At 66.2% G+C, this 57,671-nt stretch carries 48 protein-coding genes (2 of these 48 only partly in view); 17 read left to right on the forward strand and 31 right to left on the reverse strand.

What is annotated here, in order from left to right:
- A protein-coding gene (locus ATCM_RS07470) for a cytochrome ubiquinol oxidase subunit I (RefSeq protein ID WP_132863842.1) crosses the window boundary here: on the reverse strand, positions 1 to 964 show its 5' portion. Its footprint begins 425 nt before the window's first position; the window shows 964 of its 1,389 coding nt (coding positions 1-964); it begins with the start codon at positions 962 to 964; its stop codon lies beyond the left edge, outside the window.
- Positions 965 to 1,362: 398 nt separating this feature from the next.
- Between ATCM_RS07470 and ATCM_RS07475 the strand changes: the two genes are divergently transcribed.
- The 5 genes from ATCM_RS07475 (at position 1,363) to hemF (ending at position 7,360) form a co-directional block, all read left to right on the forward strand.
- Positions 1,363 to 3,729 carry a S9 family peptidase gene (locus tag ATCM_RS07475; RefSeq protein ID WP_165931145.1) on the forward strand — a complete coding sequence of 789 codons (2,367 nt, stop codon included), beginning with the start codon at positions 1,363 to 1,365 and terminating at the stop codon, positions 3,727 to 3,729.
- A 72-nt stretch (positions 3,730 to 3,801) separates the two neighbouring features.
- Complete coding sequence (locus ATCM_RS07480; protein ID WP_132863844.1) at positions 3,802 to 4,224, forward strand: NUDIX domain-containing protein; 423 nt, start codon at positions 3,802 to 3,804, stop codon at positions 4,222 to 4,224.
- A 37-nt stretch (positions 4,225 to 4,261) separates the two neighbouring features.
- The gene (locus tag ATCM_RS07485; protein WP_132863846.1) at positions 4,262 to 4,840 is read left to right on the forward strand and encodes a hypothetical protein; all 579 of its coding nucleotides are present in this window, start codon (positions 4,262 to 4,264) and stop codon (positions 4,838 to 4,840) included.
- Between the two features lie 16 nt (positions 4,841 to 4,856).
- Positions 4,857 to 6,413, forward strand: a complete 1,557-nt coding sequence (locus tag ATCM_RS07490) for a hypothetical protein (RefSeq protein WP_132863848.1) — start codon at positions 4,857 to 4,859, stop codon at positions 6,411 to 6,413.
- A gap of 44 nt (positions 6,414 to 6,457) precedes the next feature.
- Positions 6,458 to 7,360: an oxygen-dependent coproporphyrinogen oxidase gene (gene hemF, locus ATCM_RS07495; protein WP_132863850.1), complete on the forward strand. Its 903-nt coding sequence runs from the start codon at positions 6,458 to 6,460 to the stop codon at positions 7,358 to 7,360.
- Positions 7,361 to 7,584: 224 nt separating this feature from the next.
- Here hemF and ATCM_RS07500 read toward each other — a convergent pair whose 3' ends face one another.
- Together ATCM_RS07500 and polA are read right to left on the reverse strand one after the other, a co-directional pair.
- A complete protein-coding gene (locus ATCM_RS07500; protein WP_132863852.1) occupies positions 7,585 to 8,058 on the reverse strand; it encodes a YetF domain-containing protein in 474 nt (157 codons plus the stop codon).
- 394 nt (positions 8,059 to 8,452) lie between these two features.
- The gene (polA, locus tag ATCM_RS07505; RefSeq protein WP_132863854.1) at positions 8,453 to 11,221 is read right to left on the reverse strand and encodes a DNA polymerase I; all 2,769 of its coding nucleotides are present in this window, start codon (positions 11,219 to 11,221) and stop codon (positions 8,453 to 8,455) included.
- A 78-nt stretch (positions 11,222 to 11,299) separates the two neighbouring features.
- Between polA and ATCM_RS07510 the strand changes: the two genes are divergently transcribed.
- On the forward strand, positions 11,300 to 11,581 hold the full coding sequence (locus tag ATCM_RS07510; RefSeq protein WP_132863855.1) for a DUF2782 domain-containing protein: 282 nt from the start codon (positions 11,300 to 11,302) through the stop codon (positions 11,579 to 11,581).
- Between the two features lie 263 nt (positions 11,582 to 11,844).
- On the opposite strand, the gene ATCM_RS07515 is transcribed toward ATCM_RS07510, so the two are convergent.
- The 3 genes from ATCM_RS07515 to uvrD all read right to left on the reverse strand — a co-directional run bounded on the left by ATCM_RS07515 (position 11,845) and on the right by uvrD (position 15,355).
- Positions 11,845 to 12,294, reverse strand: coding sequence for a universal stress protein (locus tag ATCM_RS07515; RefSeq protein ID WP_132863856.1), 450 nt, complete (start codon positions 12,292 to 12,294; stop codon positions 11,845 to 11,847).
- A 535-nt stretch (positions 12,295 to 12,829) separates the two neighbouring features.
- On the reverse strand, positions 12,830 to 13,156 hold the full coding sequence (locus ATCM_RS07525; protein WP_132863859.1) for a low molecular weight protein tyrosine phosphatase family protein: 327 nt from the start codon (positions 13,154 to 13,156) through the stop codon (positions 12,830 to 12,832).
- Positions 13,157 to 13,162: 6 nt separating this feature from the next.
- On the reverse strand, positions 13,163 to 15,355 hold the full coding sequence (gene uvrD / locus ATCM_RS07530) for a DNA helicase II (RefSeq protein ID WP_132863861.1): 2,193 nt from the start codon (positions 15,353 to 15,355) through the stop codon (positions 13,163 to 13,165).
- 260 nt (positions 15,356 to 15,615) lie between these two features.
- On the opposite strand from uvrD, the gene ATCM_RS07535 reads away from it, so the two are divergent.
- The gene (locus tag ATCM_RS07535) at positions 15,616 to 16,158 is read left to right on the forward strand and encodes a hypothetical protein (protein WP_132863863.1); all 543 of its coding nucleotides are present in this window, start codon (positions 15,616 to 15,618) and stop codon (positions 16,156 to 16,158) included.
- 75 nt (positions 16,159 to 16,233) lie between these two features.
- Here the strand turns inward: ATCM_RS07535 and ATCM_RS07540 are convergent, their stop codons facing one another.
- The 18 genes from ATCM_RS07540 to ATCM_RS07625 form a co-directional block, all read right to left on the reverse strand.
- Positions 16,234 to 17,610: an FAD/NAD(P)-binding protein gene (locus tag ATCM_RS07540; protein WP_132863865.1), complete on the reverse strand. Its 1,377-nt coding sequence runs from the start codon at positions 17,608 to 17,610 to the stop codon at positions 16,234 to 16,236.
- Between the two features lie 153 nt (positions 17,611 to 17,763).
- Complete coding sequence (rpmG, locus tag ATCM_RS07545; protein WP_172675037.1) at positions 17,764 to 17,931, reverse strand: 50S ribosomal protein L33; 168 nt, start codon at positions 17,929 to 17,931, stop codon at positions 17,764 to 17,766.
- A 10-nt stretch (positions 17,932 to 17,941) separates the two neighbouring features.
- Positions 17,942 to 18,178: a 50S ribosomal protein L28 gene (gene rpmB, locus ATCM_RS07550; RefSeq protein WP_132863867.1), complete on the reverse strand. Its 237-nt coding sequence runs from the start codon at positions 18,176 to 18,178 to the stop codon at positions 17,942 to 17,944.
- Between the two features lie 212 nt (positions 18,179 to 18,390).
- Positions 18,391 to 19,077 (reverse strand): hypothetical protein, encoded by a 687-nt coding sequence (locus ATCM_RS19330; RefSeq protein ID WP_243693974.1) that lies wholly within the window; start codon positions 19,075 to 19,077, stop codon positions 18,391 to 18,393.
- Positions 19,078 to 19,135: 58 nt separating this feature from the next.
- Complete coding sequence (locus tag ATCM_RS07560) at positions 19,136 to 19,768, reverse strand: cation transporter (RefSeq protein ID WP_132863869.1); 633 nt, start codon at positions 19,766 to 19,768, stop codon at positions 19,136 to 19,138.
- A 286-nt stretch (positions 19,769 to 20,054) separates the two neighbouring features.
- Positions 20,055 to 23,219 (reverse strand): CusA/CzcA family heavy metal efflux RND transporter, encoded by a 3,165-nt coding sequence (locus tag ATCM_RS07565; RefSeq protein WP_132863871.1) that lies wholly within the window; start codon positions 23,217 to 23,219, stop codon positions 20,055 to 20,057.
- 32 nt (positions 23,220 to 23,251) lie between these two features.
- Entirely contained in the window at positions 23,252 to 24,226 is a 975-nt protein-coding gene (locus ATCM_RS07570; protein WP_132863873.1) for an efflux RND transporter periplasmic adaptor subunit, read from the reverse strand.
- Complete coding sequence (locus ATCM_RS07575; RefSeq protein ID WP_132863875.1) at positions 24,223 to 25,503, reverse strand: TolC family protein; 1,281 nt, start codon at positions 25,501 to 25,503, stop codon at positions 24,223 to 24,225. Before ATCM_RS07575 ends, ATCM_RS07570 begins: the two co-directional genes overlap by 4 nt.
- A gap of 55 nt (positions 25,504 to 25,558) precedes the next feature.
- Positions 25,559 to 25,942 carry a hypothetical protein gene (locus ATCM_RS07580; RefSeq protein WP_132863877.1) on the reverse strand — a complete coding sequence of 128 codons (384 nt, stop codon included), beginning with the start codon at positions 25,940 to 25,942 and terminating at the stop codon, positions 25,559 to 25,561.
- 355 nt (positions 25,943 to 26,297) lie between these two features.
- Positions 26,298 to 28,082, reverse strand: coding sequence for a DUF885 family protein (locus ATCM_RS07585; protein WP_132863879.1), 1,785 nt, complete (start codon positions 28,080 to 28,082; stop codon positions 26,298 to 26,300).
- A 106-nt stretch (positions 28,083 to 28,188) separates the two neighbouring features.
- Complete coding sequence (locus tag ATCM_RS07590) at positions 28,189 to 28,530, reverse strand: lipid-A-disaccharide synthase N-terminal domain-containing protein (RefSeq protein WP_132866104.1); 342 nt, start codon at positions 28,528 to 28,530, stop codon at positions 28,189 to 28,191.
- Positions 28,527 to 29,249 carry a glycosyltransferase family 2 protein gene (locus ATCM_RS07595; RefSeq protein WP_132863881.1) on the reverse strand — a complete coding sequence of 241 codons (723 nt, stop codon included), beginning with the start codon at positions 29,247 to 29,249 and terminating at the stop codon, positions 28,527 to 28,529. Before ATCM_RS07595 ends, ATCM_RS07590 begins: the two co-directional genes overlap by 4 nt.
- A gap of 73 nt (positions 29,250 to 29,322) precedes the next feature.
- A complete protein-coding gene (locus tag ATCM_RS07600) occupies positions 29,323 to 30,288 on the reverse strand; it encodes an NAD-dependent epimerase/dehydratase family protein (protein WP_132863883.1) in 966 nt (321 codons plus the stop codon).
- 133 nt (positions 30,289 to 30,421) lie between these two features.
- Positions 30,422 to 30,730, reverse strand: coding sequence for a helix-hairpin-helix domain-containing protein (locus tag ATCM_RS07605; RefSeq protein WP_132863885.1), 309 nt, complete (start codon positions 30,728 to 30,730; stop codon positions 30,422 to 30,424).
- A 37-nt stretch (positions 30,731 to 30,767) separates the two neighbouring features.
- Positions 30,768 to 31,682, reverse strand: coding sequence for a ParB/RepB/Spo0J family partition protein (locus tag ATCM_RS07610; protein WP_132863887.1), 915 nt, complete (start codon positions 31,680 to 31,682; stop codon positions 30,768 to 30,770).
- Positions 31,682 to 32,479, reverse strand: a complete 798-nt coding sequence (locus ATCM_RS07615) for a ParA family protein (RefSeq protein WP_132863889.1) — start codon at positions 32,477 to 32,479, stop codon at positions 31,682 to 31,684. The genes ATCM_RS07610 and ATCM_RS07615 overlap by 1 nt, the downstream gene beginning before the upstream one ends.
- 195 nt (positions 32,480 to 32,674) lie before the next feature.
- A complete protein-coding gene (gene rsmG, locus ATCM_RS07620) occupies positions 32,675 to 33,313 on the reverse strand; it encodes a 16S rRNA (guanine(527)-N(7))-methyltransferase RsmG (protein ID WP_132863891.1) in 639 nt (212 codons plus the stop codon).
- A 324-nt stretch (positions 33,314 to 33,637) separates the two neighbouring features.
- A complete protein-coding gene (locus ATCM_RS07625; protein WP_243693975.1) occupies positions 33,638 to 34,216 on the reverse strand; it encodes a 4'-phosphopantetheinyl transferase superfamily protein in 579 nt (192 codons plus the stop codon).
- 114 nt (positions 34,217 to 34,330) lie between these two features.
- On the opposite strand from ATCM_RS07625, the gene ATCM_RS07630 reads away from it, so the two are divergent.
- The gene (locus ATCM_RS07630) at positions 34,331 to 34,585 is read left to right on the forward strand and encodes a GlsB/YeaQ/YmgE family stress response membrane protein (RefSeq protein ID WP_132863894.1); all 255 of its coding nucleotides are present in this window, start codon (positions 34,331 to 34,333) and stop codon (positions 34,583 to 34,585) included.
- A 57-nt stretch (positions 34,586 to 34,642) separates the two neighbouring features.
- On the opposite strand, the gene xth is transcribed toward ATCM_RS07630, so the two are convergent.
- Complete coding sequence (gene xth, locus ATCM_RS07635; RefSeq protein WP_132863896.1) at positions 34,643 to 35,416, reverse strand: exodeoxyribonuclease III; 774 nt, start codon at positions 35,414 to 35,416, stop codon at positions 34,643 to 34,645.
- Between the two features lie 200 nt (positions 35,417 to 35,616).
- Between xth and ATCM_RS07640 the strand changes: the two genes are divergently transcribed.
- Together ATCM_RS07640 and ATCM_RS07645 are read left to right on the forward strand one after the other, a co-directional pair.
- Entirely contained in the window at positions 35,617 to 36,705 is a 1,089-nt protein-coding gene (locus tag ATCM_RS07640) for a type IV toxin-antitoxin system AbiEi family antitoxin (protein WP_132863898.1), read from the forward strand.
- Positions 36,690 to 37,562 (forward strand): nucleotidyl transferase AbiEii/AbiGii toxin family protein, encoded by an 873-nt coding sequence (locus tag ATCM_RS07645; protein WP_132863900.1) that lies wholly within the window; start codon positions 36,690 to 36,692, stop codon positions 37,560 to 37,562. The genes ATCM_RS07640 and ATCM_RS07645 overlap by 16 nt, the downstream gene beginning before the upstream one ends.
- Before the next feature lie 146 nt (positions 37,563 to 37,708).
- On the opposite strand, the gene ATCM_RS07650 is transcribed toward ATCM_RS07645, so the two are convergent.
- From ATCM_RS07650 to ATCM_RS07675, 6 genes are all read right to left on the reverse strand, one after another.
- Positions 37,709 to 38,596: a GIY-YIG nuclease family protein gene (locus tag ATCM_RS07650; protein ID WP_207911793.1), complete on the reverse strand. Its 888-nt coding sequence runs from the start codon at positions 38,594 to 38,596 to the stop codon at positions 37,709 to 37,711.
- Positions 38,575 to 41,769, reverse strand: coding sequence for a type I restriction endonuclease subunit R (locus tag ATCM_RS07655; RefSeq protein WP_132863902.1), 3,195 nt, complete (start codon positions 41,767 to 41,769; stop codon positions 38,575 to 38,577). Before ATCM_RS07655 ends, ATCM_RS07650 begins: the two co-directional genes overlap by 22 nt.
- Positions 41,770 to 41,864: 95 nt before the next feature.
- Positions 41,865 to 42,827, reverse strand: a complete 963-nt coding sequence (locus ATCM_RS07660) for an Abi family protein (protein ID WP_207911794.1) — start codon at positions 42,825 to 42,827, stop codon at positions 41,865 to 41,867.
- Complete coding sequence (locus ATCM_RS07665; protein ID WP_132863904.1) at positions 42,824 to 44,131, reverse strand: restriction endonuclease subunit S; 1,308 nt, start codon at positions 44,129 to 44,131, stop codon at positions 42,824 to 42,826. Before ATCM_RS07665 ends, ATCM_RS07660 begins: the two co-directional genes overlap by 4 nt.
- Positions 44,121 to 45,701 carry a class I SAM-dependent DNA methyltransferase gene (locus ATCM_RS07670; protein WP_132863906.1) on the reverse strand — a complete coding sequence of 527 codons (1,581 nt, stop codon included), beginning with the start codon at positions 45,699 to 45,701 and terminating at the stop codon, positions 44,121 to 44,123. Before ATCM_RS07670 ends, ATCM_RS07665 begins: the two co-directional genes overlap by 11 nt.
- A gap of 56 nt (positions 45,702 to 45,757) precedes the next feature.
- On the reverse strand, positions 45,758 to 46,645 hold the full coding sequence (locus ATCM_RS07675) for a restriction endonuclease (RefSeq protein ID WP_132863908.1): 888 nt from the start codon (positions 46,643 to 46,645) through the stop codon (positions 45,758 to 45,760).
- Between the two features lie 727 nt (positions 46,646 to 47,372).
- Here ATCM_RS07675 and ATCM_RS07680 point away from each other — a divergent pair.
- The 7 genes from ATCM_RS07680 to ATCM_RS07705 all read left to right on the forward strand — a co-directional run.
- A complete protein-coding gene (locus ATCM_RS07680) occupies positions 47,373 to 48,224 on the forward strand; it encodes a CoA ester lyase (protein WP_132863910.1) in 852 nt (283 codons plus the stop codon).
- A gap of 60 nt (positions 48,225 to 48,284) precedes the next feature.
- Positions 48,285 to 50,705 (forward strand): sodium:solute symporter, encoded by a 2,421-nt coding sequence (locus ATCM_RS07685; protein WP_132863912.1) that lies wholly within the window; start codon positions 48,285 to 48,287, stop codon positions 50,703 to 50,705.
- A gap of 91 nt (positions 50,706 to 50,796) precedes the next feature.
- Positions 50,797 to 51,669, forward strand: coding sequence for a LysR family transcriptional regulator (locus ATCM_RS07690; protein ID WP_132863914.1), 873 nt, complete (start codon positions 50,797 to 50,799; stop codon positions 51,667 to 51,669).
- Positions 51,670 to 52,074: 405 nt separating this feature from the next.
- Positions 52,075 to 54,264 (forward strand): TonB-dependent receptor, encoded by a 2,190-nt coding sequence (locus ATCM_RS07695; protein WP_132863916.1) that lies wholly within the window; start codon positions 52,075 to 52,077, stop codon positions 54,262 to 54,264.
- 10 nt (positions 54,265 to 54,274) lie between these two features.
- On the forward strand, positions 54,275 to 54,448 hold the full coding sequence (locus ATCM_RS19080; protein WP_165931146.1) for a hypothetical protein: 174 nt from the start codon (positions 54,275 to 54,277) through the stop codon (positions 54,446 to 54,448).
- A 131-nt stretch (positions 54,449 to 54,579) separates the two neighbouring features.
- A complete protein-coding gene (locus tag ATCM_RS07700; RefSeq protein ID WP_132863918.1) occupies positions 54,580 to 56,844 on the forward strand; it encodes a TonB-dependent receptor in 2,265 nt (754 codons plus the stop codon).
- Positions 56,845 to 56,864: 20 nt separating this feature from the next.
- Positions 56,865 to 57,671 carry the 5' portion of a serine hydrolase domain-containing protein gene (locus ATCM_RS07705; protein WP_165931147.1) on the forward strand. The gene runs 450 nt beyond the window's last position, so the window shows 807 of its 1,257 coding nt (coding positions 1-807); it begins with the start codon at positions 56,865 to 56,867; its stop codon lies beyond the right edge, outside the window.

Below are 57,671 nucleotides of genomic sequence, written 5' to 3' on the forward strand. Positions count from 1 at the left end.
AGAACACCGGCACCACCGGCGGCCGCTCGCTGGCCGGCACCGAGGTCAGCGGCGCGAACGTGCCATCCACGCTATGGGTCAGGATCACGCTGCCGAGCTTGGGGATGGCGACTTCGAAGTCGTTGCGCTCTTCCTTCTCGTTGGGCACCGCGAACACCACCAGCGGCACGCCTTCGCCGGGCGGGGTGTCGTGCCAGTGCCCTTCCATCGCGGCGATCTTCATCGGCTGGTGCTCGAGCGTGTTCAGCCCGTGCATGTCACCGGCCAGGATCTGCAGCGGCACCGTCAATGCGGCGAACACCACCGCCGCGGTCAGCATCTTGCGGCCGGCTTCGAGGTGCACGCCGCGGCGCAGGTACCACGCGCCCACGCCACCGATGACGAAGCAGGTGGTGATGAACGAGCCCAGCGCCATGTGCGCCAGCCGGTACGGGAAGGACGGGTTGAACACCACCTGCCACCAGTCCTGCGGATGCACGATGCCATCGACCAGCGTGTAGCCGGCCGGCGTGTGCAGCCAGCTGTTGGAGGACAGGATCCAGAACGTGGAGAACAGCGTGCCCAGCGCCACCATGCAGGTGGAGAAGAAGTGCAGGCGCGGCGACACCCGGCCCCAGCCGAACAGCATCACGCCCAGGAAGCTGGCTTCCAGGAAGAACGCGGTGAGCACTTCATAGGTGAGCAGTGGGCCGATCACGGTGCCGGCCACTTCGCTCAGGCGCGGCCAATTGGTGCCGAACTGGAAGGCCATGACGATGCCGCTGACCACGCCCATCCCGAACGACACGGCGAAGATCTTCTGCCAGAAGAAGAACAGTTCACGCCACACCGTGTTGCGCGTGCGCAGCCAACGCCATTCGACGAATGCCAGCCAACTGGCGGTGCCGATGGTGAAGGCCGGGAACAGCACATGGAAACTCACGACGAACCCGAACTGGATCCGTGACAGCAATAGCGCGTCCACGCCGGCCTCTCGCTTCTGAAAACTGGTCCATTTTGGTCCTGTATTCGTGAAGACCGGATGTGACCGGTTGTCGCAGTGCGTCAATCGGTCGCAGCAAGGCCCGTTTCCACGCTCCCCTTTTTTTGCGAAGCAAATCCCGCCTCTTCCCCCCTTACTTCTGTGAAGCAACCCCGCTTCGGCCCCCTCCCTTTTGCGAAGCAAAGGGGAGGGCTGGGGAGGGGTGCTCTCCCCCGCGGCCTTCCCCTGCCGCACAAGGGAAGGCGCCATTCCGCGCACCCCTGCAGACCTTGCCGATTCCGGCAGCTCCCGCGCCGGAAACCGGCCGCCATGACCTGTGGCCCAGCCCGGCAAAACCGCTGCCTGCTACGCTTGCCCGGTTTTCTTCACCGGTGCCCGCAATGCCCAGAATCCTGCCCCTGTCCCTGCTGTTGTTGACTGCTTTCGGCAGCGCCCACGCCGCGCCCACGCCGATCACCATCGAACAGGCGATGGCCGACCCGGACTGGATCGGGCCGCCGGTGGAATCGGCCTGGTGGTCGTGGAACGGCCAGCAGGTCGAATACACCCTCAAGCGCAAGGGCAGCGCGGTGCGCGATACCTTCCGCCTGCCCAGCGCCGGCGGCGTCGCCCAGCAGGTCGCCGACGACCAGCGCGGCACGCTCGATGCCGCCAGCCGCGTCTACGACAGCAGCCGCCAGCGCATGGCCTTCGTGCGCAACGGCGACGTGTTCGTGCGTGACCTGCGCAGCGGCGCGCTGACCCAGCTCACCCGCAGCAACGAACGCGCCAGCGGCGTCAACTTCGCCACCGACGGCGGCGTGATCTGGAACGTGGGCAACAACTGGTTCCATTGGGACGCCCGCAGCGGCGTCACCCGCCAGGTCGCCCAGCTCAAGGCCGACAAGAACCCGGCCGACCCGCCCAAGGTCGACACCCTGCGCGACCAGCAGATGCGTACCCTGGCCACGCTGCGCAACGACCGCGCCCAGCGCGAGGAACTGCGCGACCAGGGCGAGCGCTGGCGCCAGGCCGACCCGACCCGCGCACCGGCGCCGGTCTTCCTCGGCGGCGACGTCGAGATCGTGGACAGCGTGCTCTCGCCCGATGCCCGCCACCTGGTGGTGGCGACCAAGCCCAAGGGTTACGACGAGGGCCGCGGCGGAAAGATGCCGCTGTACGTCACCGAATCCGGCTACGAGGAAGCCGAGGACACCCGTACCCGCGTCGGCCGCGACGATCCGGCGCCGAACAGCTTCTGGCTGGTCGATGCGGCCACCGGCAAGGTCCAGCCACTCGCGCTCGACGGCCTGCCCGGCATCACCACCGACCCGCTCGCCGAGCTGCGCCGCAAGGCCGGCAAGGACGCGCTCAAGGGCAATCGCCCGGTCGAAGTGATGAGCGAGTTCATGGGCGGCGGCATCCGCTGGAACGCCGACGGCAGCCAGGCCGCGATCATGCTGCGCGCCATCGACAACAAGGACCGCTGGATCGCCACCACCAGCGCCACCAATGCCCGCCTGGAAACCCGCCACCGCCTTACCGATGGCGGCTGGATCAACTGGAGCTTCAACGATTTCGGCTGGCTGCCCGATGGCCGCACGCTGTGGCTGCTGTCCGAGGAATCGGGCTATTCGCACCTGTACACGCAGAGCGGCAGCGCCAGGCCCAGGGCGTTGACCTCGGGCAACTGGGAAACCTCGGCACCGGAGGTCAGCGCGGACGGCCGCAGCTTCTACTTCCTGTGCAACCAGAAGTGGCCCGGCGACTACGAAGTCTGCAACGTCGACGTCAACGGCGGTGCCGTGCGCGAAGTGACCGCGCTCGACGGCGTGGAGGACTTCAGCCTGTCGCCGGACGGCCAGCAGCTGCTGGTGCGCTACTCGGCCCCGTACCTGCCGGCGCAGATCGCCGTGCAGCCGGCCGCCGGCGGTGAAGCCCGCAAGCTCACCGACACCCGCAGCGCCGAGTTCAAGGCACGCCAATGGATCCAGCCGCAGATGGTGCAGGTGCCCTCGCGGCACGGCGCCGCACCGGTGTGGGCCAAGTACTACGGCCCGGAAACGCTGGAGCCGGGCAAGCAGTACCCCATCGCCATGTTCGTGCATGGCGCCGGCTACCTGCAGAACGTGCACGCGCGTTACTCCAACTACTTCCGCGAGCAGATGTTCCACAACCTGCTGGTGCAGAAGGGCTACATCGTGCTGGACATGGACTACCGCGGCAGCGCCGGCTACGGCCGCGACTGGCGCACGGCCATCTACCGCAACATGGGCCACCCGGAACTGGAGGACTACCTGGACGGCCTGGACTGGCTGGTCACCACCAAGCAGGGTGACCGCGCCCATGCCGGCATCTACGGCGGCTCCTACGGCGGCTTCATGACCTACATGGCGCTGTTCCGCTCGCCGGGCACGTTCAAGGCCGGCGCCGCCCTGCGCCCGGTCGGCGACTGGAACCAGTACAACCACGCCTACACCAGCAACATCCTCAACACCCCGGACATCGACCCGGAGGCCTACCGCATCTCCTCGCCGATCGAGTACGCCGAAGGCCTGCAGGACACCCTGCTGATCGCCCACGGCATGATGGACGACAACGTGTTCTTCCAGGACTCGGTCAACATGACCCAGAAGCTGATCGAGCTGCACAAGGACAACTGGTCGATCGCGCCCTACCCGCTGGAACGCCACGGCTACACCCGCGCCGACTCCTGGCTGGACCAGTACAAGCGCATCCTGAAGCTGTTCGAGCAGGAGCTGAAGTAAGCACCACGCCAAGGGCGCCGCAAGGCGCCCTTGGCGTTCTACCCCCGGCCACTCCCCGATCCCCGACCGTCCATGTCCCCCATCCAGATCGTCACCGCCATCCTCCTCGACGCCGAACAGCGCGTGCTGGTGGTCCGCAAGCACGGCTCGGACACCTTCATCCAGCCCGGCGGCAAGCGCGAGCCCGGCGAAACCTCGCTGCAGACCCTGCAACGCGAGTTGTTCGAGGAACTGGGCGTGCAGCTCGACGTCGACAGCGCGCAGCCGTTGGGCGTGTTCGAGGAGGACGCGGTCAACGAGCCCGGCCGCCGCGTGCAGGGTGAGGCGTTCCTGGTCCGCGTCAGCGGCCAACCGCAGGTGAAGGCTGAAATCGCGGAGCTGGCGTGGGTTCCGCTGCAACCGCCGCATGGCGTGACGCTGGCCCCGCTCAGCGCGCGACACCAGCTCCCGGCTGCACATGCGTGGCTGGTCAAGGCTGGGCATACCGGCACATAACGGCGATAGTGGCGCCATTTTCCAAGCGCCGCCGACCGTGAGCCCACCCGACCTGCCCACCGCCCCGCCCCGCCGTTCCAGTGCCGACCGCTTCATCGACCTCACCGCCAAGCTGTCACTGGCGCTCGGGGCGCTGGGCATCGTCTGGTGCCTGTTCCAACTGCTGATGGTCGTCCTGCTCGGGCGCCTGGACATCGTCGCGCTGATGCAGCGCGACGGCCTGGTCGTCCCGGACTGGATCCAGTGGACCGACGCGCATGCCTTCAGCCTGAGCGTGGCGCTGCTGCTGTTCTGCATCGCCTTCGTCGTGGTGTGCTGGGCCATGCTCAAGCGCCATGAATGGGGCCGCATCGGCTTCATCGTGTTCCTGCTGCTGGTCGCGCTGGGCAACTTCGCCTTCATCCCGGTGATGGACAGCATGTTCAACAGCATGCTGACGATCTTCCCTGCCGACTTCCTCAGCTCGCCGCAGGGCGCCGAGATGCGCGCGCAGATGGCCTTCAGCCGCTGGAGCCTGCTGATCACCCTGCTGGTGAGTTCACTGGCGATCGCGGCATTGCATGGTTGGCTGGCGATCAAGCTGCAGCGGCGCGACGTCCGCGACCTGTTCCACTGAGTTCCCCGGAGTTCCCATGCCGCACTCGTTCCGGACGCGCCTGCTGGCCCTGCTTGCCGCGCTGCTGCTTCCCACCCTGCCGGCGATGGCGGCCGCGCCACTGGCCTGCGGCATCTACCAGGCCGTCGATGGCGGTGCCCGCTTCATCGTGGAGAGCAACCACCAGGCCGTGCGCATCTACGACGGCCAGCCACCGACCCGCTACCTGATCCGCCAGCAGGGCCAGACCCTGCATGCGGCCGACCTGTCCAACGGCTTCAGCGCCGACTACACGCTCAGCGCCGACGGCAAGCGCATCGGCGGCCTGCTCGGCGACTACGTGCTGGAAAGCACGGCGCGCTGCAACGCCTCCCCCGCCGCGCCGGCCAACAGCTGCCGCGCCGACATCGACGGCTGCATGGACAGCGCCTACAGCGCCACCCCGGTGCAGTTGAAGCAATGGTGCCAGGAGGACCTGCCGTTCGCCTGCGAACGCCTGCTGTCCAGCTACGTCGAGCAGGCGCGTACCGGCCAGCCGTCGAACCTGCCCGAGCCTGACCTGGCCGAACCAGCGGTCTGCAGGGAAGGCACGCCGGCCTTCGACGAAGCCGCCTGCCGTGTCGCCGCGCGCGAGGTGCTGGGCCTGGCGCTGGCCAAGGCCATGGCCGGCACGCTGGCCGATGGGCCGGCGCCCGCGCTGCCCGCCGTGCAGCTGGACGAGGTGCTGCAGCTGTGCCGACGCCACCCCGACGCCGGTTTCTGCGGCAAGGTGGCCGACGCGCATCTGGATGCCGGCCGGTACCCGGGTGCCCGCGAGGCGCTGCAGCAGGCCTGCGCCGCTGGCGGCGAGGAACGCACCTGCCGGCGCGCCCAGGTACTGGCCGCGGTGGATGTCGCCGACCTGGCCGCGGTAGCGGCAACGGCCCTGCCGTGCGGCGACTATGCCGCCAGCACCGGCCTGATGGATGCCCTGTCCTTCGCTGACCAGGGCCTGGTATCCATGTCCGGCAACAGCGTGCTGCGTGCCCGCCTGGAAGGCGGTGCGGTGCGGATACGCCACGACAAGGGCGGCGACTTCGTGCTGCAGCCCCTGGCCAGCGGCCAGCTGCTGGGCGTGGACGAATGGAACCGCTACGCGCTGTACCAGCGCACCGGCGGCGCCACCCACTGCAGTGCCCCGATCGCGTACGCCGAAACCCCGCTGCGGCAGGATTGCCCGGCCGATACCGATCCACAGGCCTGCTGCGCCGCCGGCAAGCTGCAGGGCTGCAACACGCTGGGCCATCGCAAGGCGCTGGCCGGCGACTGGGCCGGTGCCGCCCCGTACTACCAGACGCTGTGCCGGGCCGGCGTCCGCGCCGGGTGCGAGAACCTGCGCAGCGTCTACGAGCACACCGGCGATGAGGACATCCCCGGCAAGCTGCTGGCCCTCTGCAAACAGGACGGCACCGGCAGGCACGTGGCCTGTGACCTGTACGAAACCACCGATTGGGCCATGCTTGGCATGGGCGCGCGGCTGATGCAGGCCGTCGAGCCCGCCGCGGCGGATGACGCACCGGCACAGGCCGGCAACCGCACGTCCCATCGCAAGTAAACTCCGCCCGCCAGCCCGTCGGCAGCCCGCACCCGAGTACCCACATGAACGATTTCGACCGCGTACGCGACTACCTCACCGGCCTGCAGGACCGCATCTGCGCCGCCATCGAGCAGGCCGACGGCCAGGCCCACTTCATCGAGGACCGCTGGCAGCGCGCCGAGGGCGGCGGCGGGCGCACGCGCGTGCTGCGCGAAGGCGCGGTGTTCGAACAGGCCGGCATCGGCTTTTCCGACGTGGCCGGCACCCGCCTGCCGCCGTCTGCCTCGGCCAACCGCCCGGAGCTGGTTGGCGCCTCGTGGCGCGCCTGCGGGGTGTCGCTGGTGTTCCACCCGCGCAACCCGTACCTGCCCACCACGCATGCCAACGTGCGCTACTTCCAGGCCGAACGCGATGGCGAGAAAGTCGCCGCCTGGTTCGGCGGTGGCTTCGACCTGACCCCGTTCTATCCGTTCGACGAGGACGTGCGGCAATGGCACGGCGTGGCCCGTGATCTGTGCGCGCCCTATGGCGACACCCGTTACGCCGAGCACAAGCGCTGGTGCGACGAGTATTTCTTCATCAAGCACCGCAACGAGACGCGCGGCGTGGGCGGGCTGTTCTTCGACGACCTGCACGCCGATTTCGACACCGACTTCGCCTACCTGCGTGCGGTCGGCGACGGCTTCCTCGATGCTTACCTGCCGATCGTCGAACGCCGCAGGGACACGCCGTACGGCGAACGCGAACGCGAGTTCCAGCTGTATCGCCGTGGCCGCTACGTCGAGTTCAACCTGGTCTACGACCGTGGCACGCTGTTCGGCCTGCAGAGCGGTGGCCGCAGTGAGAGCATCCTGATGAGCCTGCCCCCGCGCGTGCGCTGGGAGTACGGTTTCCAGCCGGAGACCGGCAGCGACGAGGCACGCCTGGCCGAGTACCTGGTCCCGCGCGACTGGCTGGCCGGCTGAGGCTGCAGCCCCGGCGGCGCATCCGGCGCGAGCCTCGACAGCACCCCTCCCCGGCCCTCCCCTGCTACGCAAGGGTGGGGGTGGTTCGATGCGATCGATCGGATCACCGCACAACCTGCTTCTGCCCCCTCCCTTGCGTAGCAGGGGAGGGCCGGGGAGGGGTCGCTTCTGCTTCTGCTTCTGCTTCTGCTTCTGCATCCATCTCCCCCCATCAACGCACCACCTCAGGTCTTGCGCAGGAAGGTGATGTGCCCATTGATCTCCAGCAGCGCCAGGTCCACCTCGTCGATGTTCTCGCAGCCGGCATCACGCATGGCCCGCGCGAAGTCCGCCTTGCTCACCAGCTCGCGCTGCAACACCCTGTGCAGCACCTGCCCATGCCGGGCCAGTACCACCGGCTCGCCATCGATCACGCGCTCCACCGCCGGGCTGCGGGTGGTCACCCAACCCACGAAGTAATTGAGCACGATCAACGTCGCGGCCAGGATCAACCCACCGCCCAGCGACGTGTCCTGCCCCAGCAAGGCATTCTGCACCGCGTTGCCGAGCAGGATCAGCAGCAGCATGTCGAACGGGGTGAACTGCCCCAGCGCGCGCTTGCCGGCCACCCGCACCATCGTCAACACGACCACATACACCACCACCGCGCGCAGGATGAACTCCCACCACGGCATCGACAGCGCGAACAGGTCCGGCATTCCTCGTCTCCCGACTATGCGTCGCCCCCATGCTCGGGCGATGCCCATCAACACGGTGCGACGACCGGCGCCGGAGCAGGCCGGCGGTTCCGGGATCGCCAAAAAAGAAGCCCCGCCGACCAGGGGGGGGTCGACGGGGCCGGGGAGCGGGTATTTGGGGAGGAATCCCCGCTCCGAGATCTGCTCCAGGGGATGGGAGAGATCCGCGACAGGTATTGCGCCTGTCGAGGGCTATATCACCATTACGAACCTTGACGGTTCGTGAAGAATCCAAGCCTTTTCAAAACAAATTAAGGATGGATTCATCGCATTGACGCCAAACGGTTTTTTGAATGCGCAGGGATATAACGAAGTGTTTCAATTGAATCGAGATTCGAGTTAATAATTTGGAAAATTAGTGCGCTTCGTCCCAGTTTTCCCCGATACCGGTATCCACCACCAGCGGCACACGCAAATTCGCCGCCGCTGACATCCGGGCCTCCACTTCGGCCTGAAGTGTCTGGATGAATGCGCTGTCCGCCTCGAACACCAGTTCATCGTGCACCTGCAGGATCATCCTGGCGCGGTCGGCATGGTCGGCCAGCCAGCCATCCACGCTGACCATCGCACGCTTGATGATGTCCGCCGCGGTGCCCTGCATCGGGGCGTTGATCGCCGCACGCTCGGCACCGGCACGCAGGCCCTGGTTGCGGGCGTGGATGTCGTTGAGGTACAGCCGGCGGCCAAACAGCGTCTCCACGTAGCCCTGCTCGCGTGCCTGCACGCGCATGCGCTCCATGAAGTCGCGCACCGCCGGGTAACGGCTGAAGTACAGCGCCACGTAGTCCTGCGCCTGGCCACGGTCGATGCCCAGGTTCTTGGCCAGGCCGAACGCGCTCATGCCGTACATCAGGCCGAAATTGATCGCCTTGGCGGCGCGGCGCTCGTTCGGCGTCACCTCCTCCAGCGCGCGCCCGAACACCTCGGCGGCGGTGGCGCGGTGCACGTCGGCGCCCTGCTCGAAGGCACGGATCAGGCCCGGGTCCTCGGACAGGTGGGCCATGATCCGCAGCTCGATCTGCGAGTAGTCGCAGGCCATCAGCTTGCGCCCCGGCGGGGCGACGAAGGCCTGGCGGATGCGGCGGCCATCCTCGGTGCGGATCGGGATGTTCTGCAGGTTCGGGTCGGACGAGGACAGCCGCCCGGTCGCCGCGCCGGACTGGTGGTAACTGGTGTGCACGCGGCCGGTGTCCGGGTTGACCATCTCCGGCAGCTTGTCGGTATAGGTACTGCGCAGCTTGGCCAGCCCGCGGTACTCCAGGATCACGCGCGGCAGCTCGTGCTGCTCGGCGATCGCCTCCAGCGCCTCCTCGTTGGTGCTGGGCTGGCCCTTGGGCGTCTTCACCAGCGCCGGCAGGCCCAGTTCGTCGAACAACACCGCCTGCAGCTGCTTGGGCGAGTCCAGGTTGAAGGTGTGCCCGGCCAGCTCGGTGGCTTTCTGCTGGGCGGCCAGCATGCGCGCGGACAGGTCGCTGCTCTGCCGCTTCAGCTCGGCCGCGTCGATCGCCACGCCATTGGCCTCGATGCGCGCCAGCACCGGTACCAGCGGCATCTCGATCTCGCGGTACACCTTTTCCAGCGACGGCTCGGCCGCCAGCTGCGCCGACAGCACGCGGTGCAGGCGCAGGGTGATGTCCGCGTCCTCGGCCGCATAGGCGCTGGCCTCGTCGATGCCCACCTGCGAGAACGGGATCTGCTTGGCGCCCTTGCCGGCGACCTCCTCGAACTTGGTGGTGGTGTAACCCAGGTAGCGCTGTGCCAGCGAATCCATGTCGTGGCGGGTGGCGGTGGAATTGAGCACGAAGCTTTCCAGCATGGTGTCGTCGGCATAGCCGCGCACCTGGATGCCATGCCTGCGCAGCACGTGGATGTCGTACTTGCCGTGCTGGCCGAGCTTCTTCCTGCCTGCGTCCTCGAGCAGCGGACGCAGCGCATCGAGCACCTGCTGCATCGGCAGCTGCGCCGGCGCGCCCGGGTAGTCGTGGCCGACCGGGATATAGGCGCCCTTGCCCGGTTCCACGGCCAGGCTGATGCCGACCAGGTTGGCGCGCATCGCATCCAGCGCGTCGGTTTCGGTATCGAAGGCGAACTCCTCGGCACCCTGCAGGCGTTCCACCCAGGCCTGCAGCTGCCCGGCGGTCAGCACGGTCTCGTACTCGCCCTTGGCCGCCAGCGCCGGGTCGGTGCCGGCGGCCGGCGCCGTGTCACCGGCCTTGGCGTAACCGGCGGCGGTGCCACGCAGGCTGACCTTGGCATCGTCGGCGGCGGCCGGGGCGGCCACGCCACCGAGCTCACGCAGCGCCTGGGTGAAGCCATAACGCGCGTACAGCGCGCGCAGGCTGTCCGCGTCCTGCTCGCGCAGCTGCAGGTCGCGCGGGCCCTGTTCCAGTGCCACGTCGGTACGGATGGTGACCAGCGCGCGGTTGAGCGGCAGGCGCGGCAACGCGGCGCGCAGGTTCTCGCCGATCTTGCCCTTCATGGTCGGGGCGGCGGCGATCACGCCGTCCAGGTCGTTGTATTCGGCCAGCCACTTGGCGGCGGTCTTGGGGCCGCACTTCTCCACGCCGGGTACGTTGTCCACGGTGTCGCCCATCAGCGCCAGGTAATCGACGATCTGGTCGGCGCGCACGCCGAACTTGTCGATCACCGCCGCATCGGAATCGGTGCGGCTGCCGGTCATGGTGTTGACCAGCACCACGCCCGGGCGTACCAGCTGGGCGAAGTCCTTGTCGCCGGTGGAAATGGTCACTTCCAGCCCGTCCCTGGCCGCGGCCAGCGCCAGCGTGCCGATCACGTCGTCGGCTTCCACGCCCTCCACGCGCAGGATGTCGATGCCCAGCGCCTGCACGATGTCGCACATCGGCTGTACCTGCGCGCGCAGGTCGTCGGGCATCGGCGGACGATTGGCCTTGTACTCGGCGTACATCTCGTCACGGAAGGTCTTGCCCGGTGCGTCGACCACGAAGGCGACGTACTCGGGCTTTTCCTTCAGCGTGGCACGCAGCATGTTGACCACGCCGAACAGCGCCCCGGTGGGCTCGCCGGCGGCGTTGGACAGCGGCGGGAGCGCGTGGAACGCGCGGTACAGGTAACTGGAACCGTCAATCAGGACTAATCTGCTCATGTGCCGATTCTACGCGGCGGACCGTTTTCCGACGTGCACGGGCATAATCGAATCCACGCCGAAACAAGGAATCCCGTCATGAAGCAGCTGCTGTTGATCCCCCTGCTGGCCCTGGCCGGCTGCGCCACCCTGGGCGCCGGCTCCCCGCCGGTGGACGTCTCAGGCGCCGACGTGACCAGCAAGGCCATGGACAACGGCGACACGGTCGAGGAATACCGGGTCGGCGGCGTGCTGCGCATGGTCAAGGTCACCCCGGCGCGTGGTGCACCGTTCTACATGTACGACCGTGACGGTGACGGCCGCATGGACAGCGACAAGGACGGCACCAAGCCGGTGTACTGGAAGCTGTACAGCTGGTAATGACGGGCACGGGCCGCCGCGTCGCCTGCCTGCGGCAGGAGCGGCGCGGTGGCCATGCGATCACGGTGGCGGGACTGCGGCCCTGGCACCGCTGAGGGGCGAAACAGCGCCTCGCGGGCGCGGGTGCGCTTGCCCGGCTGCAGTTTCGCGGGGACCGGGGCTTGCCCCTCCCCAGCCCTCCCCCGCTACGCAGGGGAGGGGCAGAATGCCCCGCGACGGCGGGGCTGCAGGCCGGGATGCACTCCCGGCCCCCTGCGCATGACTCAGCGGATCACCAGCACCGGCACGGTGCTGCGCGCCAGCACTTCGGCGGTCTGGCTGCCGAGCAGCACGCGGGTGACGCCGCGACGGCCATGCGAGGTCATCACCAGCAGGTCGCTGCCACAGGCCGTGGCGGTATCAATGATGCCGTCGGCGGCGTAGCGGTCCAGCACGTGGTGCGGCTGCACGTTGGCCACGCCGGCCGCACGTGCGGCGGCAACCGCCGGCTCCAGGATCTTCTGGGCGCCGGCTTCACGGTCCTTCTTGTACTCGGGGCTGGCCTCGTAGCCGGCGCTCCAGCCCATGGCGTCGTACATGCCCACCGCCCACGGCTCGGACACGGTGACGATGTCGACCTGGGCGCCCAGCTGGGCGGCCAGTTCCAGGCCCTTCTGCAGGCCCTTGGCGGCAAGCTCGGAACCGTCGGTGGCAATCAGGATGCGCGTGTACATGGCAGTTCTCCTCGGTGAAGGGTGGACAGTTACCATTGCACATCGGATGTTGCGGTTCCGCATTGAGCCAGATCAAACATCCGCTCATTGCTGCACGCTTACCTGCCAGTGCTCGCCGCAGCGCTGCCAATCGAACTCGACCGGCAGGAACTTCTCGATCAGGCGCGCATTGCTCGGGCCCGCACTCGTCCCCTCACACATCGCTCCTTCGCCACCAGCAGCGCGGCACGGCGGCGGGGCGCGAGCTGTTCGCGGTGTCGCGCACTCAGCGCGCGAGCACCAACGATGCGGATCGGCTGCGTAAGTACCTGGCGAAGTTCGGGCTGGATTGGGAGCAGGTGCGCGAACGCACTGTTGGGAAATGAGGGGCGGCGTGAGGCATGAAGCGGAAGGCCTTACCCCTCCCCAACCCTCCCCTGCTGCGCAAGGGAGGGAGCAGTACGTGCAGTTCGATCCGATCGCCACAAAGCCACGCTCTTACCCCCTCCCTTTGGCGTAGCCAAGGGGAGGGCTGGGGAGGGGTAGCTTCTGCCCCTCAACCCAACAACGGCGGCACTTTCTGCTGCAACAGCCGTACCAACGCCGGTGCCATGAAGTCGTAGTCATCCGGAATTCCCAGGACGACCACCCGCTTGTCGCGCAGCCAGCGCTGGAAGCGCTCACCGAGCCGGCGCTTGTGCACCGGTTCCATCACCACGATCAGGTCCGCCCACTCCAGCAACTCGGGCGTCACCGGGTTCTCCGCCTCCGGCTTCAATCCGGCCGAAGCCGTCTCGATGCCGGGCCAATCGGCAAACACCTGCTCGGCCGTGGGGCTGCGCAGCCGGTTCTGGCTGCACACGAACAGGACGTGGCGGACCATGCGGCCTCAGATCACCGTCAGGTTGGCGTAGGCCATCACCAGCCATTTGCTGCCGGCATCCGCAAACTCGACCTGTACACGCGCGTGCGCACCGTTGCCTTCGTAGTCGGTGACCATGCCTTCGCCGAACTTGGGATGGTTGACCAACGCGCCGAGCTTGATCGGCGGTGCCTCGATCGCGGCATGTCCCATCACCCGGCTGGTGCCCAGCGAGGCCGGCCGCGAGACCTGCACCTTCGGGCGCACTTCGTTCAACAGCTCACGCGGGATCTCGCGCAGGAAGCGCGAGGGCAGGCTGTAGTTGTCCTGGCCGTGGATGCGGCGTGATTCGGCATAGCCCAGGATCAGCTTCTGGCGCGCGCGGGTGATGCCGACGTAAGCCAGCCGGCGCTCTTCCTCCAGCCGCCCGCTTTCCTCCAGCGAACGCGCGCTCGGGAACAACCCTTCTTCCATGCCGGCCAGGAACACCAGCGGGAACTCCAGGCCCTTGGCCGAGTGCAGCGTCATCAGCTGCACGCCTTCCTCGCCTGCCTGCGCCTGGCCTTCGCCGGCTTCCAGCGAGGCATAGGACAGGAAAGCCACCAGCTCGCTCATGTCCTCGGCGCCCTCCTCGATGTCGTCATCGCGACGCACGAAACGCGAGGCCACCGAGATCAGTTCATCGAGGTTGTCGGTGCGCGACTCCGAATCCAGCGCGTTGCGGCTTTCCTTGCTCCAGTGCTCGCGCAACGCCGAACGGGTCAGCACATGCTCGATGCGCTCGGCCAGGTTCATCGGCGCCGTTTCGACGGTGGTCTGCTGCACCAGGTTGATGAAGCCGGCCAGCGCATTCTTGGCACGCGAAGTCAGGTCATTGCCCTGCGTGGCCAGCATCGACGCTTCCCACAACGACAGCGATTGCTGCCGCGCGATGCGGCGCACCTCGTCCAGGGTGCGCTCGCCGATGCCACGCGTGGGCGTGTTCACCGCGCGCTCGAAGGCCGCATCGTCGTTACGGTTGGTCATCAAGCGCAGGTAGGCCAGCGCGTCCTTGATTTCGGCACGCTCGAAGAAGCGCATGCCGCCATACACGCGGTACGGCACCTGCTCGCTGAGCATCGCTTCTTCGAAGGCGCGCGACTGCGCGTTGCTGCGGTAGAGCACGGCGATGTCGCCATAGCTGCCGCCATCGCGCACCCACTGCCGCGCACGCTCGACCAGGTAACGCGCCTCGTCCATCTCGTTGTAGGCGGCAAACAGGTCGATCGGGTCGCCGTCGCCGCTGTCGGTCCACAACTGCTTGCCGATGCGATCGGGGTTGTGCGCGATCACCGCGTTGGCCGCGCCCAGGATGTTGGCGCTGGAGCGGTAGTTCTGCTCCAGGCGGATGGTCTCGGCGCCCGGGAAATCCTTCAGGAAGCGCTGCACGTTCTCTACCTTCGCGCCGCGCCAGCCATAGATGGCCTGGTCGTCGTCGCCGACCACGAACACATGCCCGCTGTCGCCGGCCAGCACGCGCACGAAGGCGTACTGGATGGCGTTGGTGTCCTGGAACTCGTCCACCAGGATCTCGCGGAACCGCGCGCGGTAATGCGCCAGCAGCGCCGGGTTGTCGCGCAGCAGCTCATGCGCGCGCAGCAGCAGCTCGGCGAAGTCGACCAGGCCGGCGCGGTCGCAGCGCTCCTGGTAGGCCGCATAGGCCTGGCGCAGGGTTTCGCCCCACTGGTCGTGCGGCTCGGGCTGGATGTGCTGCGGGCGGCGGCCCTCATCCTTCTGCGCGTTGATCCACCACATGATCTGCTTGGGCGGGTACTTGCCGTCATCGAGCTCCAGCTGCTGCACCACGCGCTTGACCAGCCGCAGCTGGTCATCCGAATCCATCACCTGGAAGGCTTCCGGCAGCTTGGCCTCGGCCCAGTGCAGGCGCAGCAGGCGGTGGGCCAGGCCGTGGAAGGTGCCGATCCACATGCCGCGGCTGCCGTTGCGCAGCTGCAGGTCGATGCGGTGCCGCATCTCACCGGCGGCCTTGTTGGTGAACGTCACCGCGAAGATGCCGTGCGTCGGCACGCCGAAGACTTCGTTCAGCCAGGCAATGCGATGGGTGAGCACGCGCGTCTTGCCGGAACCGGCGCCGGCAAGGATCAGGTGGTGACCAAGAGGCGCGGAAACGGCCTCGCGCTGGGCCGCATTCAGCCCGTCGAGAAGGTGGGAGACATCCATCCGGCCATTTTACGCCAGACCGTCTCAATGACTGATCCCTCGATTGATCAAGTACGACAACGGGGTGCCATACATGCGATCGCACGGATGTCGGGGGCTGAAGCGCAGGGTTTGTCCCGGGTTTCGACCGTGCAACAGGAAGCTCTCACGGCCTTGGTGCGTCATTTGACAGCGCAACCGGCACCCCAATAGAGTGTCATCGGCATTACGGTAGTTGCACTGCACGGATCAGCGGTAAGTCAACTTTCAGGAGAAGGATCATGGGAAAGATGATCAATGCACTCGCGGGCACGCTCGCGCTGATGGCTGTTCATGGCGCGGCACTCGCCGAGTCGGCCTCCCCGTCCGTACAGGATGTCGATCACCGCCAGGTGCTTCCTGTCCTGGTCAAGGTGGATGCCAAAGGCCGCGTGTCCGGCGTCAATCCAGCCTTTCGCCTTTCTCCCAGGCTGAACCGCCTGCTGGAGGACAACCTGCAGGAAATCGTCACTGCTCCCGCCAACAACAAGGACGGCCGCGCAATCAGCAGTCAGTTCATTGCCAACATGGCCTTGATCACACTGACCGCCGAAGACGGCAGCCAGGCCGTCCAGTTCACTTACGTCTCCTCGCAGAGCATCCCGCGCGGTGAATGGTCGTGGGCGCATGTCGACAATCGACGCCTTGCGCTGATGAACCGGGACCAGCCGGTTCGCGGAGGCGAACGCTTCGAGCCATCATTCCGCTCGATGAATCCCCCCAAGGCACCCAACACCGGCGGATCCGAACCGCCCCCCGCTGGCGGCGGCCAGGGGAAGTCCTGAAACAACAGAGGGGCGCCGACGGCGCCCCTCTTCAATTCCCCGCTGATCATTCCCTGCCCCCGCAGGCGTGACGGTTCAGCCCAGCGCCACAGCCGCCTGCGCCGCCTGGCCACGCAATTCCGGAATGGCCAGGCTTTCCCACAGCCGGCCGATGCGCAGGCTGCCCAGCACCTGCACGCGCGGCTCGACCACGCCGTCGGCGTCGATCAGGCTGCCGTCCGGCGCACTGTCGATGCCCATGCCGTGCGGCCCCGGGCGCGCCAGCCCGCTGCCCAGCAATTGCTGCAGCAGGGGATTGCGCATGGCCTGGGCGCGCATCTCCACGCCGGTGGCGTTGACCACGCAGTGCACGTCCAGCGGCAACGGATGACGGCGCAGGTCCATGGCGGTCAGCCGCACGCAGGCACCCTCGCTGACCGCGGTCTCCAACCGGCCGCGATGCAGCACCAGCCGCTTTTCCTGCTGCAGCTGCACCAGCTGTGCATGCACGGAGCCGGCGATGCGGTGGCGGTGGATGTCCCAATAGCGCACCACGTGGCGCAGGAAGCGCCGCTGGTCATCGCAGGACAGTGTCTGCCACAGCGCCTGGCCCATCGGCCGGATCCGCTCCATCACGTTCTGCCAGGGGATGCCGCGCGCGGCGGCCGCGCGCGCATGCCCGCGCAGGGCATGCAGGCGCTGGCGCAGGTTCATCGCCAGCAGCGGCTCCGGGTCGTAGTCGGCGGCCGGCCCCTTGGCATGTGGCAACGGCATCAGGGCATGCCGTGACAGCACGTGAATACGCCCGCGGTGGCCGCTGGCCAGCAGCGACACCACGGTGTCGGCCATGCTCAGGCCGGAGCCGATGATCGCCACGTCGGCATGCTCGGCGATCCCACGTACCGCCGCGAAATCCCATGCCTCCACGCGCTTGTCCTCGGGCAGCGAGCCAGCGCCACGGGCCGGCAACGGGCGCAATGCATTGCCCGAGGCCAGCACCACGCGCCGGGCCTGCACCGCCTGCCCGGAGGCCAGGACCAGGCGCAGGCCATCACCGTCACGGTCCAGCTCAAGCACGCGCTCGGCGCGGATCTCCAGCTGTGCGGCGCTGCTGTCCACGGCCTGCTGCAGGCGCGCGCGCAGGTACTCGGCGTACCGCCAGCGCGGCACGAAGCTCGCAGCCAGCGTGTCGCGCGCCACCCCGGGGAAGGCCTGGGCGTGGATCAGGTAATCGAGGAAGTCCTCGACCTGGTCGGGGAAGCCGCCCATCTTGCCGGCCGGCACGTTGAGCAGGTGCTCGTCGTAGGGCGTGGCGTAGGCCACGCCGCGCGCCAGTGGCAACGAGGGCTCCAGGATCAGGATGCGCAACGCCGACCGCGCGCCGCGCAGCAGGCCGATGGCGGTGAGGACGCCGGCGGCACCGCCGCCGATGATGGCCACGTCACACGGCCCGGGGGTATCAAGAACGCTCATCCGCCCGATTGTAGGCGATGCCATCCCCCGGCCTGATGCCCTGCCGGCATGTGTTCATGGGCGATGCGCCGCAGGGCTTTCACACGCCTGAAACACAGAACCCGCCTTGCGGCGGGTCCTGGGTGGAACGGTAAACCAGGCAATCCGGGCGGATTACTTGATCTTGCCTTCCTTGTACATCACATGCTTGCGCACCACCGGATCGTACTTCAGGAATTCCATCTTCCCCGGGGTGTTCTTCTTGTTCTTGTCGGTCGTGTAGAAGTGGCCAGTGCCGGCCGAGGAAATCATACGGACCTTATCGCGCTTACCTGCCATGATCGTTTACTCCTCAGACCTTTTCGCCGCGGGCACGCAGCTCAGCCAGAACGGAATCGATGCCGTTCTTGTCGATGGTGCGCAGTGCATGCGCGGAAACACGAAGCTTGACCCAGCGGTTCTCGCTGGCGACCCAGAAACGACGCTCGTGCAGGTTCGGCTGGAAACGACGACGGGTCTTGTTGTTGGCGTGCGAGACGTTGTTACCCGTCTGCACTCGCTTGCCGGAAACTTGGCATACGCGGGACATTGCGCACCTCGGTAATGTTGGTGACTTCCTTAGCCAGGAAGACGGCGGCCCCGGCGGTTGCCCGCCACGTGTCATGGGAATCAAAGGGTTACGCTGACAAGGGTGGGCGAATGACACGTTCCCGACCACCAATCCGGAGGTTTCCGGACACAGCGAGCCGGTAATTATGCCGCGCCAAGGCCCCGAGTGCAAATCACCGGCCGCAGCGGGGCCTATTGGGGGGCGAAGTCCAGCGTCCGGCGCCAGCGCAGCGGCGTGCCGGCCCGGCCCGGGTCCGGCGGGAACAGGCTCAGGTAGCCGGCGGCGATGGCGCGGTCACGCAGGCGTTCACCCACGCCCTCGGCCACTTCCACCTCCACATGGGTGACCTTGCCTTGCGGGTCGACGTCCATCGCCCAGACCAGCCGGCCCGACCATTGTTCCGGCGGGATCGAGGCATCGTAGTTCGGGCGGCCGGCGACGTAGGGAATGCCACGCTCCTGGAACAACGGCGAGTCCTCCAGGCTTGGATCGACGCGGATCGTCGCGGTGTTGGTGCCGCCGTCACCGAGGAGGACATGCGCCGTCCAGTCTCCCGGCCTGCCACCGATGCCCAGGTCGGCCCGGTAGCACCGTTTGGCGCCGCGGTAGTCGTCATAGCGGTGCAGGGATACCTGCTTGCCGTCGGCATCGCGCAGCTCCAGCTGCAGGCCACCGACATCGTCGGTCGTGGCATTGGCGGCCACGCAGACCTGGTGCTCGTGATCGCCCGTCATGACGAACTGCCGCGTCTGCTGGCGGGCAATCGCGTCAGCCGGTGTCCTGGACCACAGGAACTCGATGTAGATGGGGCTGTCCTGCGCGGCGGCCGGGCCACACAGCGACAACAGAACCGGCACGGCAAGATGGTGCATACGCATGGGCCCGCTCCCTGGATGTACCGCCCGACTCTAGCCAGCCCGGCGCACGCACATCAAGTCAGGCCGCACGTGCCTGCGCGCCACGCAGTTCACGCCAGGCCGCGCGCGCCACCTTCCAGGCCGAGCGCAGGAACAGCAGCAGCAAGGCCACGGCGATCAGCAGGTCCGGCCAACCGGCACCGAACGCCCACACCGCCAGCGCGGCCAGGATCACGGCACTGCCTTCGTACACATCGTTCAGCGAACACGCCCAGGCCGAGGCCAGGTTGATGTCGCCCTGTCGGTACGGCCACAGCAGGCGCAGGCACAGCAGGTTGGCGACCAGATTCAGCAGCGCGGCGATGCCCATGCTTTCGAACAGCGGCAGGTGCGGATGGGCCAGCTTCCAGCCGATGCCCACGGCCACCGCGATGGCCGCGCACAGGATGAACACCGCCTTGAGCAGGGCCACGCGCGCCTTGGCGGCGAGGCTGGCACCGACCACCGCCAGGCTCAGCGCATAGGTCAGCGCGTCGCCGAGATTGTCCAGGCTGCCGGACAGCAATGAGGCCGAGCCGCTGTGCCAGGCCGCGCCCATCATCATCACGAACGTCAGCAGGTTGATGACCAGCACCTGCACCAGCACCCGCCGTTGGCGGGCCTGCATGCGTTCGACTTCCAGGGTTTTGCCGCAGCCGCAACACTCGCTCATGGGGGGCTCAAGGTTTTCGTCGCGGCTATTGTCGCGCTGGAGCGGATCGTTTGCAGGAGGTTGTAGGTCCTTTGGGCTCCGTGACGCTTGGTAAGCGCTGCGCATCCGGAATGTTCCGTGCTCCCAGTGCATTGCGAGCCAGGAGCGCCCCTCACCCCAACCCCCGCTCCACGCCCCGGCCCCTGCGCTGGTGCAAGGACGTTCGACGGGCCGCGAACCGGTGGTTCGCAAGCGGCCCCTCTTACCCCGCTAGCGGGAGAGGGGCTCAAAGCATGCCCGCGAGCACTCAGTCCTTGCGATGCAGCCAGCGGTACAGCACCGGCAGCAACAGCAGGGTCAGCAGCGTCGAGGAGACGATGCCACCGATCACCACCGTGGCCAGCGGGCGCTGCACTTCCGAGCCGGCGCCGACGTTGAATGCCATCGGCACGAAGCCCAGCGAGGCAACCAGCGCGGTCATCAGCACCGGACGCAGGCGGCCCAGCGCGCCTTCGCGCACCGCCACGTCCAGCGAACGGCCCTGTTCGCGCAGGTGGCGCACGAAGCTGATCATCACCAGCCCGTTGAGCACCGCCACGCCGGACAGGGCGATGAAACCGATGCCGGCCGAGATCGACAGCGGAATGCCGCGCATCGCCAGGGCCAGCACGCCTCCGGTCAGTGCCAACGGTACGCCACTGAACACGATGGCCGCGTCCTTGCCCGAGCCAAATGCCCAGAACAGCAACGCGAAGATCAGCACCAGCGTCACCGGCACCACCACCGCCAGGCGCTGGCTGGCCGAGATCAGCTGTTCGAAGCTGCCCCCGTACTCCACCCAGTAGCCGGCCGGCACCTTCACCTGCGCATCCACCGCCGCCTGCAGGTCGGCGACGAAACTGCCCAGGTCGCGGTCGCGTACGTTGGCGGTGACCACGATGCGGCGCTTGCCGTTGTCGCGGTTGATCTGGTTCGGCCCCTCGCTGCTCTCGATGCGGGCCAGCTCACGCAACGGCACGGTGCGCGCGTCACCACTGCGCCAGCCACCGGCGCGACTGGACTCATCGGCGCTGTCCTGCGCCAACGCCGGTTCCAGCGACACCGGCAGGTCGGCCAGCGCGGCCGGGTCCTGGCGCAAGGCCTCGGGCAGGCGCACAACGATGTCGAAACGGCGGTCACCCTCGAACAACTGCCCCGCCACGCGCCCGCCCACCGCGGTGGACACGGTAGCCTGCAGTTGGCCCGGGTTGAGCCCGTAGCCGGCCAGCGCGCTGCGATCGGGCGTGACCGTCAGCAACGGCAGGCCACTGGTCTCCTCCAATCGCACGTCCGCTGCGCCCGGCACCTTCCCGGCGACCTCGGCGATGCGTTGGCCGACCTGCGCCAGGGTTTCCATGTCGTCACCGAACAGCATCACCGCCACGTCGGCACGCACGCCGGAGATCAGCTCGTTCATGCGCATCTGGATCGGCTGGGTGAACTCGTAGTTGTTGCCCGGCAGTTCCTCCACCGCGGCTTCGAGTTCGGCCAACAGCTGCACGCGCGGCTTGCGTGGGTCCGGCCACTGCTTGCGCGGCTTCATCATGATGAAGGTATCGGCCACCGACGGCGGCATCGGGTCGGAGGCGACTTCCGGCGTACCGATCTTGGAGAACACCTTGTCCACCTCGGCGAACTGCAGCAGGCGCATTTCCACCTGCTTCTGCATGTTCACCGACTGGGTCAGGCTGGTGCCGGGAATGCGCATGGCATGCATCGCCACGTCACCTTCGTCCAGGTTGGGCACGAACTCGCTGCCCAACCGGGTGGCCAGCAGGCCGCACAGCACCACCAGCAACGCCGCACCACCGACGATCCAACGCCCGCGCCGCAGCACCGCGTCCAGCAACGGCTCGTAACGGCGCCGCAGCCAGGCCATCAGGCGGTTTTCCTTCTCCTCCACGCGCCCACCCAGGAACAACGCGATCGCGGCGGGCACGAAGGTCAGGGCCAGCAGCATCGCGCCGGTCAACGCCAGCACCACGGTGATCGCCATCGGGTGGAACATTTTCCCCTCCACGCCGGTGAGCGCGAAGATCGGCAGGTACACCGCGGTGATGATGCCCAGGCCGAACAGGCTGGGGCGGATCACCTCGGCGGTGGCGCTGGCGGTCTCGGCGAAGCGTTCCTCCAGCGTCATCGCCCGGCCCAGGGCATGCGCGCGTTCGCCGAAACGACGCAGGCAGTTCTCGATGATGATCACCGCGCCGTCGACGATCAGGCCGAAGTCCAGCGCCCCCAGGCTCATCAGGTTGGCCGACACGCCGCCGCGCGCCATGCCGGTCAGCGTGAACAGCATCGACAGCGGGATCACCGCCGCGGTGATCAGCGCCGCGCGGAAATTACCAAGCAGCAGGAACAGCACCACGATCACCAGCAGCGCGCCTTCCAGCAGGTTCTTGGCCACGGTCTGGATGGTGCGGTCCACCAGCGCGGTGCGGTCATAGCTGGCGGTGACGGTGACGCCTTCGGGCAGGCTGCGTTGTGCCTGTTCCAGCTTGGCGGCAGCGGCCTGCGCCACCTCGCGGCTGTTGGCCCCGACCAGCATCACCACGGTGCCCATCACCACCTCGTGGCCGTTCTGGGTGGCCGCGCCGCTGCGCAGCTCCGGGCCCTCGGCGACCTCGGCCACGTCGTGCACGTGGATCGGCACGCCTTCGCGACGGGCCAGCACGATGTTGCCGATCTCCTCCACGCCGCTCACCTGCCCGGGCACGCGTACCAGGAACTGCTGGCCGTTGCGCTCGATGTAGCCGGCGCCGACGTTCTGGTTGTTGCCCTCCACCGCTTCGGCGACGTCGTCGAGGGTGAAGCCCAACGCGCGCAGCTTGGCCGGGTCCGGAGTGATGTGGATCTGCCGCTGGTAGCCACCGATGGTGTTGACCTCGGTGACGCCCGGCACATTGCGCAGCTGTGGGCGCACCACCCAGTCCTGCAGCGTGCGCAGGTCGGTGGCGGTGTACGCGGTGCCGCCCGGTTTGCGCGCCTCGGGATCGGCGTCGATGGTGTACATGAAGATCTCACCCAGGCCGGTGGCGATCGGCCCCAGCTGCGGATCCAGCCCTTCAGGCAGCTGTGATTTCACCTGCTGCAGGCGTTCGGCCACCTGCTGGCGGGCGAAGTACAGGTCGGTGCCATCCTTGAACACCACCGTCACCTGCGACAGGCCGTAACGCGACAGTGAACGCACCTGCTCGAGTTTCGGCAGGCCGGCCATTACCGTTTCCACCGGATAGGTGATGCGCTGTTCGGCCTCCAGCGGTGAGTAGCCTTCGGCCGCGGTGTTGATCTGCACCTGGACGTTGGTGATGTCGGGCGTGGCGTCGATCGGCAGGCGGGTGAAGCTCCAGCTGCCGATGGCGATCAGGGCCAGCGTCAGCACCATCATCAACCAGCGATGCGCGATGGCGGCGCGGATGATGCGCTCAAGCATGGCGCGGCCCTCCGTGGATGCGTTGGCGGCAATCAATGTTCATGTGCGGCCCCCGCCTTGCCGATGTCGGCCTTGACCACGTAACTCTGCTCGACCACGACCTGCTCGCCGGCGCGCAGGCCATCCTTGATCTCGACCTTGGCGGCATCCCGCGCGCCCAGCGTCACCTCGCGCGCGGTGTAGGTCTCGCCCTCGCGCACGAACACCACGTCGTGCCCATCCATGCTCTGCAGCGCCGACAGCGGCACCACGACGGCGGCCGGCTGCATCGCCACCACGATGCGCGCCTTCACCGCCGCGCCCGGGCGCCACAAGCCATCCTCGTTGCGCACGACCGCGCGTGCCACCGTGCTCTGGCTGGCGGTGGCGGTGCCCGGCAGCACGCGTTCGAGCGTGGTGGCCTGGCTGACGCCATCGGTCATGCGGGTGACGGTGACCGGCACGCCGGCGGTGATGTGCTGGGTGTCGGCACCGAAGATGTGCAGGTCCACCCACAACTCGGACAGGTCGCCGATCTCGAACAGCGGCGTGCCCTCGCCCGCTACCGCGCCGACCTGCGCCTGCCGCGACAGCACCACGCCGCTGATCGGCGCACTGACGCCGTAGGTGGTCAGGCTCAGGTTGCTGTCGATGCTGGCCAGCGCCTGGCCGGCGCTGACGCGGTCACCCACGTTGGCCCGCAGCGCGCGGATCGGGCCAGGGAAGCGCGCCATCACCTGCGCCACGCGGCCGTCGACCGGCGTGAGCAGGCCCTGCACCTCATGCTCGTCGGCGATGGTGCCGGACTGTGCCGGCGCACTGACGATGCCGGCCTGCTGTGCCATCGCCGCCTTGATGGTGGTGCGTTCGGCTTCTTCCTCGCCTTCCTCATGGGCGTGGCCGGCTTCGTCGTGGCCGGCCTCTTCCTCGGTGGCGGACGCCGCTGCCTCGGGCTTGCCGCCGCAGGCACTCAACGACAGCACCAACAGCACCAGTGCGGCGGTGGAAATCAACGGGGTGCGGCTCATCGTGCGTTCTCCAGGGCAACGGTGGCGTCATCGGCGAGCATCGACTGGCCGGTGAGACGCTGGATTTCAATCAGGGCAGTCTGTGCGGCGATGGCCGAATCGAGCTGGCGCTGGCGCGCCTCGATGCGCATGGCCTGCAACTGCGCCCATTCCATATAGCTGGCCGCGCCGGCACGCCAGGCCTGTTCGGCGGCACGTTCGGCCTTCTGCAGCTGCGGCAGCACGTCGCGCTGCAGGCGTTCCACCTCCAGCCGTGCACCGGCATAGCGGCCATGTGCTTCGGCCAGCGTGGCGTACAGCTGTTGCAGGCGCGCCTTGCGCTCATAGGGCAGCAACGCGAGGTTGGCCTCGGCTTCGCGGATTTCCGGCGCGGCGCGGCGTGCGCTGCCGAGCGGGATGCTGAAACCCCCGACCAGCGACGTGGCGCTGTCGGCGCGGCTGTTGCGCACCCCGACCTGCCAGTTCCAGTCCGGGCGCGCGGCAGTACGTGCCAGCTGCAGCTGGGCATCGCGGACGCGCTCCTCGCCCAGCAACTCGGCCAGCTCCGGTGCACGCTGCAGTTCGTCGGCCAGCACGTCGAAGTCACGTACCGCCGGCAGGCGCAGGGCATTGCCGCTGACCGACGCGAAACCCGCCTGGCGTGCGCCCCACAAGGCGGCCAGGGCCAGGCGCGCCGAGGCGGCTTCCTGGGTGGCGCGGTCGCGGTCCAGCTCGGCCTGCGCCAGCATCGCCTGCGCGGTGAACAGCACCGATTCCGGTGATGCACCGGCCTGCAGCCGCACGCGCGCGGCATTCACCGCACGACGGCGCTGCTCGATGTCGGTCAGGGCGATGTCCAGCGCGGACTGCGCGCGCGCCACGTCGAGGTAGCGACGGGCGGTTTCTGCCAGCAGGTCCAGCCGCGCGGTGGCACGCTGCGGGGCCAGGGCGTCGAGGTTGGACTGCGCCAGCAGACGGCGCGCGTCGAGCTTGCCGCCGCGCTCCAGCACGCCGGACAGGCTGACGGTGGTTTCCAGCCCCTTCAGGCCACGGTTGTCGCCGCTGCCGAGCAGGTTCTCGACATCGACGCCGAACTGCAGCGGCGGGCGCAGCGAAGCGGCGTCACGGCGTGCTTCCCGCACGGGACGTTGTGCATCGACCAATTGCAGGTCGGGGTGGTCAACGGCGACGCGGGCGATGGCCGCGTCCAGGCTCAACGGAACAGCAGACGCCGGTGCCTGCGCGTACACGCGCGGCACCAGCGCAAAGGCGGCTATCGCCGCCAGGCGCATCCACATGGGGAATCTCCAGATAGCAGTTGCAGACGTGGGAGCCGGCCAATGGGCCGGGACGTCAGGCGGCTATCGGGGGACGGAACAGGCTCTCGGCCGGCTGCGAGGCGCACTGCGGCACCTGCGCCAGCGGTGCGGACTGTACCGGCGGGAACGACAGCGACCACGCCGGCGCCAGGGTCGGCAGCACGCCGCCATGGCAGTGGCAGTCCACGCAGTGCACCAGGGCATGCAACAGCGCGTTGGCGGCATCCTCGGCATCGGGCGCCTTGGCCAGCGCCGCGTCGTCGTGTTCATGCACGTCGGCGCCGATATCGGCATGCGACAGCATGTGGATGTCGGTCAATGCCGAGGCCAGCGAGGTACCGAACACGCCAAAACCCACCAGCGCCAGCATCAGCAGGCGCAGCAGGAACAGGCGGCGGTGGCGCAGGGACTGCAGCATCGGCGCAGCCTAGCCGGGGCGGGCGCCGTTACACAATCGCAGGGGGCCGAAAGCGGCCCTCATCCGCCCTGCGGGCCCCTCGCTCCGCGCCCCTGCCCAGCGCAGCGCGCTGGGCGTTCGGTCTTGTACGAGCCAATGGCTCGTAAGCAACAAGTCCTCACCCCGCGGGCGGGAGAAGGGACGGGTTGGCCGCACGCTGGAGCAGTGCCTGCAATTGCGGCTCTGGTTGGTCGCAAACTGCGGCAGTGTTGGTCGCCCGCTGGAGCAATACCTGCAATTGCAGTACCCCAACCCTTCTCCCGCGTGCGGGAGAAGGTGGCGCGCAGCGCCGGATGAGGGCGCCTTTGCTTCGGCCTTACTTGGCGTTCTTGCGTTGCTCAATATAGGCACGCACCTGCTGCTCCAGCACCGGCAGCGGCACCGAACCCAGGCGCAGGATGGTGTCGTGGAAGCCCTTGACGTCGAAGCGGCTGCCCAGCGCCTGCTCGGCCTCGGCACGCAGGCGCACGATGGTGATCTCGCCCAGCTTGTAGCTCAATGCCTGCGCCGGCCAGGAGATGTAGCGGTCGACCTCGGTGGTCACCTCGTGCTCGCTCAGCGCGGTGTGGTCACGCAGGTAGGCGATGGCGTGCTCGCGGGTCCAGCCGTAGTGATGCACGCCGGTGTCGATCACCAGCCGGCAGGCACGCCACATCTCGTAGGTCAGCCGACCGAAGTCCTCGTACGGGGTCTGGTAGATGCCCATCTCCACGCCGAGCTTCTCGGTGTACAGGCCCCAGCCCTCGCCGTAGGCGGAGATGTAGTTGTTGCGACGGAACTCCGGCAGGTCGGTCTGCTCGGCAGCCAATGCACCCTGCAGCGCGTGGCCCGGGTCGGACTCATGCAGGGTCAACGCCGGCAGGTTGTACAGCGGGCGTGCCGGCAGGTTGTAGGTGTTGAGCCAGTAAGTGCCCATGCCGCCGCGGCCGGCGGTCCAGAACGGGGCGATGTCCGGCGGCACCGGCACGATGGTGAAGCGCGCGCGCGGCAGCGTCATGTAGCGACCGATCACGCCGTCCACGCGCTTGGAGATCCACGCCGCGCGCCACAGCAGTTCGTCCGGGGTCTTGGCGTAGAACTGCGGGTCGGTACGCAGGAACTGGAGGAAATCGGCGAAGCGGGTGTCCGGGCTTTTGCCGGTGAAGCCGACCTTGTCGATGATGGCGTTCATCTCGCCCTGGATGCGCTTCACCTCGGCCAGGCCCTGCGCATGGATCTCCTGCGGGCTCATGTCCAGCGTGGTGTACTCGCGGATCTGCTGGCGATAGAACTCCTTGCCGCCGGGCATCTTCTCGGCGGCAAGGGTGGTGCGCGACTGCGGCACGTACTCTTCGCGGAAGAAGGTCAACAGCTTGCCGAACGCCGGTACCACGCTGCCGCTGATGGCCTGCCGGGCATCGGCCTGCAGGCTGGCCTGCTCGGTGGCGGGGATGCTGGACGGCATCTTCTGCAACGGTTCGTACAACGGCGACTGGGTCGGGTCCTTCAGCCCGGCCACGGTCGAGATCGACACGTCTCGGCCTTCAAGCACCGCGCGCGGCACGCTGAAGCCGCGCGCCAGGCCGGCACGCATGTTGACCATCTGCTGGTCGAAGTAGCGCGGCACGTCGTTCAGGCGCGCGATGTAGGCACGGTACTCGGCGGCGGTCTTCATCTCGCGCCGGGCCATGAAGCTCAGGTTCGACCAGAACGAGGAGTCCGAGTTGAACGGCATCTCGTAGGTGCCCTGGCGCACTTCGTCGGCCAGGTTCTCCACCTGGTACCTGTAGATGGCGTAGTTGACCTGGTTCTCGGCCGAGAGCGTGGCCGGGTCGATGCCCTCCAGCTGCTTGAGCACCTCGTCCCACACCTTGAGCCGGGCCTGCTGGGCCTGCGCGCCGACATCGGGCAGGGTGGTCGCGTCGGCCGGGGCGTCACCGTCCTCGCTGGCCTCGCCGCCGCCGGTCTGCCGCCAGGCCCATTCCTTCTCGTAGATCGCCTGGAACCGGGCATCGGCCGCCTGCGTCGCCAGCGTGGACGGCGCGGCAGGCTGGGCGGCAAGGGCAGGCACGGCGCTCAGGCCAAGGGCAAGCAGGAGGGCGGCGGTCAGCGGTGATTTCACGATCAGGATTCCCCGGATGAAGACAGTTCACCCCGGATCATCGCATTGAAGCCGCTGCCCGACCTAGACCGATTCAGGCGGCAAAAGCGCCGGAATCGCGCCGCCGTCAGTGCCCTGCCTTGTCCCGTTTCCAGCCGCGGTGCTTGATGTCCAGGCGCAGGCTGTACAGCGCGGTGAAGGCCGGGAACAGGTTCTGGATGACGCCGACCGCGTCCTGCTTGGCCGAGAACACGAAGTAGCTCAGCGTCATCAGGCTGCCCAGCACGCTCATGTACCAGAACAGGCGCGGGATCACCGGCTTGCCGGCGCGCCGCGAGGCGACGAACTGCACCAGCCAGCGTCCGCCGAACATCAACGCGCCGGTCAGGCCGATGAGCTTCCACGGCGACATGTGCACGCCGGTCCACTCCAGCCAGACCAGCGGCTGGTTCATGAAATCCATGCTCAGAGCTCCTCCACCGCCGTGCGTTTGGAGCGGGTGATCAGCCACGCCACGCCGCGCAGGTCGCGGATGCCGACCATGGCACGGCCGAAGTTGTTGTACTTGGACACGCCCGCGGTGCGATGGCGGTGGTTGACCGGCACGCTCACGGTCTTCCAGCCGGCGCGCTGCATCAGCGCCGGCAGGTAGCGGTGCATGTGGTCGAAGTACGGCAGGTCGAGGAAGGCATCGCGGTCGAACAGCTTGATGCCGCAGCCGGTGTCGGGAGTGTCGTCGCGCAGCATGCGCGCGCGGATGGCATTGGCCCACTTGCTGGCCCAGCGCTTGGAGCCGCTGTCCTGGCGGTTGACCCGCCAGCCGGCGAACAGCTTGACCCCGCCCTCGGCGGTATCGCGCGCGGCCAGCAGCCTGGGGATGTCGGCCGGGTCGTTCTGGCCGTCGCCGTCGAGGGTGGCGATCCACGGCGCGCGCGCCGCCTTGACCCCGGTCCGCACCGCGGTGCTCTGGCCGCTCTGCTGGACGTGGTGCAGCACCCGCAGCTCGGGGTTGGTGGCCTTCAGCGCCTGCAGCACCTGCAGGCTGTCATCCTTGGAGTTGTCGTCCACGTAGACGATCTCGAAGGGCACCTTGCCGCGCAGCGCAGCGGTGATTTCGTTGACCAGCGGGGCGACGTTGTCGCGCTCGTTGAAGACGGGGACGACCACCGAGAGGGCAGGCTGGTTCATGACGCGATCCGTTGGCAATGCGTATTCAGGAAGACCGCGCATTTTCCCGCTTCCGTATTAGCGGGAGATGAAATCAGGCGCGCGGTCCGAAGTAGGTGCGGCACCACTCCACCACCGGTGGCAGGCCCACTTCAATCGGGGTGGCCGGCTCGTAGCCGAAGGCCGCCCTGGCCCGCGCGGTATCGGCCATGGTCTGGACCATGTCGCCGGGCTGCATGGGCCTGTAGACCTTGTTGGCCGGCCGGCCGGCGGCCGAGGCGATCACGTCGATGAAGTGCTCCAGCTCCACCGGTGTGTGGTTGCCGAGGTTGAACACCTGATGCGGCGTGGCCTCGGCACTGGGATGCGACAGCGCCCCGAGGATACCGGTGACGATGTCGGAAACATGTGTGAAGTCGCGGCGCATGTGGCCCTCATTGAACACCTCGATGCTGCGCCCGGCCAGCACCGCGCGCGAGAACAGCAGCGGCGCCATGTCCGGCCGGCCCCACGGGCCATACACGGTGAAGAAGCGCAGCCCGGTGGCGCGCAGGCCATACAGCTGGGCGTAGGTGTAGGCCATCAGCTCGTTGGCGGCCTTGGTGGCGGCGTACAGCGAGCGCGGCTGGTCCACGCGCTGGTCCTCGGAGAACGGCGGCGTGGCCGAATTGCCGTAGACCGAGCTGCTGGAGGCGTACACCAGGTGCTGCACGCCGCGGTGGCGGCACAGCTCCAGCAGGTTGACGAAGCCGACCAGGTTGCTCTGCACGTAGGCGTGCGGGTTTTCCAGCGAATACCGCACGCCGGCCTGCGCGGCCAGGTGGATCACCCGGGTCGGCTGCACTTCATCGAACAATGCGGCCAGGCCGTCGCGGTCGGTGATGTCCAGCGCGCGGATGTCCACCTGCGGGCACAGCGCGGCCACCCGGTCGCGCTTGATCTGCGGGTCGTAGTAGTCGTTGTAGTTGTCCAGCCCCACCACCCGCTCGCCGCGGGCGGACAGCGCCTGGCAGGTGTAGGCACCAATGAAGCCGGCCGCACCGGTCACGAGAAGGGTCATCAGAACTATCCAGACGTAATGACGGCATTTTCGCCGCCAACGATACAGATTTCACCGGTCTGCCCTGTCCGGGGAGCATCACGCCGTACCGCGCTGTCATCGGCCCGGTCCCACGCGGGGGCCGGGGGCCACCTCACCACAGGGTCAGCGGTGCTTCCCTGGCCAGGGTTTCCTTGCGTTCCTTGCTGTAGGCCCACCAGGGCTGCGGGGAATCCCCCGCCATGAAGCGCACGATGGACAGGAACACATCGATCACGCAGGGGTCGTGCACCACGCCGGTCTTCAGGCACAGCTGGGCATACATGTCGTAGGGATCACGCCCGCGCAGGTGCGCCGGGACACGGATTCCAATCAGACGGAGATCTTTCTCACAGGCCGGCCCGACATTCGGCAGGTCGGTCAGACGCAACAGATGATTGCGGTCGACCTTGGTGGGGTTCATTGCCTTGCGTTCACCTCAGGGGGATGAAGGGTGGCCGTCAGCCCTGCTGACGGCGACGCAACCGCTCGAGCACGCCTTCCAGCGTGTCCAGGTCGGTGTAATGGATGACCAGCTTGCCCTTGCCACCACGGCCGTGGGCGATCGCCACCTTGGTGCCCAGCGATTCGGACAGCTCGGTTTCCAGCGAGGCGATGTCGGCCTGCGGCGCGGTCGGCGACGGCTTGGCCTTGCGTGCGCCCGGCACCTTGCCGGCGGCGAACTGCTGGGCGCGGTGCTCGACCTCGCGCACCGACCAGCCCTGCTCGGCGGCTTCCTCGGCCAGCTTGGTGGCCAGTTCCGGCGCCAGCGTGAGCAGCGCACGGGCATGGCCCATTTCCAGGCGACGGGTTTCCAGCAGCACGCGCACGCCGATGGGCAGGTCGATCAGGCGCAGCAGGTTGGACACCGAGGCGCGCGAGCGGCCGACGGCCTGCGCGGCTTCGGCGTGGGTCAGCGAGAACTCGCTGACCAGCCGGGCCAGCGCCTCGGCCTCTTCCAGCGGGTTGAGGTCTTCGCGCTGGATGTTCTCGATCAGCGCCATCGCGATGACGGTGCGGTCTTCCAGCTCGCGCACCACCACCGGCACATCGTCCAGCCCGGCCAGGCGCGAGGCGCGCCAACGGCGTTCACCGGCGATGATTTCGTACTTGCCGCCCTCGATCTGGCGCACCAGGATGGGCTGGATGATGCCCTGCGCCTTGATCGACTCGGACAGCTCGGCCAGCTTGCCTTCGTCCATGTCGCGGCGCGGCTGGTACTTGCCCGGCTGCAGCTGGTCGATGGGCAGCTTGCGCAGCACCTCGCCCGGCTGCGGTTCGGCCACCGCGGCCACGGTCACCGGGGTGACGGCGCCCTTCGGGCCCAGCAGGGCATCCAGTCCACGGCCGAGGCCACGTTTCTTGGCACCGGCCATCAGACGGTCTCCACGGCCGGGGCGGCCTGCTTGCGTTCGTTGTTGCGGCGGATGATCTCACCGGCCAGGCCCAGGTAGGCCACCCCGCCACGCGAGCTGCGGTCGTAGCCGACGATGCTCTGGCCATGGCTGGGCGCCTCGGCCAGGCGCACGTTGCGCGGCACGATGGTGCGGAACACGCGGTCGCCGAAGTACTCGGTGAGCTGCGCGGACACCGCGTTGGCCAGGTTGTTGCGCACGTCGAACATGGTGCGCAGCACGCCCTCGATCTCCAGTGCCGGGTTCAGGTTGACCTTGAGCGCATCGATGGTCTGCACCAGCGCGCTGAGGCCTTCCAGGGCGTAGTACTCGCACTGCATCGGCACGATCACCGAGTCGGCGGCGGCCAAGGCGTTGAGGGTCAGCAGCGACAGCGCCGGCGGGCAGTCGATCAGGATGAAGTCGTATTCATCGCGGATCGGCGCCAGCGCGCGCTTGAGCCGCTGCTCGCGCTCGCCCTGCTCCATCAGCTGGATCTCCGCGGCGGTCAGGTCGATGTTGCCGGGCAGCAGGTCATAGCCCTCGGCGGTCTGCACGCGCACTTCGACGGCGCTGTTCTCGCCGAGCAGGAGGTCGCAGGTGGAAGCTGCGACTTCACGCTTGTCCACGCCACTGCCCATGGTCGCGTTGCCCTGCGAATCCAGGTCGACCAGCAGCACACGCTTGGGTGCGGCGGCAAGGGAAGCAGCCAGATTGACGGCCGTGGTGGTCTTGCCGACGCCGCCTTTCTGGTTGGCGATGGCGATGATGCGAGCCATGCAGGGGAGCCTCGTGGGCGGGGTTGGACTGGTCATTATGGGGGTAGCGGCGCGCAGGCGGAAATCGGCGTGCCTTTCGGGGGCAATGGCTGCCCTCCCCGGCCTCCCCTTGCCGGCGGCAACGGGAGGGGGAGCGTCGTCGGAATGATCCCGTGGGGGCCCGCCGGCGTGGGGCCGGCCGGAGCGGATCCGGGCTTACCTGCGTTCGGCCACGACCAGGTGGCGGTCACCGACCAGGCCGGGGACCTGCAGCGGACGCACTTCCACTACCTGCCAGTCGGCCGGCAGCTGGGCGATCTCCTCGTGCGGGTAGACGCCCTTCATGGCCAGCAGCTGGCCGCCGGGGCGCAACAGGTGACCGCCGACCTCGACGATGCCGGCCAGGGTGTCCATGGCGCGGGCGGTGAGGTTGTCGTAGGCACCGGGCTCATCCAGCGCCTCGGCCCGCGACTCGGCGACGCGGGCGTTCTTCAGGCCCAGCTGGCGCACGGCCTCGCGCAGGAAGCGGGCCTTCTTTCCGTTGCTCTCGACCAGGGTGACCTGCAGCTGCGGGTGGGTGATGGCCAGCGGGATGCCGGGCAGCCCGGGGCCGGTGCCGAGGTCGGCCAGGGTGCCGGCGGTGACGTGGCTGGCCATGGCCAGCGAGTCGAGCAGGTGGCGGGTGACCATTTCGCGCGGATCGCGGATGGCGGTGAGGTTGTAGGTACGGTTCCAGCGCACCAGCAGGGCCAGGTAGGCCAGCAGCGGGGTGGCGAGCGCGGCGTCCAGGCCCATGGCCTGCAGGCCCTGCTGCAGGTCGGTGCTGACGTCGGGCGGGAGGGAGGTGTCGTTCATGGCGGGGATTATCGCAGGAGCGGGGGAAGGCTTTGGCTTTGGCTTTGGCTTTGGCTTTGGCTTTGGCTTTGGCTTCGCTTCTGCCCCCTCCCTTGCGCCAAAGGCGTAGGGGAGGGTTGGGGAGGGGTCGCTCTGGCTCTGGCTTTGCCTGCTGAAAGGACCGGGACGGTATCGGTCGGGGCAAACGCAACAGCAACAGCTACCCCTCCCCAACCCTCCCCTACGCCTTTGCCGCAAGGGAGGGGGCTTGGAGCAGAAGCATAAGAAAGGCCGCTGTCGCGGCCTTTCTCCGTTTCGCTCATCACAGTGGATATCACCCGCCCATCACAGCGGATACCACGCCAGCGCCGCGCGGAAATCGGCCGCGGCCTGCCACTCGTGCAGGTGCCAGCGGCCGGCCTCGCCCAGGCCCGGGTCGCACCACACCAATTGCAGCGCCCCCGCCGCGTCCGGCGCGAACTGCAGCTTCTCCAACCCGAACGAGATGCCGTGCCCGTGCGCCTTCAACAAGGCTTCCTTGGCGCACCACACCCGGAAGAACCACTGCTGGCATGCCGCGTCGTCCAGCCCGTCCAGCCACTGGATCTCCTGTGGGTGGAAGAAACGCCGGATCACCTCGCGCATCTGCCGGCGCGGCCGCTGCTGTTCCAGGTCCACCCCCAGGCGTGCGCCCTGCCCCAGCGCCACCAGCAGATGCGGGCCGCTGTGGCTCCAGCCGGTGCCGTAGTGGGCCAGCTCCCCGATCAACCACGGGCGATTGCGCTCATCCCGCGTCAACGGCAGGTCCTGCGGGGTGCTGCCCAGCACATCGGCCAGCAGCACGCGTGCCTGCGGCTCGCCGCGCGTGCCCGGGACATGCGGCAGCAGCCAGACCCGCACCGGGTCGAAATCCCAACGTTCCACGTAACCCCTCATGCTGAACAGACCACCGCCGCTTCAACAGGATGTTCACCGCGGTGCGCGTTGACTGTCCGCACCGCACCGTCCCCGGGTGCATTCACGCTGGGAGATACACGCATGGGCATCATCGTCTGGTTGATCGTCGGTGGCATCGTCGGCTGGCTTGCCAGCCTCATCATGCGCCGTGATGCGCAGCAGGGCATCATCCTGAACATCGTGGTCGGCATCATCGGCGCCATGATCGCCGGCTTCCTGTTTGGCGGTGGCAGCATCAATGCCGCCATCACCCTGCGCTCGTTCGTGCTGTCGCTGCTGGGCGCGGTGATCCTGCTGGCCATCGTCAACCTGTTCACGCGCAAGAGCATCCGCTGAAACGCAGCATGGCGCCATTCGACCGGGCCCGGCCAGCAATGGCCGGGCCTTGCGGTTTCAGCCCTGCGCCAACTGCACCCAGGCCGGGGCATGGTCGCTGGGGCGGTCCCAGGTGCGGGGCTCGCGGTCGATGCCCGAGGCCTGCGCGCGCGGCTTGAGCGCGTCGGACACCAGCGTCAGGTCGATGCGCAGGCCCAGGTTGCGGCGGAACCCGGCGGCGCGGTAATCCCACCAGCTGAAGATGCCGCCTTCGTCGTTGTGCAGGCGGAAGCCGTCGTGCAGGCCCAACTCCAGGATCTTGCGCAGGCCCGCACGCTCGGCGGTGGAGGTCAGGATGTGGTTCTCGTTCCACACCATCGGGTCGGGCACGTCGCGCTCGTCCGGGGCGATGTTGAAATCGCCCAGCACCACCAGCTGCGGGTGCTTGTGCAGCTCGTCGGCGATCCAGCCACGCACCGCGGCCAGCCAGCGCAGCTTGTACTCATATTTGTCCGTGCCCACGTCCTGGCCGTTGACCACGTACAGGTTGATGATGCGCACGCCGTTGACGGTGCCGGCGATCACCCGCTTCTGCTCGTCCTCGAAGCCGGGGATGCCGATCTGCACGTCCTCGATCGGGTGCCGCGACAGCAGCGCCACGCCGTTATAGGTCTTCTGCCCGGCGAACACGTTGCGGTAGCCCAACTCCAGCAGGCGCGTGTCCGGGAACTTGTGGTCCTCCAGCTTGGTTTCCTGGATGCCGACCACGTCGGGGGCAAAGTCGGCCAGCCACTGTTCCAGGTGCGGCAGGCGGACGTTGAGGGAGTTGACGTTCCAGCTGGCGATTTTCATTGTTTGCGCAACCCACTGAATTTCTTAAATTTTATCATCACTTCTTGCAGTATCCCCATTGAAATCTCTCAGAATCCCGGTTCACTGACCCCTGCGATCGGACTCTTTTTCAGCCCTAACACCTCTTTCAGCATATGCTGAAATGCTCAACTTTACTGAAATAACGTTGACTTTTTCACCAATATTGATAATTTCAGCAAATGCTGAAACAAGCCGAATTAGTGAAATTCGTCGAAACACATGCCGCTGAAGCGCTGCAAAGCGTGCTTGGGCAGGTGCCCGCCATCACGCGGCTGAGGGTCGAACCTCAACTTCACGCCCCCGATGGGGGAGCCGATATCCTGGTGCGCCTCAAAGCAGGCGGCCAGGACCGACTGCTGGTTTGTGAAGTGAAGTCCAGTGGGCAGCCACGGTATGTGCGGGCAGCGCTTTTTCGGCTGAAGCACTACGTGGAACGAAACGCGGAAGGTGCCATTCCGGTCTTCATCGCCCCCTACTTGTCGCCAAATGCGCAAGCCATGTGCCGCGAAGAAGGTGTGGGATTCATCGACCTGGAGGGCAATGCCTACTTGTCCTTCGATGGCATCTATATCGAACGCCAAGTCGCCACCAAGCCAGACAGCGAGCGCCGCGAACTCAAATCGTTATTCACTCCGAAGTCGGCACAGGTATTGCGCGTCCTGCTCCGCGACCCAAGCCGGACATGGCGAGTGATCGAGCTTGCCGACGCCAGTGCCGTCAGCGTGGGTCATGTCAGCAACGTGCGCAGCAACCTGCTGGACCGGGAGTGGGCTGAAGTCGTGGATGAAGGGCTACTTCTCTCCAAGCCCGATGCCCTGCTTGACGAATGGGCGGCGGGTTACCGCTCGCCCGTCGGAAAGCGCCTGAGCTTCTATACAACGATTCACGGTAGCGCATTGGATGAAGCAACCAGAAAGGTGCTGCGCGCGGGTAGCGATGACAACGGGCAAGCCGTGCTTGCCTCCTACTCTGCTGCACAATGGTTGGCGCCCTATGCGCGCACCGGCACCCACTATTTCTACGCGGATGCACAGGGCCTTGAGCGGCTACACGCGGCCCTTGGACTGTCCGCAGTCGGGAAAGGTCAGAACGTTGTAGTGACGATACCCAAGGATGATGGCCTGTTCCTCGATGCAATCGAACCGACACCAGGCGTGGTCTGCACCAGCCCGGTACAGACCTACCTGGACCTGATCGTGTCCGGCGAACGCGGCATGGAAGCCGCTGACCATCTACGCAAGGAAATGCTGACGTGGCAGAGAATCTGATCCCACAGGAACCGCAATCCGCCACCGACTACGACGACCGCACGACAGCCGCGGTCAAGACTGTTTTGGTCGAGATCGGACAGATCCTCGGCAGCTTCAAAGGAAAGTTCGCCGTGATCGGCGGCGCCGTGCCGTGGTTACTGCTGGCAAATGCGGACATGCCCCACGTCGGTACGCTCGACCTGGACCTTGGCCTCGATGCCGAAGCCCTTGGTGACGGCGAGTACGCGACGCTGGTCGAGTCGCTTATGGGACATGGCTACCAGCAACGTGATGGGCTTCGCCGATTCCAACTGGTGCGGCAGGTACCCGCCACAGATGGCGGTGGACCGATTGATGTCATCGTCGATTTCCTGATGCCGCGTGATGCCGACATCGCAAGGAACAAACCACCGCTGATCGACAACTTCGCCGTCCAGCGAGCAGACGGGGCGGACCTGGCGAACCACTTCTACGAGATGGTGGCGGTTACAGGCTCCATGCCAACCGGCGGCACCAACCGCGTGGAGATCGCGGTGTGTTCGATTCCCGCATTGCTGGCGATGAAGGGCTATGCCATCGAAGGCCGTCACAAGCAGAAGGACGCTTATGACATCTACTACTGCATCCGTAACTATCCCGGTGGCATCGACGCCTTGGCGGAAGCCTGCCGGCCGGTGCTGGACCGAGACAGTGGTATTACGGGATACCGCATGATCGCCGGGAAGTTCGACACTCTGGAAAGCTATGGGCCCACCAGTGTCCGCTTGTTTGTCGAAGAAACGGCTGTGCTGGGAGATCGTACCCCGGAACAATGGCAGCAGGATGCATTCGGCCAAGTGGACGCATGGTTGCGAGCGCTGGGCTTGAAAGCCTGACGCGATAACGGCACCTGGAGCGATCCACTGCTCTCGCTTGATGAGCAGAATAGCCTGGCTATTCTGCTCATCAACCCAGCCAAGTCTGGTCGTCGCGCAAGGATATGATGAGGCCACCGATGCATCATCCCGAGCTTCATCGCCGCCTAATTGTCGTTCAACCCATTCGGAGAGCGGGTCTGCAGCCGCTCTTTCCAGGTGCTCTCAATTTGCACAACGTCTTCAACCTGCATATCCGGCGACAAGCGCTGCAGGATGCTGAACACAAACCCCTGTGGATCTCGTCCCCGCAGCAGACGGTTGCCACCGTCGCCGCTGGCAGCATAGTTCTGCCAGCGCCCCAGCAAGTTCTCTGCGCCACTGGCCGACCCCACGTACCCCAATCGCGACGTCCGGTCGAAGATGTAATAGATGCCGCGCCATTGCGCCAACGCCTGCCGCCAGCTGGTCGGCAGCAGATTCAACTGACTCCACTCAAAGGTCAGTGTCTGCCAATCCGGCATCGCCTTCACCAGCAGGCTCTCGTCATGGATGGCGCGGACCGGCAGCCGATTGCGCGCGGCCCAACGCCACCATGAGCGCTCGATGCCCGTCCAATCGATCACTAGCTTCCCTTTCCAATCGGACAGATGCGTTGTCGGCTGCAAATCGAACCAGAAAGAATCGCGCTCATCCTTGGGGCCCCTCGTACCCAGTAGACGTAGTTCCGGGTTGCCCGGCAGCGTCCAGAATTGCTCGGCCGACACCACCTGATAGCCGGCAACCTCGTACAACCCTATGAACACCGCACACCCTGCCTCATGCCCAATGAAGGAGGCCAGATAGCGCGCCTTGGATAACGCCTTCTCCACCACCTCGCCATGGTTGGATTGAAACGCGTTGTAGACTTCGCTCCGCTCGGCCGCTAGCCACGGCAGGACCGCACGCAACTCCTTCTCGGTCGGGCGGTGCCGCATCACCATCACCGTTGCCGGGTCCAACCCAGCTTTGGCCAGCAGGTCGTTGAGCTCGATCATCGCCGTGCGATCGTCCATGTTGAAGACAACGCCTCAGCCTGCTGCAGTACCGTCTGCACCGCCGCATCCTGCAAATCGGGAGGGTAGCCGTACTTCCGCAGAATCCGCTTCACCAGAACCCGCATCCGCGCGCGGGCCGAGTCCCGATGCGCCCAATCGACCGACACGTTCTCGCGCAAGCTCACCAGCAGCTCATGAGCGATGAGCTTCAGCTTGTCGTCCCCCATCAGTTGAATGGCACTCTCGTTCTCCGCCAGCGCGTCATAGAAGGCGATCTCATCCTCTGACAAACCCTGCTCTTCACCCCGCTGACGGGCCGCGCGGATGTCTTTGGCCAGCTGGATCAACTCGGCCAGTACCTCAGCAGTGGTGATGGCGTTGGCGTGGTAGCGCGCCACCGCATCCTCCAGTCGTTCCGAGAACGCCTTGGTCTGCACCACATTGGCCTTGCTGCGCGACCGGATGCCGTCATTAAGCAGCTTGCGCAAGGCTTCCAGTGCGAGGTTCTTCTTGTCCAGCTGCTGGACCTCAGCCAGAAACTCGTCGGAGAGGATGGAGATGTCCGGACTCTTGATGCCCGCCGCGGCCAGGATATCCACGATCTCGGTCGAGACCACCGCCCGGCTGACGATCTGCTGGATGGCCAGCTCACGCTCTTGCTGGGTAACACCGGAGCCAGTGCTGCTCTTGACCAGCGCAGCACGAATTGCCTGGAAGAAGCCGACTTCCTCGCGGATCTCACGAGCCTCATCCGAGGCCGATGCCAAGGCGAACGCCTTGGACAACGCCAGCACGGCATCCTGGTAGTGCCGGTGAGCGGCTTTCTTACCTTCCTTGGTTTTTTCCTTAGCTGCCAACCGCTGCTGCAGGTCGAGAATCCACTCGATGGCCGCGGCCATCATCACCAGCCGCTGCTGCGGCGTTCCGTCCAGTGCGGTCGCATAGTCGAAGCTGTGGTACATGTCACGTACCACCTCGTACTTCTCAACCATCACCGCGATGGCCTGCGCCTCATCGACGCCGGTGTTCTCCTGGTCGTTCTTGGAGTACTGCTGCAAGGCCGATTTCAGGTTCTGTGCAATCCCGATGTAGTCCACGATCAGCCCGGCCGGCTTGTCGCGGAACACCCGGTTCACCCGCGCAATGGCCTGCATCAGCCCGTGGCCCTGCATCGGCTTGTCCACGTACATGGTGTGCATGCACGGAGCATCAAATCCGGTCAACCACATATCGCGCACGATGACCAGTTTGAGCGGGTCTTTCGGATCGCGCGCCCGCTTGGCCAGCAGATCGCGTCGTGCCTTGTTGCCGATATGCTGCTGCCATTCCTGCGGATCGCTGGGTGCGCCCGTCATTACGATCTTGACCGCACCCGCATTGTCATCGGTGCTATGCCAGTCCGGGCGCAGTTTGATGATCTCTCCATAGAGCTTCACGCAGATGCGGCGGCTCATGCACACCACCATTGCCTTGCCGTCGAGGGCTGCCACGCGGTCTTCGAAGTGGGCGACAATGTCCTGAGCCACCAGCGCCAGGCGCTTGTCGCTGCCCACCAGTGCTTCCACCGTTGACCACTTCTTCTTGAAGCGCTCCTGGTCGGCCTCGGAATCCTCCTCGGTCAGCGCATCCACCTCGGCGTCGATGTTGGGCTTCTCCGCATCATCAAGTTCGATGCGTGCCAGCCTCGACTCGTAGTAGATCGGCACAGTCGCACCGTCTTCGACCGCCCTGCTGATGTCGTAGACATCGATGTAGTTACCGAACACCGCAGGAGTGTTGACGTCATCCGCCTCGATCGGCGTGCCGGTAAAGCCGATGAAGGAGGCGTTGGGCAGCGCATCACGCATGTACTTGGCAAAGCCATAGGAGATTTCGCCGGTTTTTGCGTCCACCTTGGCTTTGAAGCCATACTGGCTGCGGTGCGCTTCATCGGCAATGACCACCACATTGCGGCGCGTGGTGAGTGGCTCGGCAATCTCACCGAACTTCTGCAAGGTGGTGAAAATCACCCCGCCCGAGGCCCGGCTCAAAACCTTCTGCAGATCCTCGCGGCTCTCGGCCTGCACCGGCGTCTGCCGGATCAGGTCGCGGCACATCGAGAAGGTAGCAAACAGCTGGTCGTCCAGATCGTTGCGATCGGTCAGTACCACCAGCGTCGGGTTGGCCATAGCCGGATGCTTGACCAACTGCCCGGCGTAGAACGCCATCAGCAGGCTTTTGCCCGAGCCTTGGGTGTGCCAGATCACGCCCGCACGCCGATCTCCGCGCGCCTGTCCCGCCACAGTAGGCAAACCATACTCCGCCGGGTCCTCTGCTATCCCCGGCGCCGTGGCCGATGCCCGGATAGTCGACGCCACCGCATGCCGCACTGCGTGGAACTGGTGATAGCCTGCGATGATCTTGGCCAGCCCCGACCCGGTTTCACCGAATACCGTGAAGTCACGCAACAGCGCCAGCAGGCGACTATGCTCGAACACACCTTCAATCAAGGTCGAAAGTTCCGGCGCGCCCTTCGGCGCCACATCCGCGCCGTCGGTGGTACGCCACGGCATGAAGCGTTCCAGGTCGGCCGATAGTGAGCCCACCCGTGCCGCAATACCGTCCGAGGTGACCAGCAGCGCGTTGGTGTTGAACAGCTGTGGAATCTGCTGCTTGTAGGTCTGCAGTTGGTTGAACGCACCCAGCAGATGTGCCCCGGCGCTACCCGGGGCTTTCAGCTCGATCACGCCCAGCGGCAGACCGTTGACGAACACCACCACGTCGGGCCGCCGGCTGCTCTGGCCGTTGATGACCACGAACTGACTTACCGCAAGCCAGTCGTTTTGCTCTGGTCGCGCGAAGTCGATGATCGCGACCTTGCCGGCGGCGATCAGGCCATCCTCGCCGACATACTCCACATCCACCCCTTCGGTGATCAGCTTGTGGATGCGGCGGTTCTCTTCGAGCAATGAAGGCAGTTCGGACTGGGTGACCCGCCGCAACGCCTCATGTCGGGCCGTGGCCGGAATGTGCGGGTTCAGTTTCGCCACAGCGTCCTCCAGCCGCGGTGTCAGCACCACCTCGGCGTGGCTTGCCCGCTCGGGGGCATGGCCGTCCGGGCCAATCTGCTCATCACTGAGCACCGCATAGCCCAGCCCACCCAGCTGCTGCAGCAAGGCCTGCTCCACTTCTGCTTCCGATAAGAACGCCATCCATCCCCCAGTTCATTTGACGCGTAGGAAATTCTTTCCTAGAATCGACCGCAATACGACCGGCGCCTCTGCACTTCTTGTGTACGCGTCGGTTTTCATTTGTCCTGTTCCAGCTGTTGCCACAGAGGCCATGCCTCCCAGCCGTATACCGCGCCAAATTCCCTGAGCGAGAAAGCGGCAGGAAACTCATTGTTCAGCAAGTGCGCAAAACGCTGCCCCCAACGCGAACGAGGGCAGATAACACGTAACAGGTGCTGCATCAGGCAGAAGTAAAAAAATGGCCTCGCCTGGTTCAATTCTGGCGCCCAATCCGCTGGGACCACTGACAACTCCAGCACGTTGATGTTCCACATGCGGCTATGGTGGGCGGACACGTTGCGGATGAAATTCAGGCTGCGCAGCCATTGTGCGAAGGCGCGCCCGTCCTGCACACCGTAGAGTGCAGCAATGGTCTGTTGATCGGCATGCTGCATACCGGAAAACAGCCTGGACAGCAGGCCGAAATCCCAGATCTCAATTGCCGCCCAGATCGGCAACGCTCCGTACTGCTGCAGGTGATGAGCAACAAACGGCTCCTTGCGTGAGCGGTGCAGCATCGACGCATATTTTTCTAGCCATAGCTGGTGCTCGGTCCTGCCTTGGTCCGGCCCCTTGGCAATGGCTCTCTTGGCAAAATTGCCATGCAGGCAGTCAGGATTTTCGTGCGCACGTGGATCACGCTCACCCAGCAGGTGGGCGATATCCACCCGCACTGCCGTCTCGATGCGTTCCAGTGCATCCAAGGCCAACAGACGCAGCTTCTTGTCGAAGACATATAACCGCACCACATCCTCGAAACGGCTACCGGCAACGAACGTGTCCGCACGCACTGCCCGCCCCTGCGCCTGCGATGTCGCAAGATCAATGGCACGCAACGGATACCAGTAGCCACTCAGGCGATAGTAGCCCAGCCGTTTGAGATACGACTGCGCCGCGGCCTCGTCCTCGACCTGCAGACCGCGCTGCTGCAATTGCTGCAACTGGTCATCAAAAGCCATCCATGGCTTGAGAGGCTTCACGGCAAGGCATCCTGTTTGATGGAGGAAACGCGTAGTTCGCCGGAGATCAGCTTGGGCAGCAGGGTGTCGCGGAGTTGGGCGAGGGAACGGGATTGCTGGCTGTTCTGCAGTATCTGATCCATTGGCGACTTCGCCATCCTGGCAAACGCCTCAATAACCTCCCCTTCCGCAGCGATGACTCGGATTTCCCGGAGCTGCTCTGGCTTTACCCGTTGATGGCTATTCGACGTCCCGGTCACCAACTGCTGCATGGCACTGTTGAACTCAAACGATGAGCTTAGGCAGTACACGAACGCACTGCTAGCGGGTGCTTTGGGGGTCCAAACAATGAATTCCGTTGAGCAAACTGCCCTACTACCGGCATCACCAACAAGCCAGATACGCGGAATATGCGGATTCAGCTTTGACACCAGTACTGCACCATCCGGCACCGGAGTTTTGTTGCTTTTGATTGACTCACCCAGCTCAATAGCGGGTACTTGGCCGGCATCAAACGCGGGAAGGCTGTAGTGCGTGAATGTTTCCTCCGGTTGCAAAGTAGGACTCACAGTCCCCTTACCCTGCAGCGCCACATCACCAAACGCAAGTACACGCCACCCCTCTGGAATTTCTCCCAGTTCCGATTCAACGAATTGATCGGGGAAGAGGTCGTAGAGGTGCGCGGGCAGGCCGGGGAGCGACTGGCCGCGCTGCCAGCGGCCCTCCAGTTTGGCTCGCACCGGCTCGAAGTCCACAAACCACGCTTTAAACAAGGCGCGCGCCATGGCCTCCAGCGTCTCGTTCTGCTTACGGTTGAGTTCGATCTTGTCATCCAGTGTGCCGAGGATGTGGGCGATGGCGCATTGTTCTTTGATAGGCGGCAACGGCACTTTTAGCTCGTTCAGAGCCCTTCCAGTCAGGTGCTTGATGGTCGTTCCAGTGAAAAACGGCTCCAACCACCCTGCGCGTCCCGCCAACATGAACCAATAGAACAAGTAGTAGTTGTTCAGATCATCTTTCGGCCGGATCCGGTGCAAGGCCTTCTGGATTTTCATGTCGGGAGCCTGTTCCCGCCAGACTGCGCAACGGCCCGGCTCGCCCCCCTCACAAACAATCAGATCACCATCACGAATTCCGTAGCGTTCCTCCTCGCCTTCTTCAAACTTCATCAACGCCAAATCGTTGATGTCGAATGAGCCCCAACGGACGTTGCTATTTCCAAGGTATGGGCGTGGGACTCCTTTGTTCTTCTGTGCATCGAGCATCTTCCCAAGGTTTGAATCCACGTAATCGCCCAAGCGAACCGTCGGCCACTCATTCGACATACCCAAGCTCCATCAGGTTGGCTTCAATCGCCGCATCCAGCCTGACCGCTTCCACCCGCTGCTCGCGCCACAGCGCTGCGAGACGCACCATCTTTTCCTCGAACGGTTCGCCGTCGTCTTCCTGTTCCGCCGCGCCCACATAGCGCCCCGGGGTCAGCACATGCCCGTGCTTGCGGATGTCGTCCATCGAAGCGGATTTGCAGAAGCCCGCCACATCGGCATATTCGCCAGCGTCTTTTTCACCGCGCCAAGCGTGGTAGGTGTCGGCGATCCTCTGCACGTCCTCATCGGTGAGTTCGCGGCGGGTGCGGTCCACCAGCACGCCCAGTTTGCGAGCATCGATAAACAGCACTTCTCCGCGCCGGTCACGCAGGCCCTTGCCGGGGTTCTTGTTGCGGGCCAGGAACCACAGGCAAGCGGGAATCTGGGTGGAGTAGAAGAGCTGCCCGGGCAACGCCACCATGCAATCGACCACGTCGGCCTCGAGCATGGCCTTGCGGATCTCGCCTTCGCCGGACTGGTTGGAGCTCATCGAGCCGTTGGCCAGCACCACGCCCGCCGTGCCGTTGGGTGCCAGGTGGTGGTAGATGTGCTGTAGCCACGCGTAGTTGGCATTGCCCACGGGTGGTGGCGGACCGAACTGCCAGCGCACATCCTCACGCAGGCGGTCGCCGCCCCAGTCGGAGATATTGAACGGCGGGTTGGCCAGGATGTAGTCGGCCTTGAGATCGCGCAGTTCATCCTTGTGGAAGCTGCCCTCGTTGTTCCAGCGGATGTCCGAATCAATACCGCGCACGGCCAGGTTCATCTTTGCCAGTCGCCAGGTGGTGTAGTTACTCTCCTGGCCGTAGATGGCGATATCACCAATGCGGCCACCGTGCTCGGTGACAAACTTTTCCGACTGCACGAACATGCCGCCCGAGCCGCAGCACGGGTCATACACACGGCCTGCCACGCCCCGCGCGGGATCAGGCAGAGGTTCGAGCATTTCCACCAGCACGCGCACCACCGAACTCGGCGTGTAGAACTCGCCGCCGCGCTTGCCTTCGGCACCTGCGAACTGGCCCAGAAAATATTCGTACACACGGCCAAGGATGTCCTTCGAGCGGCCGCCTTTCTCGTTAAGCGCAATGCCGGAGACCAGGTCGATCAACTCACCCAGCATCACCTTGTTGAGCGCGGGACGGGCGTAGTCCTTGGGCAGTACGCCCTTGAGCGATTCGTTGTCCTTTTCGATGGCGCGCATCGCATCATCGATCAGGGTGCCGACGCTGGGCTGCTTGGCGTTGGCCTGCAGGTGCGACCAGCGCGCCTCCTTCGGCACCCAGAATACGTTGTCGGCGAGATACTCATCCTTGTCCTCTGCCGCCTGCGCGTCCTCGGCCAGCAGCGCGGTGCGCTTGGCCTCGAAGGCGTCAGAGATGTATTTGAGGAAGATCAGCCCGAGCGCGACATGCTTGTAATCGCTTGGTTCCATGTTGCCGCGCAACTTGTCGGCGGCTTTGAACAACTCGGCCTCAAAACCGAGGCCGTCGTTCTTGTCTTCTGCTGTCTTCTTGGGCTTGGCCATAGTGCTTCTTCTTGTTCCATGTGGCGCAGGCAAAGGCTGCCTGTCGCCGGTGAATTTCAATCTTGTCCCGCCAAAAACCACACCGGCTTGAGCGGCAGGCGACGGCGAGCGCTGTCATCCAGCTGGCCGTAGTGGCGGGTCCATAGTTCGACCAGTTGGGTGGCGTCGATCAGGGTGATGCGGCGGTGGCTTTGGCGGGCTTCCAGGTCGGCGTCCTTGGTGAAGCCGGACAGGGCTACGAACAGGCCCACGTCGCCTTCACCCAGCACGGCCATGAAGCTGCGCAGGCCCATCACGTCGATCTTGGGTGAGTTGGCGTTGCGCTTGACCTGCACCTTGATGCGCGGCGGGCGGGTGCCCAGTGGGTCGTTGTAGGCGATGACATCGATGCCGCCGTCCTTGCCGGGCGGGGCGATCCAAGCCACGTGGTAGCCCATGGCGGTGAGCAGGGCGCCCACCAGCTCCTGGAAGTCGTAGGGCGGCATGTCGGCCAGGTGCGCCTCGATCTCGGCCCAGGCCATTTCCTCGGCCTGCTCCAGGGTGATGCTGGCGGACTTTTCCACCGCTTCGTCGTCGACCTCGTCGACCTCCACCACCGGCTGCGCCTTCTTCCACTTGTGGTACAGGCGCACCGCCTCACGGTAGAACTGCTCGCCGTCCGGGTATTGCCGATAGGCCTGCGCACCTTCGGTGGTGATGTTCCAGATGCCCTTGTCCTTGACCAGCCAACCTGCCTTGACGGTATCAACGGTGGCGAAGCGCACGATCTTCTCGAAGCGGCGCCCGCCGGTGGGGTAGTCGCCGGCCTCGTAAGGGGTCAATTCGACCTGCGCGGCCAGGGCGGCCAGGGCTTCGGCGGCCTTCAGGCCGTCGGGCCGGGCCTGCAGGATGCCAAACAAGGTGCGTATCAGGTGGCCGGTCCGGGCCTTGGTTACTTCTGCCATGCGTCCCCTGCTTTGGTGGCCTGTTCCAGCCCGCCTGCGCGGCGATCGGGGCGGGAAAATCAGGTCTCGTGATGTGAAGGCGAATGATAGCTGGGCGCGCCTTGGTATATCAGGCTGAACGGGTGTTTTGCTGGGGGAAACTGCTTTGTTGGCCCTCTCTTGAATCCTGGTTCGGTAGGAATTGAGGGGGAATGCTGGGCCGCTGACTTTGTGGGTCTCTGCGGTCGATCTGGGACCTTCTTTGTCTTCGGATCGGGACGGGAGGTGTATTGAGGATCTGTTTGAGGGGGCAGCGCGGACGGTTTTGGTTGATTCCGTCTGCGGGTACCGCTGGAACCCTCCCCTTGCCTTGCGGCAAAGGGAGGGGGTCAGGAGCTGTGACTGGGGGTTTGCGGCCGGAAGCGCAGGGCAGGATCGGGAAGCGCCCCCATCCGCCCTTCGGGCACCTTCCCCCACTTGCGGGGGAAGGGAGGGATCCTGGGTTACGGGCGATGTCGGACAGGTTCGCGGCGCCGGCAAAAGCTGAATGCGCGGCGCCACCACAGGTTCGGCAGACCGGGTTCCCGACGAAGCCCCCGCCGCGCGTGGCTCGGCACCGCCCGGGGCCGCAGGTTGTGGGCGGCCTGATCCGGCAAAGCGCAACAAACGCTATTGCATGAATGTTCGGGAATACACTTTTTCCCGGTTCCGATTTGCGCAGACTGCCCTCAAGGTTAGAGGGAACCCCATGCGTAGCAAGCTGTTTGTGCCCGGCGCACGTCCGGAGCTGTTCGACAAGGCCATGGCCGGACCGGCCGATGCCTTGTCTTTCGATCTGGAAGATTCCGTGCCGGAGGCCGGCAAGACGGCTGCACGGGCGGCCGTGGCCGCGTTTCTGGCGCGCCCGGAGGTGGTGGCCGGCGGCAAGCTGCTGATCGTGCGCACCAATGCCACCGACAGCCCGCACTTCGCCGCCGACCTCCAGGCCGTGGCCGTGCCCGGCGTGTGGCTGCTCAACATTCCCAAGATCGAATCGGCCGCGCAGGTGCGCCAGGTCGCCACGGCGCTGGAACAGGCCGAGGCCGCCAACGGCGTGGCCCAGCCGATCGGGCTGCTGATCAACATCGAAACCCCGCGCGGGCTGCGCCATGCCGCCGAACTGGCCGCCGCGCATCCGCGCGTGGCCGGGCTGCAGTTGGGCCTGGGCGACCTGTTCGCGCCCAACGGCATCGCGCGTGACCCGGCCAACGTGCAGGCCACGTTGTTCGCGGTGAAGATGGCCGCCGCCGAAGCCGGGGTGTTCGCCTGCGACGGCGCATGGCCGGACGTGGCCGACGCCGAGGGCTTCACGGTCGAGGCAACCATGGCGCAGAGGCTGGGCTTCATCGGCAAGAGCTGCATCCACCCGCGCCAGGTGGCGCTGGCCAACACCCTCTTCAGCGTGCCCGAGGCACTGGTCGCCGAGGCACGGCGTATCCTCGCCGCCGCCAAGCAGGCCGATGCGCAGGGCCGCGGCGCGTTCCTGTTCGAGGGGCGCATGGTCGACCTGCCGTTCCTGCGCCGTGCCGAAGCCATCGTCGCCGGGGCCGGCCACGCCTGATCCTTCCTCAAGGTGACGGCCTGGGCCGGCACCTCCGCTTTACTTTCCGGGGTCCATCCCATGTCCAAGCACGCGGCCAATGCACCGGCCTTCCTGAAGCGCCCCCTCTCCCTCGGCCTGCGCCTGCTGCTGGCGCTCACCCTGCTGGTGACCGGTGGCATCGCCTCGGCCGGGGAAAGCCTCAATGCCGTGGCCACCGGCCTGTTGCCGACGCTGCCCGATGGCCGTGCGCCGCAGCAGATGCTGGCCCTGCAGGACCAGCTGCTGGCCGTGGAAGGCGAGCGCGCCTGGTACCTGGGCAAGGGCGAGCAGGCCTGGAAGCCGCTGCAGCTGGGCAAGACCCCCGCCCATGCGCTCCACGGCCTGGTCCGTTACGGCGATGCCAGCTGGCTGCTGCTCGGCGAGGGTGCCGGCCAGGCCAACCGCCTGGACCAGGTCACCCGCAAGGGTGATGCGCTGGTGGCCGGACAATCGCTGCCCCTGCCCTCGCCGCTGGCAGAGGCGGTGGCCACCACGCTGGACGGTGACCTGTACGTGGCCGGCGTCGATGGTGCCGGCAAGCGCCAGCTGCTGCGCCGGCCCGCCGGCAACGGCGCCTGGGTGCCGGCCCCGATGTGGCCGGGCGACGCCGCCGCGGCGGCGATGCAGGCCCAGAAGGGCGCGTTGTACGTGGTCGATGCACCGGTTGCCGGCATCGCACAGCAGCTGTGGCGCTGGACCACCGACAAGGGCTGGGTGTCGCTGCCGGGCATGGACGGCACGCTGGTCCCCGGCTCGCTGCGCGCGCTCGGCCAGGCCCACCTGCTGATGCAGGTGCGTGACCGCCAGGGCGCGGTCAACGCGCGTACCTTCCACACCATCACCAGCGCCTGGGCGACCGTGGCCGGCAGCGGCGCCGACGCCCCGACCGCCACCGCCAGCTGGGGCAACGGCCTGGCCTGGGCCAGCACCGACGGCAGCCTGCACACCTTCGAGATGCAGACCGGCAAGCACCTGCTGGGCTGGATGGACTGGACGGTGATCATCGTCTACCTGGCCGCGATGCTGGGCATGGGCGCCTGGTTCTACTTCCGCGAGAAGCGCGGCAATACCGCCGACTTCTTCGTCGGTGGCCGCAGCATCCCGTTCTGGGCGGCCGGCGTGAGCCTGTATGCCACCAACACCAGCTCGATCAGCTTCATCGCCATCCCGGCCAAGGCGTTCGAGACCAACTGGCAGTACCTGACCAACAACCTGATCGCGGTGCTGGGCCTGATGTTCGTGGCGGTGTGGATCGTGCCGCTGCTGCGCCGGCTGGACCTGATGAGCGTGTTCTCCTACCTGGAAACCCGCTTCCACCCGGCCATCCGCATGCTCGCCAGCGCGCTGTGCATCGTCATGCAGATCGGCGCGCGCATGAGCGTGGTGCTGTTCCTGCCGGCGCTGGCGATTGCCACCATCACCGGCATCAGCGTGGTGTGGAGCATCATGATGATGGGCGTGTTCACCATCATCTACACCGCGATGGGTGGCATGAAGGCGGTGATCTGGACCGACTTCGTGCAGGTCATCGTCAAGATGGGCGGCGCGATCTTCGCCATCGGCTTCATCGTGTGGACGCTGAAGGGCGGCTTCGGCGAGTTCGTCGCCACCGCGGCGATGGAAGACAAGACCAAGCTGTTCGATTTCAGCTTCGACCTGACCAAGGCCACCGTGTGGGGCTTCATCTTCCTGGTGGTGTTCGACGTGGTGCTGACCTTCCCGAAGGACCAGGTGCTGATGCAGCGCACCCTGGCCACCAAGTCGGACAAGGAGGCCGGCCGCTCGATCTGGGCGTTCGCCGCGATCATGATCCCGGGCGGCTTCATCTTCTACGGCATCGGCACCGCGTTGTGGGTGTTCTACAAGAACAACCCGCAGCGCCTGGACCCGCTGCTGCCGATCGATGCCACTTTCCCGCTGTTCATCGCCGCCGAACTGCCGCCGGGCGTCACCGGCCTGATCATCGCCGGCGTGTTCGCCGCGGCGATGGCGACGCTGTCGAGCATCATGAACAGCGTGGCCACGCTGATCTCGGTGGACTTCTACGAGCGCCTGGCCAAGAACCCGAACCCGCGCAAGAGCGTGCTGTTCGCCGAGATCTCCACCGTCATGGTGGGCCTGGTGGCGATCGGCCTGGCGCTGATCATGTCGCGCTACGACATCCACTCGCTGTTCGACGTGTCCATCGAACTGGCCGGCCTGCTCGGCGGTGGTTTCGCCGGTGCCTACACGCTGGGCATGTTCACCCGCCGCGCGAACTCGCAGGGCGTGGCGATCGGCGTGGCCGCCTCGATCGTGCTGACCTTCGTGGCCTGGTGGTTCAAGCTGGTGCACCCGTACTTCTATCTGGCCATCTCGATCATGCTGTGCATCGTGGTCGGCTACCTGGCCAGCCTGTGCTTCCCCGCCCCCACCCGCTCGCTCAAGGGCCTGACGATCTACAAGCAGGACGCGGTGTGAAGGCCGGCCACGACGCCAGGACCATGACGTTGGTCGCATCGCCAGCGCCGGCCGGCTGGTGTAGCGTTGCGGCCAGCTGAGAGGTCATACCGTGGAAACCCAGTTCCTCAATACCTTCGTCACCGTCGTGGACCGTGGCTCGATGGCCGCGGCCGCACGCCTGCTGCACATCACCCCGGCGGCGGTGGCCCAACAGATCCGCACCCTGGAGCGTGAGCTCGGGGCGCCGCTGATCGCCCGCGCCGGGCGCACCGTCAGCGTCACCGAGGAAGGCGCGCGCATCCTGCAGCGGGCGCGCGACCTGCTGCGTGACGTGGCCGACCTGCGCAGCGTGGCCAATGAAAGCGGCATGGCCGGCGAGCTGCGCCTGGGCGCCTGCCCGACCGCGCTGGGCGGGCTGGTGCCGGACATGCTGGCGCGGATGGTGGCCAAGTTCCCGGAGATCAACGTCTTCATCAAGCCGGGCTATTCGGCCGACCTGTACGGTGCGGTGGAATCGGGCGACCTGGACGCGGCGATGGTGCTGCAGGCCCCGTTCCCGCTGCCCAAGACCTGCGACTGGCAGCTGCTGCGCGAGGAGCCGCTGGTGGTGCTGGCCCCGGCGCGGCTGGCCGGCTGCGACCCGCACCAGCTGCTGCGCGAGGAGCCGCTGATCCGCTACGACCGGCACGAATGGGGTGGCCGCCAGGCCGACGAATACCTGCGCAAGGTGGGCATCGTGCCGCGTGAGCGGTTCGAGCTGAATGCGCTCAACGCGATCGCCGTGATGGTGGACCGCGGCCTGGGCGTCTCGCTGGTGCCGGACTGGGCCAAGCCCTGGCCCGAAGGCATTTCGGTGGTCAGCCTGCCGCTGCCACAGCCCAGCGAACCGCGCCGGATCGGGCTGGTCTGGTCGCGCGCCTCGGTGCGCCTGCGCCAGGTCAACGCCCTGCTGGAAGAAGCCCGCGCCGCGTTGATCCGGTAGTGCCGGCGATGCCCGGCATGGGCATCCCCCGGAAAGCCCCCGCCGAACATGGCTGCGCCCCACCGCGATGCGGTGCGGGGTTGGCGCAGTGCCGGGCCATGCCCGGCAGCTGGCCTTGCCGGGAACGCCCCGGCCGAGCATGGCGCCGCGCCCCCGTCTCGGGGCGGTTCCAGCGCCGTCCAATCGCAACAAACACTAGGCAATGAACATACCCAGTCGCGCTTCCTTCGCCAGAAAGCCGCCCCTAGTCTCTGCCCATCGTCGAAGGTGCGCCTGACGTTCCCGCGCGGGCACCGGTGCATCAAACGGCAGCATGAAAGGGGCACAAGTCCCCGTCTCGATTACCGGTGCAGGCCGCCCCCCAGCTGTCTGTACACCGTTTCCACATCAGGGGGAGAGGAAGCAATGATCAAGCCACTTACTGCTGCCATCAGCACTGTTCTGCTTGCCAGCGCCATTGCGCCGGCGATGGCGCAGGATGCAAGCAAAGCCCATGACGATGCGGTCAGCCTGGACCAGGTCATCGTCACCGGTACCCGTACCCCGGTCGCGATCGAGAAGGTCCCCGGCGCGGTCACCCTGGTGACCCCGGAGCAGGTGCAGCGCACCTTGAACCTGACCGAAGACGCCACCGCCGTGCTCGCACGCATGGTGCCGGGCTACTCCGAATCCTCGCAGGCGATGAGCAACTCCGGTGAGACCCTGCGCGGCCGCATCGCGCTGCGCCTGTTTGACGGCGTGCCGCAGGGTTCGCCGCTGCGCGAAGGCAACCGCAACGGCACCTTCACCGACATGGGCGTGATCGGCCGCATCGAGGTCATCAACGGCCCGTCCGCCGCCGAAGGCATCGGCGGCGCCGGTGGCGTGATCAACTACCTGTCCAAGAACCCGGAAGTGGATGGCCACCAGACCACCATCTCCACCCGCTACGGCACCCAGTTCAAGGGCGACAGCGACCAGACCAAGATCGGCGTGATGCACACCTACAAGGATGATGCGGCCGACTTCCTGATCAGCGGCGCCTACATCGACCGTGGCATCGCCTATGACGGCGACGGCCGCCGCGTCGGCCTGAACACCTCCGGCTCGCTGTCGGACTCGTACAGCAAGAACCTGTTCGTGAAGGGCGGCTACAACTTCGGCGAAGGCCAGATGCAGCGCATCCAGGCCAGCTACAGCAACTTCCACATCGGCGGCAAGCACAACTACATCCCGGTGGAGGGCTGCCGCTTCGACCCGGTGAGCTGCCCGAACCCGACCACCAACACCGCCGAGAAGGGCTCCATCGCCGGCTCGCTGGCCGAGTTCAACGACTTCGAGCAGTTCGCGGTGAAGTACACCAACGCCGACTTCTTCGGCGGCGACCTGAGCATCGATGCGTACTGGGCCGAGCAGGCCATGCGCTACGTGCCGGAGAACGGTGCCGATCGCCAGCTGACCAAGCCGGCACCGCCGGAAGACCAGCGCATCTGGGACCAGTCGGAGATCAACAGCAAGAAGAAGGGCCTGCGCTTCGGCTATGCCTACGGCGACCTGTTCAAGGTCGAAGGCCTGCGCCTGCGCGCCGGCCTGGACATGGTGGAAGACACCGCCGAACAGCGCCTGGCCCTGACCAACCGCCTGTGGGTGCCGCCGATGAAGTACACCAGCCTGGCGCCGTACGCACAGCTGAGCTGGGACATCGGCCCGGTCACGCTGGATGCCGGCATCCGCCGCGAGGACGGCGAGCTGGAGATCGACAGCTACACCACCGTTGCCTTCCGCGACCACACCCCGGTGCAGGGCGGCAAGATGGACTACAAGGCCAACATGCCGAACTTCGGCGCGATCTGGCGCATCACCGATGCGTGGTCGGTGTTCGGCTCGTACTCCGAAGGCTTCGGCATCGCCAACGTCGGCATCCCGCTGCGCAACATCCAGGCCAACAGCCCGTGCAAGGCCGTGTCCTGCATCGCCGACCTGCAGCCGCTGATCACCAAGAACAAGGAAGTCGGCTTCAACTGGCGCGGCGCCAAGGGCCAGGTGGGCGCGTCTGTGTACCGCTCGACCTCGGACTTCGGCTCGACCCTGACCATCGACCCGGTCACCGAAGACTTCATCCTGACCCGCGCACCGGTCGAGATCGAAGGCTTCGAACTCAACAGCGCCTGGACCTTCAACGAGCACTGGAAGGCCACCTTCCTGTACTCGCGCATCCGTGGCCAGACCCAGTACTACCCGGGTTCGGGCCTGAAGAAGGAAATGGGCATCCTGGACATCTCGCCGGACAAGGTGAATGCCTCGCTGACCTGGACGCCGAACGACAACCTCAACGCCACCCTGGGCGTGAGCAAGACCTTCGACCGCGACCTGCGCGAGACCTTCACCAACCCGACCAATGGTGCGGTCTACGTCAACGAAGAGAACACCTATGGCTACGCGCTGTGGGACCTGAGCGTGAATTACGACACCGGCCGCTTCGGCCAGCTGTCGCTGGGCATCGAGAACCTGTTCGACAAGCAGTACGTGTTGACCTGGTCGCAGCTGCCGGGCTGGCAGAACTACTTCTCCGGCCGCGGCCGGATGGTCTCGCTCTCGCACACCATCAAGTTCTGATAACGGGCTGATGGACAACGGCGCCACGGGCAACCGTGGCGCCGTTTTCTTTGCCCGCCGGATGCGTCACAAGCGGATGTTTCTTGTTGCATCGCAAGAAAAAACATCGCCTTTCTTCAACCAACAAAAGCTCACGTCTGAAGCTAGCCGCCCGTCCTTCTTCCCTGCCCCTGCGCACGCCTAGGCTGCATCCACGGGGGCACGGCGCGTCGGGAGGGACGTGGCCAGCGGTCATTACCTGCAGCAGTCGCCGCACGCATGCGGCAAAGCAGTTCAAGCGCGTCTTCTCATACATCCATCGAGATAAGAACGAACATGAAGAACTTGCCTGTGACGTTGGGGGTTTTCCTGCTGGCCGCTGCGGTCAGCGACAGTGTGCGCGCACAACAGGTGGACGCGGCGCAGGCGCGCGAGGACGAACGCGCCGCCAGCAGCAGCGGCAGGAAACCTGCCCAGGCCACCGACCTGGACCGGGTGATCGTCACCGGCGTGCGCGCGCCCAAGGCCGTGGACAAGATCCCCGGCGCGATCTCGATCATCACCCCGGAAGAAATCCGGCAGTCGCTGGTCATCACCGAGGACAACACCGCGGTGCTGGCGCGCACCATCCCCGGCTACGCCGAATCCTCGCAGGCGATGACCAACTCCGGCGAGTCGCTGCGCGGACGCATCCCGCTGCGCCTGTTCGACAGCATCCCGCAGGGCTCGCCGCTGCGCGAAGGCACCCGCAACGGCACCTTCACCGACATGGGCGTGATCGGCCGCATCGAGGTCATCAACGGCCCGTCGGCGGCCGAGGGCATCGGTGCCACCGGCGGGGTGATCAACTACATCTCCAAGGTGCCCGAGCACGACGGCAGCGAGACCACGATCAGCGCGCGCTACCAGACCCAGTTCCACGACGACAGCGTGGGCTGGAAGCTGGGCCTGAGCCACGCGATCAAGCAGGACAACTACGACTTCCTGGCCAGCGTCTCGCAGCTGGAGCGCGGCATGGCCTACGACGCGAAGGGCCGCAGCATCGGCATGAATTCCAGCGGCTCGCTGGCCGACTCGCAGTCGCGCAACCTGTACATGAAGGGCGGCTTCAACTTCGGCCAGGACGGCGAGCAGCGCCTGCAGGCCACCTACAGCAACTTCAACATCGGCGGCAACGGCGACTACATCCAGGTGGTCGGCTGCAAGGGCCCGCATGACTGGCCGCCGTGCGACACGCCGTACCCGAACACCTCGGTGAAGGGCCACATCGACGGCCAGCGCGATGCGCTCAACAAGTTCATCCAGTACAGCCTGCAGTACACCCACAACGACTTCTTCGGCGGCACGCTGGACCTGGTCGGCTACCAGGCCGACCAGGGCATGCGCTTCCTGCCGGAGAACGGCGCCGACCGCCAGCTGGTCAAGCCGGCGCCGGCCGACGATGCCGACCGCATCTTCGACCAGTCCGAGATCCAATCGGAGAAGAAGGGCCTGCGCACCTCGTGGACGCGCCCGACGCTGTTCGGCGTGGATGGCCTGGAGCTGCACACCGGCGTGGACTTCGTGCAGGACGTGGCGCAGCAGCGGCTGGTGATGACCGACCGCGTGTGGGTGCCGCCGATGGACTACAAGAGCGTGGCCCCCTACGCGCAGCTGAGCTGGGACATCGGCCCGGTGACGGTCAGCGGTGGCCTGCGCCGCGAGAACGGCAAGCTGGACGTGGATAGCTACACCACCGTGGCCTACCGCAACAGCGTGTTCGTCGAAGGCGGCACCCTGGACTACACCGCCAACCTGCCCAACCTCGGCGCGATCTGGCGCGTGACCGACCAGTTCTCGCTGTTCAGCGCCTACAGCAAGGGCTTCACCCTGCCGGACATCGGCATCCCGCTGCGCAACGTGAACTACACCGGGCAGTCGGTGAAGGGCATCCTCGACCTGCAGGCGATCATCGTCGACAACATCGACATCGGCTTCAACTGGCGCGGTTCGCGTGGCGCGCTCAGTGGCAGCTGGTACCACTCCACCTCCGACTTCGGCGCGTCGCTGGAAGTGGACCCGCTGACCAGCGACTTCATCATGACCCGTGCGCCCACCGACATCAAAGGCATCGAGTTCACCGGTGAGTTCCGCTTCACCGACACGTTCAAGATCACCGGCCTGTACACGCACCTGCGTGGCTGGACCTCGTTCTGGGGCCCGGACCCGCAGGGCCGCTACGACGCCGGCCCGTTGAAGAAGCCGCTGGGCATCTTCGACGCCACCCCGGACAAGATCAACGTCGCGCTGGTATGGAAGGCGTTGCCCAACCTGGACGCCACGCTGGGGGCGAGCATGCTGCGCGACCGCCACCTGACCAGCTCGGCGGTGCGCGAGTACGACGGGGAGACCTTCGACTACGACGAGAAGATCAACGGCTACACGCTGTGGGATCTGGGCGTGAACTACGATAGTGGCCGCTTCGGGACGTTCTCGCTGGGCGTGGACAACCTGTTCAACAAGTACTACATCCTCAGCGGCTCGCAGGGCGATGGCTGGCAGAACTACTGGGCCGGTCGTGGCCGGGTAGTCTCGTTGAGCTATTCGTACACGTTCCGCTGATGAGCGCAGGAGTGCACGCCATGCATCAAACCATCGCAACACCGCGCAGCCGTCGCTGGCTGCGCCGTGGCGCCGCACTCCTGTTGTGCCTGCCCGCGCCGCTGCTGCACGCTGGAGACCGCTGGCAGCGGCTGGATGGTTTCCTGCAGGCGAGCACCGCACCGGGCCAGTTCCCGGGCGCGGTGGCGCTGGTCGAGCACGATGGCCGCATCGTGTTCCAGCAGCACTACGGCCACGCCGACAGCGCTGGCCACCGGCCACTGCAGTCCGACAGCATCTTCCGCATCTATTCGATGACCAAGCCGGTGACCTCGGTCGCCGTGCTGATGCTGCTGGAAGAAGGCAAGCTGTCGTTGGACGATCCGCTGGCGCGCTACCTTCCCGAGTTCGCCGACCGCTCCGTGGTGACCGGTGGCGACCTGCAACATCCGCAGACCGAAGATGCACCGCGCGCGATTACCCTGCGCCATCTGCTCACCCATACCAGCGGCTTCGCGGCGGCGTCGGATACGCACCGGGTGGCGACCAAGCTGTTGACCGCGGCCGATGTCGACAGCGCGACCTCGCTGCAGGACGTTGCACGCCGCTTGTCCACGCTGCCGTTGGCCGATGCGCCCGGCACACACTTCCATTACGAAGGCAGCAATACCGAACTGCTGGCGCGCGTGGTCGAGGTGGTCAGCGGGCAACCGTTCGCGCAGTTCCTGCACCAACGCATCTTCAGCCCGCTGGCGATGCACGACACCGGTTTTGAAGTGCCGCTGGCGCAGCGTGGTCGCGTGGTCGAACTGCCCACCAGCAACGACGATGGCAGCCTGCGCGTGGCC

Source organism: Stenotrophomonas sp. ATCM1_4 (assembly GCF_004348115.1).
GTDB classification, from domain to species: domain Bacteria; phylum Pseudomonadota; class Gammaproteobacteria; order Xanthomonadales; family Xanthomonadaceae; genus Stenotrophomonas; species Stenotrophomonas capsici.

Bases quoted from the DNA above. Each gene is read 5' to 3' on its own strand.
- ATCM_RS07475 (WP_165931145.1), top strand. From the start codon at position 1,363: ATGCCCAGAATCCTGCCCCTGTCCCTGCTGTTGTTGACTGCTTTCGGC.
- ATCM_RS07480 (WP_132863844.1), top strand. From the start codon at position 3,802: ATGTCCCCCATCCAGATCGTCACCGCCATCCTCCTCGACGCCGAACAG.
- ATCM_RS07490 (WP_132863848.1), top strand. From the start codon at position 4,857: ATGCCGCACTCGTTCCGGACGCGCCTGCTGGCCCTGCTTGCCGCGCTG.
- hemF (WP_132863850.1), top strand. From the start codon at position 6,458: ATGAACGATTTCGACCGCGTACGCGACTACCTCACCGGCCTGCAGGAC.
- ATCM_RS07500 (WP_132863852.1), bottom strand. From the start codon at position 8,058: ATGCCGGACCTGTTCGCGCTGTCGATGCCGTGGTGGGAGTTCATCCTG.
- polA (WP_132863854.1), bottom strand. From the start codon at position 11,221: ATGAGCAGATTAGTCCTGATTGACGGTTCCAGTTACCTGTACCGCGCG.
- ATCM_RS07510 (WP_132863855.1), top strand. From the start codon at position 11,300: ATGAAGCAGCTGCTGTTGATCCCCCTGCTGGCCCTGGCCGGCTGCGCC.
- ATCM_RS07515 (WP_132863856.1), bottom strand. From the start codon at position 12,294: ATGTACACGCGCATCCTGATTGCCACCGACGGTTCCGAGCTTGCCGCC.
- ATCM_RS07525 (WP_132863859.1), bottom strand. From the start codon at position 13,156: ATGGTCCGCCACGTCCTGTTCGTGTGCAGCCAGAACCGGCTGCGCAGC.
- uvrD (WP_132863861.1), bottom strand. From the start codon at position 15,355: ATGGATGTCTCCCACCTTCTCGACGGGCTGAATGCGGCCCAGCGCGAG.
- ATCM_RS07535 (WP_132863863.1), top strand. From the start codon at position 15,616: ATGGGAAAGATGATCAATGCACTCGCGGGCACGCTCGCGCTGATGGCT.
- ATCM_RS07540 (WP_132863865.1), bottom strand. From the start codon at position 17,610: ATGAGCGTTCTTGATACCCCCGGGCCGTGTGACGTGGCCATCATCGGC.
- rpmB (WP_132863867.1), bottom strand. From the start codon at position 18,178: ATGTCCCGCGTATGCCAAGTTTCCGGCAAGCGAGTGCAGACGGGTAAC.
- ATCM_RS19330 (WP_243693974.1), bottom strand. From the start codon at position 19,077: ATGCGTATGCACCATCTTGCCGTGCCGGTTCTGTTGTCGCTGTGTGGC.
- ATCM_RS07560 (WP_132863869.1), bottom strand. From the start codon at position 19,768: ATGAGCGAGTGTTGCGGCTGCGGCAAAACCCTGGAAGTCGAACGCATG.
- ATCM_RS07565 (WP_132863871.1), bottom strand. From the start codon at position 23,219: ATGCTTGAGCGCATCATCCGCGCCGCCATCGCGCATCGCTGGTTGATG.
- ATCM_RS07570 (WP_132863873.1), bottom strand. From the start codon at position 24,226: ATGAGCCGCACCCCGTTGATTTCCACCGCCGCACTGGTGCTGTTGGTG.
- ATCM_RS07575 (WP_132863875.1), bottom strand. From the start codon at position 25,503: ATGTGGATGCGCCTGGCGGCGATAGCCGCCTTTGCGCTGGTGCCGCGC.
- ATCM_RS07580 (WP_132863877.1), bottom strand. From the start codon at position 25,942: ATGCTGCAGTCCCTGCGCCACCGCCGCCTGTTCCTGCTGCGCCTGCTG.
- ATCM_RS07595 (WP_132863881.1), bottom strand. From the start codon at position 29,249: ATGAACCAGCCTGCCCTCTCGGTGGTCGTCCCCGTCTTCAACGAGCGC.
- ATCM_RS07600 (WP_132863883.1), bottom strand. From the start codon at position 30,288: ATGACCCTTCTCGTGACCGGTGCGGCCGGCTTCATTGGTGCCTACACC.
- ATCM_RS07605 (WP_132863885.1), bottom strand. From the start codon at position 30,730: ATGAACCCCACCAAGGTCGACCGCAATCATCTGTTGCGTCTGACCGAC.
- ATCM_RS07610 (WP_132863887.1), bottom strand. From the start codon at position 31,682: ATGGCCGGTGCCAAGAAACGTGGCCTCGGCCGTGGACTGGATGCCCTG.
- ATCM_RS07615 (WP_132863889.1), bottom strand. From the start codon at position 32,479: ATGGCTCGCATCATCGCCATCGCCAACCAGAAAGGCGGCGTCGGCAAG.
- rsmG (WP_132863891.1), bottom strand. From the start codon at position 33,313: ATGAACGACACCTCCCTCCCGCCCGACGTCAGCACCGACCTGCAGCAG.
- ATCM_RS07630 (WP_132863894.1), top strand. From the start codon at position 34,331: ATGGGCATCATCGTCTGGTTGATCGTCGGTGGCATCGTCGGCTGGCTT.
- xth (WP_132863896.1), bottom strand. From the start codon at position 35,416: ATGAAAATCGCCAGCTGGAACGTCAACTCCCTCAACGTCCGCCTGCCG.
- ATCM_RS07640 (WP_132863898.1), top strand. From the start codon at position 35,617: ATGCTGAAACAAGCCGAATTAGTGAAATTCGTCGAAACACATGCCGCT.
- ATCM_RS07650 (WP_207911793.1), bottom strand. From the start codon at position 38,596: ATGGACGATCGCACGGCGATGATCGAGCTCAACGACCTGCTGGCCAAA.
- ATCM_RS07655 (WP_132863902.1), bottom strand. From the start codon at position 41,769: ATGGCGTTCTTATCGGAAGCAGAAGTGGAGCAGGCCTTGCTGCAGCAG.
- ATCM_RS07665 (WP_132863904.1), bottom strand. From the start codon at position 44,131: ATGTCGAATGAGTGGCCGACGGTTCGCTTGGGCGATTACGTGGATTCA.
- ATCM_RS07670 (WP_132863906.1), bottom strand. From the start codon at position 45,701: ATGGCCAAGCCCAAGAAGACAGCAGAAGACAAGAACGACGGCCTCGGT.
- ATCM_RS07675 (WP_132863908.1), bottom strand. From the start codon at position 46,645: ATGGCAGAAGTAACCAAGGCCCGGACCGGCCACCTGATACGCACCTTG.
- ATCM_RS07680 (WP_132863910.1), top strand. From the start codon at position 47,373: ATGCGTAGCAAGCTGTTTGTGCCCGGCGCACGTCCGGAGCTGTTCGAC.
- ATCM_RS07685 (WP_132863912.1), top strand. From the start codon at position 48,285: ATGTCCAAGCACGCGGCCAATGCACCGGCCTTCCTGAAGCGCCCCCTC.
- ATCM_RS07695 (WP_132863916.1), top strand. From the start codon at position 52,075: ATGATCAAGCCACTTACTGCTGCCATCAGCACTGTTCTGCTTGCCAGC.
- ATCM_RS19080 (WP_165931146.1), top strand. From the start codon at position 54,275: ATGGACAACGGCGCCACGGGCAACCGTGGCGCCGTTTTCTTTGCCCGC.
- ATCM_RS07700 (WP_132863918.1), top strand. From the start codon at position 54,580: ATGAAGAACTTGCCTGTGACGTTGGGGGTTTTCCTGCTGGCCGCTGCG.